Source organism: Kitasatospora sp. NPDC085879 (assembly GCF_040686255.1).
Taxonomy (GTDB): domain Bacteria; phylum Actinomycetota; class Actinomycetes; order Streptomycetales; family Streptomycetaceae; genus Kitasatospora.
The window spans coordinates 1-56,507 of sequence record NZ_JBFBJZ010000040.1 but is presented as its reverse complement, the minus strand read 5'-3'; the positions used below and the strand labels follow the sequence as shown (position 1 = coordinate 56,507).

The 56,507-nt window shown below is 73.3% G+C and carries 51 protein-coding genes and 3 tRNA genes (1 of these 54 running past the window's edge); 23 read left to right on the top strand and 31 right to left on the bottom strand.

The features are described 5' to 3' along the window. Positions 1–323, bottom strand: the beginning of a protein-coding gene (locus AB0P35_RS27060) for a low temperature requirement protein A (protein WP_363515472.1). 904 nt of this gene lie to the left of the window's left edge; the window shows 323 of its 1,227 coding nt (coding positions 1–323); the start codon lies at positions 321–323; its stop codon lies off the left edge, out of view. A gap of 435 nt (positions 324–758) precedes the next feature. On the opposite strand from AB0P35_RS27060, the gene AB0P35_RS27055 reads away from it, so the two are divergent. Together AB0P35_RS27055 and AB0P35_RS27050 are read left to right on the top strand one after the other, a co-directional pair. Continuing rightward, positions 759–832 (top strand) — tRNA-Lys (locus AB0P35_RS27055). 133 nt (positions 833–965) lie between these two features. Further along, positions 966–1,039: transfer RNA gene (locus AB0P35_RS27050), tRNA-Lys, on the top strand. An 84-nt stretch (positions 1,040–1,123) separates the two neighbouring features. On the opposite strand, the gene AB0P35_RS27045 is transcribed toward AB0P35_RS27050, so the two are convergent. Further along, positions 1,124–1,948 carry a hypothetical protein gene (locus tag AB0P35_RS27045; RefSeq protein ID WP_363515469.1) on the bottom strand — a complete coding sequence of 275 codons (825 nt, stop codon included), beginning with the start codon at positions 1,946–1,948 and terminating at the stop codon, positions 1,124–1,126. A gap of 230 nt (positions 1,949–2,178) precedes the next feature. Here AB0P35_RS27045 and AB0P35_RS27040 point away from each other — a divergent pair, with 230 nt between their 5' ends. Further along, a complete protein-coding gene (locus tag AB0P35_RS27040) occupies positions 2,179–4,578 on the top strand; it encodes a transglycosylase domain-containing protein (RefSeq protein ID WP_363515466.1) in 2,400 nt (799 codons plus the stop codon). 121 nt (positions 4,579–4,699) lie between these two features. Continuing rightward, entirely contained in the window at positions 4,700–5,737 is a 1,038-nt protein-coding gene (locus AB0P35_RS27035; RefSeq protein ID WP_363515463.1) for an EamA family transporter, read from the top strand. Between the two features lie 48 nt (positions 5,738–5,785). On the opposite strand, the gene lepB is transcribed toward AB0P35_RS27035, so the two are convergent. Then, on the bottom strand, positions 5,786–6,550 hold the full coding sequence (gene lepB / locus AB0P35_RS27030) for a signal peptidase I (protein WP_363515460.1): 765 nt from the start codon (positions 6,548–6,550) through the stop codon (positions 5,786–5,788). A 259-nt stretch (positions 6,551–6,809) separates the two neighbouring features. After that, positions 6,810–7,109, bottom strand: coding sequence for a chorismate mutase (locus tag AB0P35_RS27025; RefSeq protein ID WP_095875642.1), 300 nt, complete (start codon positions 7,107–7,109; stop codon positions 6,810–6,812). Between the two features lie 332 nt (positions 7,110–7,441). Here AB0P35_RS27025 and AB0P35_RS27020 point away from each other — a divergent pair, with 332 nt between their 5' ends. Continuing rightward, entirely contained in the window at positions 7,442–7,867 is a 426-nt protein-coding gene (locus AB0P35_RS27020; RefSeq protein ID WP_095875641.1) for an OsmC family protein, read from the top strand. Between the two features lie 760 nt (positions 7,868–8,627). Further along, positions 8,628–10,706 carry an EAL domain-containing protein gene (locus AB0P35_RS27015; RefSeq protein ID WP_363515457.1) on the top strand — a complete coding sequence of 693 codons (2,079 nt, stop codon included), beginning with the start codon at positions 8,628–8,630 and terminating at the stop codon, positions 10,704–10,706. Positions 10,707–10,791: 85 nt separating this feature from the next. On the opposite strand, the gene AB0P35_RS27010 is transcribed toward AB0P35_RS27015, so the two are convergent. Beyond that, positions 10,792–11,907 (bottom strand): LLM class flavin-dependent oxidoreductase, encoded by a 1,116-nt coding sequence (locus AB0P35_RS27010; protein ID WP_363515454.1) that lies wholly within the window; start codon positions 11,905–11,907, stop codon positions 10,792–10,794. Positions 11,908–12,422: 515 nt separating this feature from the next. Here AB0P35_RS27010 and AB0P35_RS27005 point away from each other — a divergent pair. Next, positions 12,423–13,025: a VTT domain-containing protein gene (locus tag AB0P35_RS27005; protein WP_095874743.1), complete on the top strand. Its 603-nt coding sequence runs from the start codon at positions 12,423–12,425 to the stop codon at positions 13,023–13,025. A 376-nt stretch (positions 13,026–13,401) separates the two neighbouring features. After that, a complete protein-coding gene (locus tag AB0P35_RS27000; RefSeq protein ID WP_363515451.1) occupies positions 13,402–14,667 on the top strand; it encodes a hypothetical protein in 1,266 nt (421 codons plus the stop codon). A gap of 96 nt (positions 14,668–14,763) precedes the next feature. On the opposite strand, the gene AB0P35_RS26995 is transcribed toward AB0P35_RS27000, so the two are convergent. The 6 genes from AB0P35_RS26995 to AB0P35_RS26970 form a co-directional block, all read right to left on the bottom strand. Beyond that, on the bottom strand, positions 14,764–15,663 hold the full coding sequence (locus AB0P35_RS26995) for an alpha/beta hydrolase (RefSeq protein WP_363515520.1): 900 nt from the start codon (positions 15,661–15,663) through the stop codon (positions 14,764–14,766). Between the two features lie 2 nt (positions 15,664–15,665). Then, the gene (locus AB0P35_RS26990) at positions 15,666–16,796 is read right to left on the bottom strand and encodes a branched-chain amino acid ABC transporter permease (protein ID WP_363515517.1); all 1,131 of its coding nucleotides are present in this window, start codon (positions 16,794–16,796) and stop codon (positions 15,666–15,668) included. A 107-nt stretch (positions 16,797–16,903) separates the two neighbouring features. Further along, positions 16,904–17,770 carry a branched-chain amino acid ABC transporter permease gene (locus AB0P35_RS26985; protein WP_363515448.1) on the bottom strand — a complete coding sequence of 289 codons (867 nt, stop codon included), beginning with the start codon at positions 17,768–17,770 and terminating at the stop codon, positions 16,904–16,906. Further along, positions 17,767–18,564 (bottom strand): ABC transporter ATP-binding protein, encoded by a 798-nt coding sequence (locus AB0P35_RS26980; RefSeq protein ID WP_363515445.1) that lies wholly within the window; start codon positions 18,562–18,564, stop codon positions 17,767–17,769. Before AB0P35_RS26980 ends, AB0P35_RS26985 begins: the two co-directional genes overlap by 4 nt. Before the next feature lie 35 nt (positions 18,565–18,599). Beyond that, positions 18,600–19,301, bottom strand: a complete 702-nt coding sequence (locus AB0P35_RS26975) for an ABC transporter ATP-binding protein (RefSeq protein ID WP_363515442.1) — start codon at positions 19,299–19,301, stop codon at positions 18,600–18,602. 161 nt (positions 19,302–19,462) lie between these two features. After that, a complete protein-coding gene (locus tag AB0P35_RS26970) occupies positions 19,463–20,659 on the bottom strand; it encodes a substrate-binding domain-containing protein (RefSeq protein WP_363515514.1) in 1,197 nt (398 codons plus the stop codon). A 448-nt stretch (positions 20,660–21,107) separates the two neighbouring features. Between AB0P35_RS26970 and AB0P35_RS26965 the strand changes: the two genes are divergently transcribed. Beyond that, positions 21,108–21,869, top strand: coding sequence for a CoA transferase subunit A (locus tag AB0P35_RS26965; protein ID WP_363515439.1), 762 nt, complete (start codon positions 21,108–21,110; stop codon positions 21,867–21,869). A 1-nt stretch (position 21,870) separates the two neighbouring features. Further along, positions 21,871–22,629 (top strand): CoA transferase subunit B, encoded by a 759-nt coding sequence (locus tag AB0P35_RS26960; RefSeq protein ID WP_363515436.1) that lies wholly within the window; start codon positions 21,871–21,873, stop codon positions 22,627–22,629. A 92-nt stretch (positions 22,630–22,721) separates the two neighbouring features. Here the strand turns inward: AB0P35_RS26960 and AB0P35_RS26955 are convergent, their stop codons facing one another. The 3 genes from AB0P35_RS26955 to AB0P35_RS26945 all read right to left on the bottom strand — a co-directional run bounded on the left by AB0P35_RS26955 (position 22,722) and on the right by AB0P35_RS26945 (position 25,692). Further along, a complete protein-coding gene (locus AB0P35_RS26955; protein WP_095874737.1) occupies positions 22,722–23,432 on the bottom strand; it encodes a uracil-DNA glycosylase in 711 nt (236 codons plus the stop codon). A 185-nt stretch (positions 23,433–23,617) separates the two neighbouring features. Next, positions 23,618–24,721 carry a low temperature requirement protein A gene (locus tag AB0P35_RS26950; protein WP_363515433.1) on the bottom strand — a complete coding sequence of 368 codons (1,104 nt, stop codon included), beginning with the start codon at positions 24,719–24,721 and terminating at the stop codon, positions 23,618–23,620. Between the two features lie 191 nt (positions 24,722–24,912). Next, the gene (locus tag AB0P35_RS26945; RefSeq protein WP_030275764.1) at positions 24,913–25,692 is read right to left on the bottom strand and encodes an HAD-IIA family hydrolase; all 780 of its coding nucleotides are present in this window, start codon (positions 25,690–25,692) and stop codon (positions 24,913–24,915) included. A 337-nt stretch (positions 25,693–26,029) separates the two neighbouring features. Between AB0P35_RS26945 and AB0P35_RS26940 the strand changes: the two genes are divergently transcribed. Continuing rightward, positions 26,030–27,064, top strand: a complete 1,035-nt coding sequence (locus tag AB0P35_RS26940; RefSeq protein ID WP_363515430.1) for a lytic polysaccharide monooxygenase — start codon at positions 26,030–26,032, stop codon at positions 27,062–27,064. Positions 27,065–27,101: 37 nt separating this feature from the next. Next, on the top strand, positions 27,102–28,172 hold the full coding sequence (locus AB0P35_RS26935; RefSeq protein ID WP_363515427.1) for a Gfo/Idh/MocA family oxidoreductase: 1,071 nt from the start codon (positions 27,102–27,104) through the stop codon (positions 28,170–28,172). Positions 28,173–28,247: 75 nt separating this feature from the next. Here the strand turns inward: AB0P35_RS26935 and mycP are convergent, their stop codons facing one another. The 8 genes from mycP to AB0P35_RS26895 form a co-directional block, all read right to left on the bottom strand. Then, positions 28,248–29,711, bottom strand: a complete 1,464-nt coding sequence (mycP, locus tag AB0P35_RS26930; RefSeq protein ID WP_363515424.1) for a type VII secretion-associated serine protease mycosin — start codon at positions 29,709–29,711, stop codon at positions 28,248–28,250. 111 nt (positions 29,712–29,822) lie between these two features. After that, complete coding sequence (locus AB0P35_RS26925) at positions 29,823–31,382, bottom strand: hypothetical protein (RefSeq protein WP_363515421.1); 1,560 nt, start codon at positions 31,380–31,382, stop codon at positions 29,823–29,825. 34 nt (positions 31,383–31,416) lie between these two features. Next, positions 31,417–32,010 (bottom strand): hypothetical protein, encoded by a 594-nt coding sequence (locus AB0P35_RS26920; RefSeq protein WP_363515418.1) that lies wholly within the window; start codon positions 32,008–32,010, stop codon positions 31,417–31,419. Between the two features lie 321 nt (positions 32,011–32,331). Next, a complete protein-coding gene (locus tag AB0P35_RS26915; RefSeq protein WP_363515415.1) occupies positions 32,332–33,369 on the bottom strand; it encodes an adenosine deaminase in 1,038 nt (345 codons plus the stop codon). A gap of 38 nt (positions 33,370–33,407) precedes the next feature. Then, positions 33,408–34,715, bottom strand: a complete 1,308-nt coding sequence (locus tag AB0P35_RS26910) for a DUF445 domain-containing protein (RefSeq protein ID WP_363515412.1) — start codon at positions 34,713–34,715, stop codon at positions 33,408–33,410. An 87-nt stretch (positions 34,716–34,802) separates the two neighbouring features. Further along, on the bottom strand, positions 34,803–35,762 hold the full coding sequence (locus tag AB0P35_RS26905) for an ATP-binding cassette domain-containing protein (protein ID WP_363515409.1): 960 nt from the start codon (positions 35,760–35,762) through the stop codon (positions 34,803–34,805). Positions 35,763–35,812: 50 nt separating this feature from the next. Beyond that, complete coding sequence (locus AB0P35_RS26900) at positions 35,813–36,586, bottom strand: ABC transporter permease (protein WP_363515511.1); 774 nt, start codon at positions 36,584–36,586, stop codon at positions 35,813–35,815. Between the two features lie 76 nt (positions 36,587–36,662). Then, positions 36,663–37,505: an ABC-2 family transporter protein gene (locus tag AB0P35_RS26895; protein ID WP_363515406.1), complete on the bottom strand. Its 843-nt coding sequence runs from the start codon at positions 37,503–37,505 to the stop codon at positions 36,663–36,665. Between the two features lie 280 nt (positions 37,506–37,785). On the opposite strand from AB0P35_RS26895, the gene AB0P35_RS26890 reads away from it, so the two are divergent. Continuing rightward, complete coding sequence (locus AB0P35_RS26890) at positions 37,786–40,239, top strand: transglycosylase domain-containing protein (RefSeq protein ID WP_363515403.1); 2,454 nt, start codon at positions 37,786–37,788, stop codon at positions 40,237–40,239. Between the two features lie 60 nt (positions 40,240–40,299). Here AB0P35_RS26890 and AB0P35_RS26885 read toward each other — a convergent pair whose 3' ends face one another. Both AB0P35_RS26885 and AB0P35_RS26880 read right to left on the bottom strand, forming a co-directional pair. Next, the gene (locus AB0P35_RS26885) at positions 40,300–40,602 is read right to left on the bottom strand and encodes a co-chaperone GroES (RefSeq protein WP_257019333.1); all 303 of its coding nucleotides are present in this window, start codon (positions 40,600–40,602) and stop codon (positions 40,300–40,302) included. 296 nt (positions 40,603–40,898) lie between these two features. Continuing rightward, positions 40,899–41,237, bottom strand: a complete 339-nt coding sequence (locus AB0P35_RS26880; RefSeq protein WP_095874724.1) for a DUF3618 domain-containing protein — start codon at positions 41,235–41,237, stop codon at positions 40,899–40,901. 142 nt (positions 41,238–41,379) lie between these two features. Between AB0P35_RS26880 and bcp the strand changes: the two genes are divergently transcribed. Then, positions 41,380–41,853 carry a thioredoxin-dependent thiol peroxidase gene (bcp, locus tag AB0P35_RS26875; protein WP_363515400.1) on the top strand — a complete coding sequence of 158 codons (474 nt, stop codon included), beginning with the start codon at positions 41,380–41,382 and terminating at the stop codon, positions 41,851–41,853. A gap of 209 nt (positions 41,854–42,062) precedes the next feature. After that, a complete protein-coding gene (locus AB0P35_RS26870) occupies positions 42,063–42,740 on the top strand; it encodes a hypothetical protein (protein ID WP_363515397.1) in 678 nt (225 codons plus the stop codon). A gap of 73 nt (positions 42,741–42,813) precedes the next feature. On the opposite strand, the gene AB0P35_RS26865 is transcribed toward AB0P35_RS26870, so the two are convergent. Further along, the gene (locus AB0P35_RS26865; RefSeq protein WP_363515506.1) at positions 42,814–45,183 is read right to left on the bottom strand and encodes a chitinase C-terminal domain-containing protein; all 2,370 of its coding nucleotides are present in this window, start codon (positions 45,181–45,183) and stop codon (positions 42,814–42,816) included. Between the two features lie 363 nt (positions 45,184–45,546). Between AB0P35_RS26865 and AB0P35_RS26860 the strand changes: the two genes are divergently transcribed. After that, positions 45,547–46,203: an HNH endonuclease gene (locus tag AB0P35_RS26860; protein ID WP_363515394.1), complete on the top strand. Its 657-nt coding sequence runs from the start codon at positions 45,547–45,549 to the stop codon at positions 46,201–46,203. 53 nt (positions 46,204–46,256) lie between these two features. Continuing rightward, positions 46,257–46,338: transfer RNA gene (locus tag AB0P35_RS26855), tRNA-Leu, on the top strand. Positions 46,339–46,404: 66 nt separating this feature from the next. Here AB0P35_RS26855 and rdgB read toward each other — a convergent pair. From rdgB to AB0P35_RS26835, 4 genes are all read right to left on the bottom strand, one after another. After that, positions 46,405–47,013, bottom strand: a complete 609-nt coding sequence (gene rdgB / locus AB0P35_RS26850; protein WP_095874720.1) for an RdgB/HAM1 family non-canonical purine NTP pyrophosphatase — start codon at positions 47,011–47,013, stop codon at positions 46,405–46,407. Between the two features lie 35 nt (positions 47,014–47,048). Beyond that, complete coding sequence (locus tag AB0P35_RS26845; protein WP_363515391.1) at positions 47,049–47,438, bottom strand: hypothetical protein; 390 nt, start codon at positions 47,436–47,438, stop codon at positions 47,049–47,051. 149 nt (positions 47,439–47,587) lie between these two features. Continuing rightward, positions 47,588–48,322, bottom strand: a complete 735-nt coding sequence (gene rph / locus AB0P35_RS26840) for a ribonuclease PH (protein ID WP_095874718.1) — start codon at positions 48,320–48,322, stop codon at positions 47,588–47,590. Between the two features lie 83 nt (positions 48,323–48,405). After that, complete coding sequence (locus tag AB0P35_RS26835; protein ID WP_363515387.1) at positions 48,406–48,642, bottom strand: PTS glucose/sucrose transporter subunit IIB; 237 nt, start codon at positions 48,640–48,642, stop codon at positions 48,406–48,408. Between the two features lie 343 nt (positions 48,643–48,985). Here AB0P35_RS26835 and AB0P35_RS26830 point away from each other — a divergent pair, with 343 nt between their 5' ends. The 5 genes from AB0P35_RS26830 to AB0P35_RS26810 all read left to right on the top strand — a co-directional run bounded on the left by AB0P35_RS26830 (position 48,986) and on the right by AB0P35_RS26810 (position 53,427). Further along, complete coding sequence (locus tag AB0P35_RS26830) at positions 48,986–50,278, top strand: PTS transporter subunit EIIC (protein WP_363515384.1); 1,293 nt, start codon at positions 48,986–48,988, stop codon at positions 50,276–50,278. Between the two features lie 234 nt (positions 50,279–50,512). Continuing rightward, positions 50,513–51,787: a PTS transporter subunit EIIC gene (locus AB0P35_RS26825; protein ID WP_095874715.1), complete on the top strand. Its 1,275-nt coding sequence runs from the start codon at positions 50,513–50,515 to the stop codon at positions 51,785–51,787. Positions 51,788–51,975: 188 nt separating this feature from the next. Further along, positions 51,976–52,446: a DUF3995 domain-containing protein gene (locus AB0P35_RS26820; protein ID WP_363515380.1), complete on the top strand. Its 471-nt coding sequence runs from the start codon at positions 51,976–51,978 to the stop codon at positions 52,444–52,446. Beyond that, positions 52,439–52,963 carry an RNA polymerase sigma factor gene (locus tag AB0P35_RS26815; RefSeq protein ID WP_363515377.1) on the top strand — a complete coding sequence of 175 codons (525 nt, stop codon included), beginning with the start codon at positions 52,439–52,441 and terminating at the stop codon, positions 52,961–52,963. The genes AB0P35_RS26820 and AB0P35_RS26815 overlap by 8 nt, the downstream gene beginning before the upstream one ends. Next, positions 52,960–53,427, top strand: coding sequence for a hypothetical protein (locus AB0P35_RS26810; RefSeq protein ID WP_095874713.1), 468 nt, complete (start codon positions 52,960–52,962; stop codon positions 53,425–53,427). The genes AB0P35_RS26815 and AB0P35_RS26810 overlap by 4 nt, the downstream gene beginning before the upstream one ends. On the opposite strand, the gene AB0P35_RS26805 is transcribed toward AB0P35_RS26810, so the two are convergent. Then, the gene (locus AB0P35_RS26805; protein WP_363515373.1) at positions 53,424–54,380 is read right to left on the bottom strand and encodes a helix-turn-helix transcriptional regulator; all 957 of its coding nucleotides are present in this window, start codon (positions 54,378–54,380) and stop codon (positions 53,424–53,426) included. The two genes, AB0P35_RS26810 and AB0P35_RS26805, sit on opposite strands and share 4 nt — an antisense overlap. Before the next feature lie 139 nt (positions 54,381–54,519). Here AB0P35_RS26805 and AB0P35_RS26800 point away from each other — a divergent pair, with 139 nt between their 5' ends. Then, the gene (locus tag AB0P35_RS26800) at positions 54,520–55,425 is read left to right on the top strand and encodes a branched-chain amino acid transaminase (protein ID WP_363515370.1); all 906 of its coding nucleotides are present in this window, start codon (positions 54,520–54,522) and stop codon (positions 55,423–55,425) included. A gap of 6 nt (positions 55,426–55,431) precedes the next feature. On the opposite strand, the gene AB0P35_RS26795 is transcribed toward AB0P35_RS26800, so the two are convergent. Continuing rightward, a complete protein-coding gene (locus AB0P35_RS26795; protein ID WP_363515367.1) occupies positions 55,432–56,181 on the bottom strand; it encodes an MBL fold metallo-hydrolase in 750 nt (249 codons plus the stop codon). Between the last annotated feature and the right edge of the window lie 326 nt (positions 56,182–56,507).

The following is a 56,507-nucleotide window of genomic DNA, read 5'->3' as shown; positions in this document are numbered from 1 at the left end:
AGCCGGTACGGGACGTCGTCCACGTCGTAGGCGGAGGCGAACCAGGTGAAGTTCATCCAGGCCCACCAGATGGCGAAGAAGACGAACAGGTAGCGCGTGACGCCGGTGCCGGCGTGGCCCTCGGCGAGGGCGTGCGCGAGCTGGACCCCGGCCTGGGCGACGGCAACCACGAAGCAGAGGTCGAAGAAGAGCTCCAGCGGGGTGGCGGTGCGGTGCGGCTCGCTGCGGGCGCGCGGGGACATCCGCCGGACCGGCCGGGCGTGCTGGAGGTGCGCGGGAGTGCCGGCCGCCCCGGTCGGCGGCCGGTCGGCATCGCTGGTCATGGTGCCCGCCTTCGGAGGAGTTCGGACCGGGTCTGCCCCGTGATCCTGGCATTCCCGCAGGCCGCGCGCACGTATGCGGGCGGGGCGCCGCCGCGGGGCCGAGCCGTCAACCCCCGGCTGACGGCGGAGTGCGCGAACCGGGTGACAGGAGGGTGCCGCGCGGCGTGTGTCCGCCGAGGTGTCCCGTCTCCGCCGGTCGGCCCGCTAGATTCCCTGGCGACTGGAACGGCGACATGGGCGGTCTGCGGGCAACGCGGAAGGTCAAGGCGGAGGTCGGAACACGGGGGCGGTCTCTCCGCACGGCCCCGTGTGCCGCGCCTGCCTCGTGATCACCGCGCTGCCTGCCGGCGCGCGGTCGGCCACGACCCGAGGTGACCGGGTCGTCACGATTTCCGTTCCGCGCACCGCTGCGTGTAATGTTCCGCAGGTCAGCAGGCGCCGCTAGCTCAGTTGGTTAGAGCAGCTGACTCTTAATCAGCGGGTCCGGGGTTCGAGTCCCTGGCGGCGCACAGACGGTCGAAGGCCCCTCGCGGAAGCGGGGGGCCTTCGGCGTTCCCTGGCACGGGCCGCCCCCGGCCGGGGCGGGCACGCGGGTGGTGCGGGTCACCCTTCGGGACCGTGTATTGTTTTCCACGTCAGCAGGCGCCGCTAGCTCAGTTGGTTAGAGCAGCTGACTCTTAATCAGCGGGTCCGGGGTTCGAGTCCCTGGCGGCGCACAGACGGTCGAAGGCCCCTCGCGGAAGCGGGGGGCCTTCGGCGTTCCCTGGCACGGGCCGCCCCCGGCCGGGGCGGGCACGCGGCTACCGGGCCAGCAGGCGGTGGACGGAGTCCTTGAGGGCGGCGGTGAAGGACTCCCGCCGGTCGTCCTCCAGCAGGTCGAGCGACAGGTACGGGTTGAGGTCCTCCAGTTCGACCAGCAGCAGTTCGCCGTCGGCGGTGCGGCAGGCGTCGACGCGCTGGATGCCGTGGTCGATGGTGTTCCAGTCGACGAAGTGCTGGGCGAAGGCGAGGTCGTCGGCGCCGGGCCGGTAGGGGGCGAGCTGCCAGCGGGCGTCCTTGTCGGGGGTGTGCAGCGCGTACTGGAACTCCCGGTCGACGAAGTAGAAGGACACCTCGTATCGGAAGTCGATCCTCGGCTGGACGAGCATGCCGCCGGCTGCGGCCACCCCGGCGATCCGGTCCGGGCCGACGATCTCCAGGCCGATCGAGTCGGCTCCGAGCTTCGGCTTGACGACGTACTCGGCGGTGTCGGGCAGGCGGTCGAGGTCGGCCGGGGAGCCCGCGGTCGGTATGACCGGGTGGCCGCCGGCCGAGAGGTCGAGCAGGTACTGCTTCCCGGCCATGTCCGCACGGCCGGTCAGCTCGTTGAACACGCGGGTGCCGCGCCGCAGCGCCTCGGCTCGGAAGGCGTCGTACCGCTCCTGGTAGTGCAGCACCGGGCCGCTGTTGCGCACCACGACACCGTCGAAGGAGTCCATCAGGCCGGCCGCATCCAGCGGGTGGCACAGGGCGACGGTGAAGTCGGTGCGCAGCGCGGCGGAGAGGTGGACGTCCTCGTCGCCGTAGCGCCGGCCGCGGGCCGGGTAGGTGAGGTCGGTCACGTACAGGATGCTCGGGCGGGCCATGGTGCTCCTCGTGCGAACGGGTCCGGGCACCCTACCTGCCCGTCGTGGTGGCGCCGCGAGCGAGGTGGACGCCGGGGCGGTCGGCGCGGCGGCCGCCGCGAGGTGAGGGAACGGTAGGAAATATGGGACATAAGTCCCTAACGGCGGACAAGTCGATCAGGCAGGGTGGGACGGTCCATGCCGTCCGACGGGTGAGCGACCTTTGCGGGGCTCGCAGGAAGGGACCTCCGGTGCCCCGTACTTCGCAGCAGAACGGTCCCGGCGCGCCCCGCGGACGGTGGCTCGGCCGCCGGACGACCGGGCGGCGCACCGGCTGGCGGCGGCTGGTGCCGGGCTGGCGGGCACTGCTGGCCGGGTCGGTGACGGCGGTGCTGCTCGCGGTCGGGCTGTTCGCGCTGGGGCTGACCCTCGTGCGGGTGCCGGACGCGCACGCCGCCGCGACGGCGCAGAGCAACACCTGGCTGTACTCGGACGGCACGCTGATCGCCCGGACCGGCCAGACGAACCGGCAGAACGTGCCGCTCGACCGGATCTCGCCCGCCGCCAGGCACGCCGCGCTGGCCGCCGAGGACCGGAACTTCTACCACGAGGGCGCCGTCAACCTGCAGGGCCTGACCCGGGCCGCGTTCAACACCGCGACCGGCAAAGCCACCCAGGGCGGGTCGACGATCACCCAGCAGTACGTCAAGAACACCTACCTCAGCCAGAAGCAGAGCGTCACCCGCAAGGTGAAGGAGCTCTTCATCGCGATCAAGGTGGACGCGACGGAGAGCAAGGACGACGTCCTCGCCGGCTACCTCAACACCGCGTACTACGGGCGCGGCGCCTACGGCATCCAGGCGGCCGCGCAGGCCTACTTCGGCCTCGACGCCGACCGGCTGGACGCCGCCCAGGGCGCCTACCTGGCCGCACTGCTGAACGCGCCCAGCGCGTACGACGTGGCCACCGCCACGCCGCAGGGCAAGCAGAACGCGACGAACCGCTGGAACTACGTGCTGGACGGCATGGTCCAGGAGCACTGGCTCTCCGCCGAGGAGCGGGCCGCGACCGCCTTCCCCGGGGTGAAGGAGCCGAAGAGCGCGCCCGGCCTCTCCGGGCAGGCCGGCTACCTGGTCTCGGCCGCCACCGACTACCTGACCTCGCGGCACATCCTCAGCGACGCCCAGCTCGCCCAGGGCGGCTACACCATCACGCTCACCGTGGACGGCGAGCGGGAGCGGCAGCTGCAGGCCGCCGTCCGCAAGCAGCTCACCGACAACCTGGACCCGGCGAAGCGCAAGAAGGACGCCGACGTCCAGGCGGGCGCCGTCTCGCTGGACCCGAAGACCGGGGCGGTGGTCGCGCTGTACGGCGGCAGCGACGCCACCAGGCACTGGGTCGACAACGCCACCCGGCAGGACTACCAGGCCGGCTCCACCTTCAAGGCGATCGCACTGGCCGCCGCGCTGGACAGCGAGGCCCGCACCCAGGCCGGGCGCCGGATCACCGCCGACACCGTCTACGACGGCACCAGCGGCCGGTCCGTCCGCGGCGGCACCGGCACGCCGTACGCCCCGCCGAACGAGGGCGGCAAGGACTACGGGCAGATCACCCTGCAGCAGGCCACCGACTGGTCGGTCAACTCGGTGTACGCGCAGCTCGCGCAGGACACCGGCCTGGAGACCGTCCGGAAGACCGCCGTCGCGCTCGGCCTGCCCGCCGACACCCCGGGGCTCTCCGCGGTGCCGTCGATCCCGCTCGGCGCGGCCACCCCGAGCGTGCTGCAGATGGCCGGGGTGTACGCGGCCCTGGACAACAACGGCAAGCAGATCACCCCGTGGCTGGTGAAGTCCGTCCGGGTGGAGGGCGAACAGGTGCCGCTGCCCGCGCACAGCACCACCCAGGCGGTCAGCACCGAGGCGGCCCGGGCCACCACCGCCACGCTGGCGGGCGTCGTCAACGACCCGGGCGCCACCGGCTGGCGGGCGGCCGCCCTGGACCGGCCCGCTGCCGGCAAGACCGGCACCACGGACAACTCCCGGTCGGTCTGGTTCGTCGGCTACACCCCGGAGCTGGTGACGGCCGTCGCCCTGTTCGGCCAGGACCCGGCGACCGGCGCCCAGGTCACCCTGGACGGCGTCGGCGGCACCGGCGAGGCCGCGGGCGGCCGCTACCCGGCGCTGATCTGGACCGCCTACATGAAGGCCGCACTGGCCGGCGAGCCGGTCACCGACTTCACGCCGCCGAAGCAGGTCCGCTCGCGGCCGGCCGAACCGTCGCCGACCGGCAGTGCCTCGGCCGGGCCGTCCGCCGCCCCGTCCTCGCCGGCCGCCGGCGCTCCCGCCGGGGACGGCGACGCCTCGCGCGAGCCCGAGCGGTCCTGGGCGTCGAAGGGCGCCACCCCGGGTGCGGGCCGCCCGGGCGCCGCCACCGGCGGCTCCGGCAGCACCTCGGGCGGATCCGGCTCGACCGGCTCCGGCGGGACGGACGGCGGGGGCGGGCTGCTCGGCTACGGCACGGGCACCGGCTCCTCCGGATCGGGCGGGACGGGCAGCGGCTCGTCCTCCGGGACCTCGTCCGGCTCCGGGTCCGGCTCCGGCTCCGGCTCCGGCTCCGGCGGGACGGGGAGCACGACCGGCGGCCGGGGGTAGCGCCGCCCGCGGCGGTGTCTCCCCGCAGCGATCGCGAGGAACGACCGCCGGGGGGGGGCACAGGACCATAACGTGAGATGGCGCCTTACCAGGTGCATCCACGGACTGGCACAATGCGTCGGTGCACAGCTCCTCACCCTCCCCGACCCGCAGCCTCCGCTCGCTCGGTCTCTCGCTCGCGCTGCTCTCCGCCTTCGCGTTCGGCGGCTCCGGCACCGCCGCGAAACCGCTGATCGAGGCCGGTCTCTCCCCGCTGCACGTGGTGTGGCTGCGGGTCACCGGCGCCGCTCTGGTCCTGCTGCCGCTCGCCTACCGGCACCGGGCGGCCGTCCGCCAGCGGCCCGGGCTGCTGCTCGGCTTCGGCCTGCTGGCCGTGGCCGGCGTGCAGGCCTGCTACTTCGCGGCGATCTCCCGCATCCCGGTCGGTGTCGCGCTGCTCATCGAGTACCTCGGCCCGCCGCTGCTGCTCGGGTACGTGAAGTTCGTGCAGCGCCGTCCCGTCTCGCGCGGGGCCGTGATCGGCGCCGGTGTCGCCGTCACCGGTCTGGCCTGCGTCGTCGAGGTCTGGAACGGCCTGGGCTTCGACGCCGTCGGCGTGCTCTTCGGCCTCGGCGCGGCCTGCTGCCAGGTCGGCTACTTCGTGCTCGCCGACGCCGGCAGCCGCGGAGAGAAGCCGATCGACCCGATCGCGGTCAGCGCCTACGGCCTGCTCATCGGCGCCGTCCTCCTCACCGCCCTGACCCGGCCGTGGGAGGCCGACTGGGGCCTGCTGGGCGGCTCGGTCGTCATGAACGGCCACAGCCTGCCCGCGGCGCTGCCCGCCGCCTGGATGGTGCTGGTCGCGACGGTGCTGGCCTACCTGACCGGCGTGGTCTCCGTCCAGCACCTCTCGCCGCCGGTCGCCGGCGTGGTCGCCAACCTGGAGGCCGTGGTCGCCACCGTCCTCGCCTGGGTGCTGCTCGGCGAACACCTCGGCACGCCGCAACTGCTCGGCGGCCTGCTGGTGCTGGCGGGCGCCTTCGCGGCGCAGACCAGCAAGCCCGTGTCCGCGCCGGAGCGCACCGTCGCGTCGGGCGGGGGCACCGGAGACGGGAGCACGGGGAACAGGGGCACGGAGGCGGAGGGTGTCCGCGGGGACGCCGTGCGGGAGTCGGCCTGACCGGCTGAGGCGGCCGGCCGTGGGACCGGCCGCGAGGCCGGCCCGGGTTCAGCGGCCGGACCAGCCGAACCAGTCGACATGGCCGAGCGGCCAGACCACGGCCGCCGCCGGACCGACCACGTTCGCCACCGGCACGGCGCCGTCGCCCGGCCCGTCCCGGTGGTAGCGGGAGTCCGCGGAGTTGCTCCGGTGGTCGCCCTCCACCCAGACGTACCCCTGCGGCACGGTGACCGGGCCGAAGTCCAGCCCGGAGCAGGAGTCGTCGCCGGCGTGCAGGTACGGCTCCGCCACCGGGTGGCCGTCCACGCGGAGCACCGTCCCGGCGCACTGGACGGTCTGGCCGCCCGTCGCGATGACCCGCTTGACCAGGTAGTTGTCGTCCTTCGGCGGCAGCAGGCCGACGAAGCTCAGAACGGCGTCGAAGGCGCCGGGCAGCGTGCCCGAGGTGTCCGCCTGCGGCGGCAGCCAGTTCCCGGGGTCGCGGAAGACCACCGGCTCGCCCGGCTTCGGCTCCCAGCCGGTGAGGACGGCCAGCTTGTTGACGGCCACCCGGTCGTGGATCCGCAGGGTGTTCTCCATGGAGCCGGACGGGATGGTGAACACCTGGAACAGGCAGGTCTTGATCACCAGGGCCACGACCAGGCCGACGGCGGCCATCACCGGCAGCTCGACCCACCAGGGCCAGCGGCGCCGTCCGCGCTCACGAGGAGCTCGGCCGGTCGGGGCCCCGGACCCGCCCTCGGCGTCCGGACGCGGGGAGGGCTCGGGACCGGTCGACGGCTCCGCGTCCGGCGTACCCACGTAGCTGGTCATCTGCAGTGCCACCCTCCGCGCCACCGCCGGGCGCCGGGCCGCACCGGGCCCCGGCGGGCCGGCGCGGTGACTGCCCCGCCGGTGCGTCGCGATCGCCGGTCGAGAAGAGAACAGCACGCTAGCGCCGTGTGCCGCCCACGGGAAATCCCGCCTTTAGCCTCAGCCGACATCCGGACAGGACGGCAGCCGCGGTGGCCCGGCGCCCAATGCGATGGGCCCCGGCACGGCGGCGCGGGCGCCCGGCGCGATGGACTCCCGGTCAGGAGCGGGCGATCGCCTCGTGGTGCCGGATGACCTCGGCGATGATGAAGTTCAGGAACTTCTCGGCGAAGACCGGGTCGAGGTGGGCGCCGGCGGCCAGGTCGCGCAGCCGCGCGATCTGCTCGCGCTCCCGGGTCGGGTCGGCCGGGGGCAGCTTGTGGTCGGCCTTGAGGCGGCCGACGCGCTGGGTCGCCTTGAACCGCTCGGCCAGCATGTGCACGACGGCCGCGTCGATGTTGTCGATGCTCTCGCGCAGGCTGGTCAGCTCGGCGCGCACCGCTTCGTCGATCTGCGCCATCGCGCCTTCGGCGTCCGCGGCAGCGGCATCGGCGGCCACGGCGTCGGCGGCGGAATCGGTGGGCTGATCGGTCATCGGATGATCGCTCCGGAGCTTGCGGGGCTGGACGTGCCCGACGGCCGGAGACCGGCGCGGGCCTCGGCAAATCTAACAGGGGAGACCCTCGGAACTCCCACCGTTCGGACCAGGCGTCCACCATCCGGACATCGGAACGGTCCCGCGTGGCGGGTGCGGCGGAGCACCGGTCGGGCGGGCCCTCGCCGCGTAGGCTGGGCGCGGCGCCACAGGACGTGACGACCCAGCAGTTCTTCCAGCACAGGAGGTACCTGATCGTGGCAACCACCCGTACCGCACGCACCGCGTGGGAAGGCAACCTGCTCGAGGGCAAGGGCGTGGTGACGTTCGCCTCTTCCGGCATCGGGGAGTACCCGGTGTCCTGGCCGGCCCGCGCCGAGACCCCGAACGGGAAGACCAGCCCCGAGGAGCTCATCGCCGCCGCCCACTCCTCCTGCTTCTCCATGGCCCTCTCGAACGGCCTGGCCCGCGCCGGCACGCCGCCCACCAAGCTGGACACCCAGGCGGACGTCACCTTCCAGCCGGGCACCGGCATCACCGGCATCCACCTCACCGTCACCGGCGAGGTGCCCGGCCTCGACGAGGCGGGCTTCATCAAGGCCGCCGAGGACGCCAAGGCCAACTGCCCGGTGAGCCAGGCCCTCACCGGCACCACCATCACCCTCACCGCCAAGCTGGCCTGACCGCCGGACGGACTCGGTCGCCGGGCCCGATCGGCCCGGCGACCGGACCGGCTGCCGGCCTCGCCGGCGACCGGTACGCCGTTCGATAGGCCGTCCGGGGGCCCGCGACACGCCGTCGGCGCCACCGGCGCAAATTCGCCGGACGGCTCCGGGCGGCCGGGCGCCGGGGCGGCCGCCGCCCTCCCACCGGGAGCCCGTTCGCCGGTCCGCACACCGGACGAGCAGGCCGTATGCGCACTCGCCCCCGGCCGCCGCCCCACGGCGCCGACCGGGGGCGTCGCGCTGCACGCTCACGTCCCGTCAGAAACCCGGCGAATCACCCTCGCGGCGGTCGCCGCCGGTTCTTCTCGACGCCTATGATCGGCGGCGGTGGCCCGACCCGAGGGGTTCGATCGAGGGGTTGGATCGGACTGGGGCGTGGACCGCCGTGAACGCGGACAACTGCACTACGGCAGCCGTCCGGATCAGCGGGAGCAGCGGACGGGAGCATGCCGTGCCGGGGCGAAACGAGGGGGTCGACGCACATCACACGGGTGTGCGGCAGGAGGAGTCGAGCCGCGCGCGCCCCGGCCGCCCCGAACCCCCGCACGCACCGCCCGGGCGCTCCGAGCAGCACAGCCCCGCACCGTCGTCCGGCCGCCCGCACGGAAGCGCGCCCGACGACTCGGCGGAGGCCGAACAGCCGGGGATTCAGACGGGGTTGCGGCCGGCGTCGCAGCCGGCGTCGCGGCCCGTGTCGGAGTCGGCGGACGAGCCACCGGTGCCGGTCGAGCCGCTGCTCTCCTGCCCCACCTGCGCCGGGCCGGTCGGTGGCAGCACCGGACGTCTGCTGGCCGCGCTGCGGGCCAGTGAGTCCCGGTTCCGCGCGGCGTTCGCGGACGCCGGCATCGGGATGGCGCTGATCGACGCGGACGACCGGATCATCGAGGCCAACCCCGCCTTCGCGGCGATGCTGGGCCGTGAGCCCTCCGATCTGACCCGCACCCACATCCACGAGATCATCGAGCCCGAGGACACCCCGCGCCGCCTCTACCGCGACCTGGTGCAGGGCAAGCGGGACAGACTGCGGGTCGAGAAGCGGCTGAAGCACCGGGACGGCCGCTCGGTGTGGAGCAAGGTGGCCCTCTCCCTGATCCGGGACGGTGCCGGGCATCCGCTCTACACCCTGGCCATGGTCGAGGACGTCACCGAGCAGCGGCTCCTCGGCGACCGGCTGGCCTACCAGGCCCTGCACGACCCGCTGACCCGGCTGCCGAACCGCACGCTGTTCTTCGAGCGCTTGGAGGCCGCCTTCCTCGCCGTCGGTATCCGGACGGACGGCGGCAGGGCGGACAGCAGTCGGACGGACGACGGTCGGCGGGACGGCGGTCGGGCCGGGACCCGGCAGGGACCGGGTGCGGCGGGGGCCGTGCTCACCTCGGCCGCGGCGGCGCTCAACGGCGCGTCGGGGCCACCGCGGAACGGCGCCGCGAACGGCTCCCTCAAGGGTGTCGTCCAGGGCACCGTGAACGGTGCTACGAGGACGGGAGCCCGGCCCGACCGGGCCGACGGCGACCGACGGCCGCGGATCGGCCTCTGCTATCTCGACCTCGACGGCTTCGCGGTGATCAACGAGACGCTCGGCCACCACGTCGGGGACCAGTTGCTGGTCGCGGTGGCGGCCCGTCTGGAGAACGGCTTCGCCCGTGGCGACCGGCAGCTCGTCGCGCGGCTCGGCGGGGACGAGTTCGCCGTCCTGATCACCGAGAGCGAAGGGTCCGAGCAGCTCACCTCGCTCGCCGGCCGGCTGATCAAGGCCCTGGAGAAGCCGTTCGAGATCGGCGGCCACCGGCTGGCCGTCACCGCCTCGGTCGGTGTGGTGGAGCGCCCGGTCGAGGGCACCTCACCGACCGACCTGCTCAAGGACGCCGACTCCACCCTCTACTGGTCCAAGGCCGACGGCCGCGCCCGCTGGACGCTGTACGACCCGGCCCGCGGCGCCCACCAGCTGACCCGGCAGCTGCTGTCCACCGCCCTGCGGCCGGCGCTGGAACGCGGTGAGTTCACCGTCGAGTACCAGCCGCTGGTGGGGCTCTCGGACGGGCTGGTGCACGGCGCCGAGGCGCTGGTCCGCTGGCGGCACCCCCGGTACGGCACCCTCTCCCCCGACCGGTTCATCCCGCTGGCCGAGGAGTCCGGGGCGATCGTGCCGCTCGGCAAGTGGGTGCTGGAGGAGTCCTGCAGACAGGCGAGACGCTGGCTGGCGGAGTTCCCGGACGCCGACACCTTCGTCAGCGTCAACCTGGCCGCCCGTCAGATCTGGGACTCCGACGTCGTCGCGGACGTCGCGGAGGTCCTCGAACGGACCGGACTCCCGGCCGGACTCCTCCAGCTGGAAATCACCGAGAGCGCCCTGCTCGGCCCCGGCGGGCGCCCCATCCAGGCGCTGCAGGCCCTCGCAGACATGGGCATCAGGATCGCGATCGACGACTTCGGCACCGGCTACTCGAACCTCGCCTACCTCTCCCGGCTCCCGGTGCACGTCCTCAAGCTCGACGGCACCTTCGTCGAGGCCTTCCGCGACGCCGGGTCGCCCGGTCTTCCCGGCGGCCGGTCCTCCTCCCCCGACCCCGACGGCGCCCGGGCGCGCCGCACCGAGGCGGACGAGCAGATCGTCGGCGCCATGGTGCAGCTCGCCCACGCCCTCGGGCTGACCGTCACCGCCGAGGGCATCGAGAACGCCGCCCAGGCCGAGCGGCTCCGCCTCACCGGCTGCGACACCGCCCAGGGCTGGTACTTCGCCAAGCCCGGCGACGCCGAGATCGTGGCGGACATGCTCCGCGAGACCTACCCCGACTGAGCGTCGGCCCCCTCGATGAGGCGGGCCGACGCGGGGCGTCCGCCCGGCGATGGGTCAGCCGCGCGGGACGTCCGCCCGGCGGTGGTCAGCCGCGCGGGGACGGGGCGACGGTCAGCCCGTACGCCTCGGCGATCAGCCCGTAGGAACGACGGCGGGCCTCGTGGCCGTGGATGTGCGACGTGACCATGAGCTCGTCGGCGCCGACCCGCTTGCGGAGGGCCTCCAGGCCGTCGGCCACCTGCCCGGGGGTGCCGAGGACGACATTGCCCAGCCAGCTCTCCAGGAAATCCGCCTCCATCTCCGTGTAGGGGTGGGACTCGGCCTCGTCGGGGGTGGGGATCAGCCCGGGGCGGCCCTGCCGGAGCCGGAGCATGGCGAGGCCGGCGGACCGGGCGAGGCGGAGCGCGTCGGACTCCCGGTCGGCGGCGACCGCGCTGACACCGATCAGCGCGTAGGGCTCGTCCAGGACGTCGGACGGCTCGAAGGAACTGCGGTAGAGGTCGAGGGCCGGCACCGTGTTGGCGGCGCTGAAGTGGTGCGCGAAGGCGAACGGCAGGCCGAGCCGGCCGGCCAGCCGGGCGCTGAAGCCGGACGAGCCGAGCAGCCAGATCGGCGGCCGGGCGGTGCTCTGCGGAACGGCCCGCAGTCGCGCGTACGGGTGGCCGTCCGGGAAGTCGCCGTCGAGGAAGTGGGTGAGCTCGGCGAGCTGCTGCGGGAAGTCCTCGGCGCCGTCGGAGAGTCCGCGGCGCAGGGCCCGGGCGGTGGCCTGGTCGGTACCGGGCGCCCGGCCGAGTCCGAGATCGATCCGCCCGGGGTGCAGGGCCTCCAGCAGGCCGAACTGCTCGGCGACGGTCAGCGGGGCGTGGTTGGGGAGCATCACGCCGCCGGAACCGAGGCGCAGGGTGCGGGTGTGCGCTCCGAGGTGGGCGAGCAGCACCGCCGGGTTCGAGCTGGCGACGCCGGGCATGCCGTGGTGCTCGGCGACCCAGAAGCGGTGGTAGCCCCAGCCCTCGGCCGCACGGGCCAGTTCGGTGGTGGCGGCGAGGGCGTCGGCGGGCGAGTAGCCGGCGCCGACGGTGGCCAGGTCGAGGATGGAGAGCGGGGCGGGTGCGGACCCGCGGGCCCGTGCGCGCACGGGGTCCGCGCCGGGCGGTGCCGTCTCCGTGTGGTCCTGCGTTCCGCCGGTGTGCTCGCCGCTCATGCCGCCCGTCCTCCTGGTCGCCGCGGGTTCCTGGTCGCCGATCGGACGACCGACGACGGGGGACAACCCGGATCCGGGCGGACCTGTTCCCTCGTTCCCGAACCCGATTTCGCGCGCCCCCGGAGCGATGCGCCGGTCGGCCCGCCGAACGAAGCCGATCCTGGCGACTTCGTGCCAGCGCGGGAACTCGCCAGCTTCTGATGTCGCGTCAGAAGCGGCGATCCGGCAGAGTTGCTCACCAGTGCGGTGCATGCATCACCGCGCTCCTGACGAAGACCACCGGGCTGGACCAGCACCGGCGGTCCCCGCGAGCCCCCGGAGCGGCACCCCGCCCCGGGGGCTCGTGGCATGCGCACCGGGCCTGCCGGACACCGGGCCCGGACGGTCGGGCAGGCCGGCGATCAGGGCCGTGAGCCGTGCCACACGGGGGGTGCTTCATGGCATGAAAGTTCGACTCGCTAGCGTTACTCCTTGCAGCACTGCTCTCCCCCGGGCGGTCTGGAGGGAGTTCGACCTTGAACGCCGCAGCCGTACTCGGCCCGTCGTGGATCTGCGCACTGGCGCTCTGCGCCGTGCTCGGTGACGCCTTCCTTCCTTTCCTTCCCAGCGGGACGCTGGTGATCCTCGCCGTGCTCCGGACCTCCGAGGTCGACGGCGCGCCGCTGCTGCTGGGCTTCGGCGTGGCCGTGGCCTCCTTCCTGGGCGACCTCCTGCTGCTGCACCTGGCCCGCCGCGGCGCCCCGGCCGTACGGCGCCGGCTGGCCCGCCGCCCGGAGCTGGCGGCGAGCGTGGAACGGATGCAGGCCGGCCTGGCGCAGCGGACCAGTCGCGCCGCGGCCGTCATCGTGATCGTCGCCCGGTTCGTCCCGGCCGGGCGCACCGTCATCGACCTGGCGGTCGGCCACTCGCCGGCGTCGTCCCGGATCTTCCTCCGCTGGTCCGCGCTGGCGGCCGTCGTCTGGGCCGCGTACATCGTCAGCCTGGGCTGGCTCAACAGCCACTGGTTCGACACCGCCTGGCTGAGCCTGGCCGTCTCGTGCGCGGCCGCGACCCTGATCAGCGGCAGCATCGCCCGCGTGATCCGTCGGCGCCGCCGCGCGGCGCTCGCCGCCTGCTGAACCCGCTCGCCGACACCTCCTGCGGCTCTGCCATTTCTGCCCTGCCACGCCTGCCCTGCCACGCCCGCCCCGCCACTCCTCTCACGGCCCTGCCGGCACGGCACTCCCGGCACGGCACGTCCCCCGAACCGCTCTGACCGCGCGTCGGTCCGGCGATCTGTCTCAGGACCGCAACAGTCGGCGCTCCCGTGGAGCCGTCGCGGGTATGACCTGCGTGGTGACCTGAGGGTGGACAGGCGCGCTGTACCGACCTGAGCGCTCATGACATCCTTGGGCAGCAATACAGATCAATTGTCCGATTATGTCGGCGCGTCCGGATGCCTCTTCGGTGTCCGGACGTCTGCTGAGTGCGGGCACCACGCGGGCAGGGGAGACCATGAGCAGCATCTCGCGCAGGACTGTGCTGAGCGCCGGGGCGGCCACCGCGGCGCTGGGGGCCGTCGCCGCGTGTTCCGGTGGCGGCGGCTCCAAGGGCAAGGCCAACGGGCCGGGCGGCGGGTCCGGGGACGGCGCCGGCAGCACCGCCACCGGCAAGCCGGTCAAGGGAACCCCGCTGGGGGACGGCTCGACGGCCGACACCGGGGCCCAGCCGAACCAGCCCAAGCCCGAGAAGCTCAAGCCCGGTGAGCAGCCGCCGCAGTTCGTGGTGTTCTCCTGGGACGGCGCCGGCGCCACGGACGACGGGCAGTTCAGCCGGTTCCTGAAGCTCGCCGACGAGCTCAAGGCGTCGATGACCTTCTTCCTCTCCGGCATCTACACCGTGCCGAAGGAGAAGTCGAGCCTCTACCACCCGCCGCGCCACCCCGTCGGCGCCTCGGACATCCCGTTCCTCTCCCAGAACGCGGTGCGCAACACCGTCAAGCTGATCAGCCAGGCCTGGCTGGCCGGCCACGAGATCGGCACCCACTTCAACGGCCACTTCTGCGCCCGGCAGCCCGACGACGGCAACGCCGTGAACAAGTGGTCCCCCGAGGACTGGGAGAACGAGATCCAGCAGGCCGTGTCCTTCGTCACCCAGTGGCGGACGAACACCGGCTTCACCGACGTCGATCCGCTGCCCTTCGACTACAAGAAGGAGCTCATCGGCGGTCGCACGCCCTGCCTGCAGGGCCAGAAGGGGCTGCTGCCGACCGCCGCCAAGCTGGGCTGGAAGTACGACGCGAGCTCGCCCGGCGGGCTGCAGATCTGGCCGCAGAAGGTCCAGGACGGGAAGATCTGGGACTTCCCGCTGCAGGGCATCCCGTTCCCCGGGCACAGCTTCCAGGTGCTGTCGATGGACTACAACATCCTGGCCAACCAGTCGCACGGCTCGACCAAGGGCGATCCGTCGAAGTACGCGGAGTGGCGCGGCCAGGCCCACGACGCCTACATGGCGGGCTTCGAGCGGGCCTACACCACCAACCGGGCGCCGCTGTTCATCGGCAACCACTTCGAGCAGTGGAACGGCGGCATCTACATGGACGCCGTCGAGGACACCATGAAGGCGATCGCGGGCAAGCCGGACGTCCGGCTGGTCTCGTTCCGGCAGCTGGTCGAGTGGCTGGAGGTCCAGGACCAGTCGACGCTGCGCAAGCTCCGCACCCTGGGCGTGGGCAAGGCCCCGACGGGCGGTTGGGGCGGCTTCCTGGGGACGGCCGGCTGAGGCAGGTCCGGCGGCACCCCCAGGTGTGGCAGGTGTGGATGGCGCGGCCCCCGTCGTTCGTCGCGGACGGGGGCCGCCTTCGCGTGTCGGCGGTCGTCAGGCCGTCGCCGACCCTCGGAGCAGCCGGTCGACCACGGTGTCGGCGCCGGCCGCGCCACCGATGATCGAGTAGTGGTTGGTGCCGGGCACAGGGGTGGACGGGACCCGGGTCCCGTCCAGGCCGGCCGACCCGAGGCGGGCCTCGTCGTAGAGGCCCTGCGGTTCGTTGAGCAGTCCGCGCTCGGCCCAGAGCAGTTCGGCGGGGCAGGACAGGTGGTGAACGGCGGCTGCGGCCTCCTTGTCGAGCAGCACCTCGTGGCCGTCCTGCCGGATGGCCTCGGGGACGCAGGAGGAGCGCAGTTCCGGCTCCGTCCCGATCAGGTCGCGCTGGGTGTAGGCGTCCATGCGGGCGGTCCACTCGTCGACGAAGGCGGGGTGGTCCTGCCAGAACTCCCGGTACGCCTGCCGGTCCGGGAAGGTCATGGAGAGCCGCGCGAGCGCGGGGCCGAGCACCGCCGCCAGCGCGTCGTCCTCGTGGACGCCGGGCGGGAGCGGGAAGCTGACGGCTCCGTCGACCAGCAGGACGCGGCGCACCGCGCCGGGGTGGCGCACCGCGGCGAGGGCGCAGACCCACGCCCCCATCGAGTGGCCGACCAGATGGGCCGGCCCGAGGTCCAGGGTGCGGATGACGGCGGCCACGTCGTCCGCGTGCCGGGCGAGGCCGAACGGTCCGTCGACCGTGCGGCTGTCGGCCCGGCCCCGGAGGTCCGGGGCGACCAGGGTGGCCCGGCCGGCCAGGCGGTCGGCGACCTCGCCCCAGGCCAGGGCGTTGGCGGTGATGCCGTGGACGGCGACCACCGTGGGGGCGTCGGGCTCCCGCGCCGGCCAGCGCAGGACGGCGAGGTCGCCGCCGGGCACCGGCACGGTCAGTTCGTCGTGCACGGGGCCTCCGAAGATGCTCACGCTGCCTCACTTCCACGGGTACGGGCGGGCACGGTCGAGCCGGCGCGGGCGGACACGGCCGAGGCGGCGCGGGCGGCGCGCAGGCGGGCCGGCAGTCTAGCCAGGCCGCCGGGTAGCAGGTAGACCACGACGACGAACAGGCCGCCGAGCAGGAAGAGCGGCTGGGAGAGCGGCACGCGCAGCACCGCGGGGAGGTCGGCGACGGCGGAGGAGTTGGCGAGGTCGCCGAGGCGGTGGCCGGCCCAGGTGTACAGGACGCCGCCGAGCAGCGGCCCCCAGCGGCTGCCGGACCCGCCGAGCACCACCATGACCAGCAGGGCGAGGGTGGCGTCGGAGGTCGCGGCCTGCGGGGTGGCGCCGCCGGTCAGCAGCAGGTGGACGACTCCGCCGGCGCCCGCCAGGGTCCCGGCCACCACGAAGGCGATCAGCTTGTAGCCGTACGGGCGCAGGCCGAGCACCTCGACGCGCCGTTCGTTCTCCCGGATGCCGGCCCAGACCCGGCCGATCGGGGAGCCGACGGTCCAGTGGACGACCGCCAGGGTGAGGACGAGGTACCCGAGGGCGATCCAGTAGAGGTTGGCGGTGTTGCCGATGCCGACCAGTGAGGCCGGCAGCAGGTCGGCGGGGGCGGCGCGCCCCTCCTCGCCGCCGGTGAGGCCCCCCGGGTTGCGCTGGACGAGGATCGCCCCGGCCTGGGCGAAGGCGAGGGTGACCATGGAGAAGCCGATGCCGGTCACCCGGAGGCTGACGGCGCCGAGCAGCAGGGACAGCAGGGTGGCGCAGGCGATGCCGGCGGCGGCGGCCGGCAGCAGGGGGAGGCGGAGTTCGAGCATGGCCAGGTCGGTGCAGTAGAGACCTGCCGCGAAGTAGAGGGCGTGGCCGAAGGAGAGCAGGCCCGTCCGGCCGAGGAGCAGGTCGTAGCCGGTGGCGAGGGCCCCGTAGAGCAGGCACAGGGCGATCAGTTGGAGGCTGCCGGGGCTGCCGAGCGGGCCGTCGAGGAGCCCCGGGACGGGAGACGCACTGTAGGGGATGACAAGGAACAGGATCAGCAGAGCGATCGGCCACCAGCGTAGTGCTCGACGGAGCGTGGTCGAGCCATCACTGAATGATTCACCTGTTCGAGGGATGGTGCGCCCACGGTCGGTTGTTCCAGAATCTCCGTCAGAAGCACTGCCGGGCACTGGCACTGAGATGCCCGTCGGGCTCTCGGTGCCCGTGATCGAGGAGTTGGCGGTCACGCGAGCCTCCCGGTGAGTCCGCGGGGCCGTACGAGGAGCAGTACGGCGAGGAGTACGACGACGGAGAGATCGCCCAGCCCGGCGGCGGTGTAGTAGTTGGCGAACTGCTGGACGAGCCCGACTGCCGCGGAGGCGACGGCGGCGCCCGTGACAGAGCCCATGCCGCCCATGACGACCACGACGAAGGCGAAGATCAGAAGACCGGTGCCCTGACCGGGGTTCACCGAACCGAAGTAGAGGCCGGCCAACGCGCCGCCGAGCGCGGCGGCGGCACCGCCGATGGCGAAGACAAGGGTGAACGCGCGACGCACATCGATACCGAGGGCCGTGACCATGGCGCGGTCCTCGACCCCGGCCCGGACGATCAGGCCGTACCGGGTACGGCTCAGGAAGAGGCGCAGCAGCACCAGGACGACGAGGGCGGCACCCATCAGGACGAAGCGGTTGACAGGGACGACCGCACCCAGCACGGAGACCGTGCCCGCCAGCTCGGCAGGCGGCTGGAAGGGACGGGCGTCGGCGCCCCAGATGCCCATGATCAGGGCGGGCAGCGCCAGGCCGACGCCGACGGTGGCCAGGATCTGGTCACGAGGACGACTGTAGAGCGGCCTGATCACGGCCAGTTCGAGCAGGACGGAGGCCGCGGTACCCACCGCCGTGCCGAACAGCACGGCCGGCCAGAAGCCGGCCCCCGCCTCGGCGGAGGCCCACCAGGCGGCGTACGCGCCCACCGACAGCAGGGCGCCGTGGGCGAAGTTGAGCACGTCCATCAAGCCGAAGATCAGTGACAGCCCGGAGGCCACCAGGAAGTAGAGAGCGCCCAGACCCAGACCCGTACAGACGAGGAGGACGACGGTGTTCATGTGGAGGTCACCTCCGTAGCGGATTCGACGGACCGGACACGGCCGGGGTCGGCGGTGGCGCGCCTGCTGCCGACACCGAGCAGCCGGCGCGAGGCCGACTCGTCGGCCAGCAGTTCGGCGGTGTCGCCCTGGTGGACGGTCCGGCCGTCGGCCAGGACGGTGCAGCGGCCGGCCAGCCGCCGCACCAGCGCGAGGTTCTGTTCGACGAGCAGGATCGGCACCCGGTCCGCGGCCCGGGCCAGGACCTCGGCCACCTCCGAGACGATCTTCGGCGCCAGGCCCTTGGTGGGCTCGTCGGCGATGATCAGGCGGTTGCGGTTGAGCAGGGTGCGGCCGATCGCGACCATCTGCTGCTGGCCTCCGGAGAGCGTCCCGGCGGCCTGCCGGGCACGCTTCCGCAGCTCGGGGAAGAGCTCGTGGACCAGGTCGTAGTCGGGTTGGGCGTCGCGCTCGGCCAGCCGGAGGTTCTCGGCGACGGTGAGGCCGGCGAAGATACCGCGGTCCTCCGGGGCGTAGCCGATGCCCTGGCGGACCACCAAGTGGGTCGGCAGGCCGACCAGTTCGGTCCCGTCGAAGAGCAGGCTGCCCGTCCTGGGCACCAGGCCCATGACCGCCTTGGCCGTCGTGGTCTTGCCCGCCCCGTTGCGCCCGAGCAGTGCGGTCACACCGGTGGGGGCGACGTCGAGATTTACGCCGTGGAGGATGTGCAGGCCGTCGACGACCACCCGCAGGTCCCGCACGGCGAGCAGCGGCGCCGGCCCGGCAGCGTCGGCGCTCTTCTGCCCGCCGGCCACGGGTTCCCGATGCTTCGTCAGAGAGGAGTCGTCCGTCACAGAGCCTCACCCAGGTAGGCCTGCTGCACGGTGGGGTCCGCCATCACGGCGGCAGGCGTGTCCAATGCCAGAAGGGTGCCGTGGTGCATCACGGCGAGTCGGTCGGCCAGGCCGAGCAGGACGTCCATGTGGTGTTCCACCATCAGTACGGTCCGGCCCGAGTCCCGGTGCACCGAGCGGATCAGCTCGGTGAGGGCGGGCACCTCCTCCGCGCTGACGCCGGCCATCGGCTCGTCGAGCAGGATGAGCCGGGGTTCGCCGACCAGCAGCACGGCCAGTTCGAGCTTGCGCTTCTCGCCGTGCGAGAGGGCGCTCGCCAGGGTGTCGGCGCGGTGGCCGAGTTCGGTCCGCTCCAGGGTCTCGGCGACCTGCGCCTCGTACCGGCCGGCCCGGCGCCACAACCGGTAGGAGGCGGCGGGCCCGGCGGCGGCCTGCGCGGCGAGCCGTACGTGCTCGGCGACCGTCATCCCGCCCCACAGCGAGGAGGTCTGGAACGTCCGTCCGATGCCGCGCCGGGCACGTGCGTGCACGGGCTGGTCCGTGATGTCCGCGCCGTCCAGTTCCAGCGTGCCGTGGCTCGCCGGGCAGATGCCGGAGATCAGGTTGAAGAGGGAGGTCTTCCCGGCTCCGTTCGGGCCGATGAAGGCGACGAACTCGCCCTCGCCCACGGTGAAGGAGACGTCCTCCACGATCGGCACGCCGCGGACCGACCAGCCGAGCCCGGCCAGCCGCAGGACCGGTGGCGCGGCGACCGCGGCAGTCGCGGTGGTCGCGGTAGGGCCAGGCCCTGTACCGGGCGCGGGCGAAGGCGCGGGACCGGGCCCGAGAGCGGGCCCGGACGCGGACGGCTGGCTCACGGTCAACCCACCATGGCGAGGACGGGGGGTGCCACCTGGTCGGCGGGAAGGACCTTCTCCACGGTCGGCTTGGCGGCGGCGCCGGTCCCGGTCAGTCGCACCTGGAACATCGGCTGCAGCAGGGCGTGGTCCTCGGCCCGGACGGTCAGGTGGCCCTTGACGCCGTCGAAGCTCCACCCCTCCAGCGCCTTCACCAGGGCGGCGGTGTCGTCCGCGGAGCCCTTGTTGGCCTCGATCGCGTGGACCACCATCTGGGCGGCCGTGAAGCCGTCCGGGGTGAAGATGTCGGGCTTGCCGCCGCTCTTGGCGACGGCCTCGGTCATCGCCTTCTCGACGTCCGTCCCGGCGGCGCCGGCGAGGTAGTGGTTCAGGAAGGAGATCTTCTCGCCGGCCGCGCCGAACAGCGGGTACGAGGCGGCGAGGTCGAGCCCGGTGACCACACGGGTGGAGGAGAACACGTCCTGCTGGTTGAGCGAGGTCCACAGGGCGGAGGCGGTCTCGCCGGCCCAGGCCACGAACAGCAGGTCGGGCTTGGCGGCCTTGGCCTGGGTGGCGAACGGGGTCAGGTCGGTGGCGCTGGGCGGAGCGAGCACGGCGTCGACGGTGGCGCCGGCCTTGCCGAGGACGGCCTTGACGGCGGCCACGTTGGCCTGGCCGAAGGCGCTGTCCTGCGCCAGCACCGTCACCTTCTTGCCCTTGGCGTCCCCCACGAACGAGGCCGCGGTCAGGGTGTCCTGGTAGGACTGGCGGCCGGAGCGGAAGGTGTACTTGTTCAGGGCGGTGACCTTGTCCGCGGCGGCCGGGCCGCTGATGAACAGCACCTTGTTCTGCGCGGCGAACGGCGCCACCTGCAGCGCCACACCGGAGGCGGTGGAGCCGGCGAGGATCTTGTAGCCCTTGCCGATCAGCTCCTTGGCGCCGGAGACCGCCTTGGCGGGGTCGCCGGCGTCGTCCTGCTCGACGAACTCGATGGGGTGCCCGTCGACCTTGCCGGTGCCCTTGGTCGCGTAGTCGAGGCCCGCCTTGAAGCCCTCCAGGTACTGCTTGCCGTACGCGGCGAGCGGGCCCGTCCTGGAGTAGAGCAGGCCGACCTTGACCGGGCTGGACGCGTCGCCGCCCCCGCCCGCGGCGTCCGTCCCCGCCGTGCCGGCCTTGGCGCAGCCGACCGCCAGCACGCCGCAGGCCGCCAGGGCGGCCATCCGGCGCCCGATGCGCAGCGGACGGGACGCGATACCGGTGCCGCGGGCGACGCCCGGGGTGCCGGCGGCCGGGGCGGCCGCCGGAGCTCCGACGGATCTGACACGGGGAAGATCTGTGTTGCGCATGGCGGCCGGCTCCTGGGGATTGCTGCGGGGGTGGATGCCGGAACCGTAGGAGTGCGGCCGATGCGACGACATATGGCCGGTCGACGCACCGGCCGGCTCGGCTGTGTGGCCCTCAGCCATGTCGGAGCACCGGGGAACGGCCCGTGTGGCAGGACGCCATGACCGGCCGCCGGCGAATGTCGGACACCGCCATGGATCCGGTCACGTCCCACGGCGAGGGTGGAGGTGCCCCGGACCACCGTGCCGCCGTGCCCGGACCGTTGTACCTGCCGCCGCCCCGGCCGGCTCCCGCCACCACCCCCGCCCTCAGTGAGGTGACCCCTTGGACAAGGTCCTTGACTCCCCCGACCGTGCCGTCGAGGACATCCCGGACGGAGCCACCCTCGCCGTCGGCGGGTTCGGGCTCTGCGGCATCCCGAGCACGCTGCTGGGCGCCCTCGCGGCGGCCGGCACCTCCGGTCTGCGCGTCGTCTCCAACAACTGCGGGGTCGACGACTGGGGTCTGGGCCTGCTGCTGCGCGCGGGGCGGATCGCCCGGATGACGTCCTCGTACGTCGGCGAGAACAAGGAGTTCGCCCGGCAGTACCTGAGCGGCGAGCTGGAGGTCGAGCTGACGCCGCAGGGCACGCTGGCCGAGCGGCTGCGGGCCGGCGGCGCGGGCATCCCGGCCTTCTTCACCCCGGCGGGGGTGGGGACGCAGGTCGAGGAGGGCGGTCTGCCGTGGCGGTACGCGGCCGACGGTTCGGTCGCGGTGGCCTCGCCGGCGAAGGAGGTCCGCGAGTTCGGCGGCCGGCCGTACCTGCTGGAGGAGGCCATCACGGCCGACTTCGCGCTGGTCAGGGCCGAGGTGGCCGACCGGCACGGCAACTGCGTCTTCCACGCCGCGGCCCGCAACTTCAATCCGCTGTGCGCCACCGCCGGACGGGTCACCGTGGTCGAGGCCGACCTGATCGTCGAGCCGGGCGAGCTCCCGCCGGACGCGGTGCACCTGCCCGGTGTGTACGTCGACCGGGTCGTGGCCGCCGACCCCGCGGACCGCCGGATCGAGCGCCGCACCGTCCGTCCGCTCCCCCAGGAGGCCTGACATGACCGCCCAGCAGAACCCCGCCCCGAGCGCCGGGCCGAGCACCGGACCGGACACCCCGCGCAGCGCCGCCCTCGACCCCCGGGACGTGCTCGCCGCCCGGGCCGCCCGGGAGCTGCGGGACGGCCAGTACGTGAACCTCGGCATCGGCCTGCCGACGCTGATCCCCAATCACCTGCCGCCCGGGGTGCACGTCGTGCTGCACTCGGAGAACGGGATCCTCGGCGTGGGCCCGTACCCGCTGGAGGGCACCGAACACGCGGATCTGATCAACGCGGGCAAGGAGACGGTGACGGTCGAGGCCGGCGCCTCCTACTTCGACTCCGCCTTCTCGTTCGGCATGATCCGGGCCGGCCGGATCGACGTGTCCGTCCTCGGCGCGATGCAGGTCTCGGCCTCCGGCGACCTGGCGAACTGGATGATCCCCGGCAAGATGGTCAAGGGCATGGGCGGGGCCATGGACCTCGTGCACGGCGCCCGGCGGCTGATCGTGGTGATGGAGCACACGGCGAGGGACGGCTCGCCGAAGATCGTCGACGAGCTGACGCTCCCGGCCACCGGCCGCGGCGTGGTGCACCGGATCGTCACCGACCTGGCCGTGCTGGACGTCACCCCGGAGGGCCTGCTGCTGGTCGAGGTGGCCCCCGGCCGGACGGTCGAGGAGGTCCGGGCCGCCACCGAGCCGCCGCTGCGGCTCTCCCCCGCCCTGGCCGACCGGACCGGCAGCACCGCCGACGCACCCGTCACAGCCCCCGCCTGACCCGCGGGAACCGGTACCGCCCGCAAAGAGCAAGGCCGGCCGTGCGCTGCCCTCACAGCGCGCGGCTGGCCTTCACCGTGCCGGTGGGCAGGTCAGTCGTTCAGGTTCGGGATCTGCCAGTCGATCGCCTCGGCGCCGAAGCCCTCCAGGGCCTGGTCGATCTGCGAGAACGGCTTGCTGCCGAAGAACAGCTTCGCGGAGAGCGGCGACGGGTGGGCGCCCTGCACGACGACGTGGCGGGTGGTGTCGATCAGCGGCAGCTTCTTCTTCGCGTAGTTGCCCCACAGCACGAAGACGCAGGGCTCCTCGCGCTCGCTGACGGCCTTGATCACCGCGTCGGTGAACTTCTCCCAGCCCTTCGCCTTGTGCGAGTTGGCCTCGTGCGCGCGCACCGTCAGCACCGCGTTGAGCAGCAGCACACCCTGCTCGGCCCAGTGCATCAGGTAGCCGTTGTCCGGGGCGGCGACGCCGAGGTCGGCGTGCAGCTCCTTGAAGATGTTGCGCAGCGACGGCGGGATCTTGGTGCCCGGCAGGACGGAGAAGCTCATGCCGTGGGCCTGGCCGTCGTCGTGGTACGGGTCCTGACCGAGGACCAGCACCCGGACCTTGTCGTACGGGGTCGCCGCGAGGGCGGAGAACTCCTGCCCGGCCGGCGGGAAGACCTGGTGCTCGGCGCGCTCGCCGGCCACGAAGGCGGCCAGCTGGGCGAAGTACGGCTTGCCGACCTCGTCCGCGAGCACGTCCTGCCAGGACTCGGGCAGCTCGAAACCGGCGTCCACGGCCGCCTCAGCCAGATCCGTCACGACATTTCCTCCCACCACCGACCGCGCCGCACTGCGCAGCGGCCGCTCCGACGTACGACTTCCTACGACCCTGAACGCTACACACCCGCACCGACAGTCCGCGCCACCCGTCCCGATCCGCCCCGGTCCGCCCGGATTTCGCGACGAATCCGCGCCGAATCCGCACCGGCCGGCCCGAGGCGGTGCTAGGCGGCAACCGCCCGGGCGCGGTTGCGGCGCACCCGCACGTGCTCGACCGCGTTGAGTCCGACGAGGACGGCGGCGAGCGAGGCCAGGGCGGCGAGGGCGGGCAGCCGCGGCATCAGCGGCAGCAGGACGAGGACGACGCCCGTGGCCGCGAGCCGGGTCGGCGAGACCTTCCCGAACATCATCCACCGGGTGTAGCTGAAGGAGAGCAGGTAGAGCACGCAGCCGCCGTACAGCAGGGCGACGGTGCCGAGGCCGAGGGCGTGCCCGGGTTCGGCGACGGTCTCGCCGAACCCGACCGCGACGGCGATGACTCCGGCGATCAGCAGCAGATGGCCGTAGGAGAACACCCAGCGGATCATGTCGCGGCGGGAGGCGGCCGTCTCCACGGCGAACCGCATGGCGTCGGAGGCGAAGCCGAAGTAGAGCCACCAGAGCGCACAGGAGATGGCGAAGGCGACGGCCACCGACACCAGTTGGCCGGTGTGCAGCCCGGAGTCGGCGACGGGGCCGCCGATGCCCACGATGGACTCGCCGAGCGCGACCAGCAGGAAGAGTCCGAACCGCTCGGGCAGATGGCCGGGGTGGTAGGTCACGGCGGCCAGCCGGCGGCGGAAGACCAGCGGCGCGGCCAGGTCGCAGCAGGCGCCGGCGGCCCACAGCGCGGTCCGGGCGGGGCCGTCCACCGTCCCGCCGAGGAGCATCAGCGGGCCGCTGACGGCAACTCCGACGCCGTACGGGCCGACCCAGGCCCGGCGGATGCCGCGGACCAGCAGGAGCAGGACCACCCGGGCGGCCCAGTAGCCGGCGCCGAAGAGCAGTCCGCGCGCCCCGTAGGCGGCGGGCAGGGCGAGGGCCATGAAGAGTCCGCAGAGGCCGACCGCGAAGATCCCGATCCGGTCGCGCGGAGTGTCGACGTCCCGCACGTTGGCCTGCACGGTGGTGCCGACCCAGCACCAGTACACCGGGGCGAAGGCGACCAGCGCCTGGCCCGCCCCGACCCAGTCGTGGTGGTGGTGCAGCAGCTGGGACACCTGGGTCACCGCGAAGACGAAGACCAGGTCGAAGTAGAGCTCCGCCCAGGTCACCCGCTTCTCGTCCACGGCACCCGGCGCCTCCACGCCCCCCGGCCCGTCCGGGACGACCGGCGCCTCCGCCCCCGGCGTTCCCATTGCCTCCGGCCGCGGCCGGCCCACTCCCGTCACCCGTTCCACTGCTCCCCCTAGGCTCGAACGGCGGCACCGCCACAGCCCGTCCCCGCGGGGTCGGCGCTGCGGCGGTGCGCGAGTACCGGCTAGATCTCGTCGATCAGGTCGGCGATGGACTTCACGACGCGGGTCGGCCGGTACGGGAACCGCTCCACGTCGGCGGGTGAGGTGAGACCGGTCAGCACGAGGATGGTCTCCATGCCGGCCTCCATGCCGGACACCACGTCGGTGTCCATGCGGTCGCCGATCATCGCGGCGGTCTCCGAGTGCGCGCCGGCGGTGTTGAGCGCCTCACGCATCATCAGCGGGTTGGGCTTGCCGACGAAGTACGGCTCGACGCCGGTCGCCTTGGTGATGAGGGCGGCGACGGAGCCGGTGGCCGGCAGCACGCCCTCGGTGGACGGGCCGGTCTCGTCCGGGTTGGTGCAGATGAACCGGGCGCCGCCGTTGATCAGGCGGATCGCCTTGGTGAGCGCCTCGAAGCTGTAGGTGCGGGTCTCGCCCAGCACCACGTAGTCCGGGTCCTTGTCGGTCAGCACGTAGCCGGCCTGGTAGAGGGCGGTGGTGAGGCCGGCCTCGCCGATCACGTACGCGGTACCGCCGGGCCGCTGGCTCTTGAGGAACTTGGCGGTGGCCAGGGCGGAGGTCCAGATGCACTCCTCCGGCACCTCCAGGCCCATGCCGGCGAGACGGGCACTGAGGTCGCGGGGGGTGTAGATCGAGTTGTTGGTGAGGACCAGGAAGGGCTTGCCCGACTCCCGCAGGCGGCGGAGGAACTCCTCCGCGCCGGGGATCGGCGTGCCCTCATGGATGAGGACGCCGTCCATGTCGGTCAGCCAGGACTCGATGGGCTTGCGGTCTGCCACGTGCGTGTCTCCCGAGGTCGTGCGGGTGGTCGTTCGGAACTGCACCCCTCCGCCCGGCGCCCGCAGCGGGCCTTCCGCGACGTGTGGGGGTCCTGCTGGCTGCCCCAACACGACCAGCCTAATCCGCTCACCTGTCCGGCGGGGAGCACGTCCCGACCAGCGGACGGTGCCCCGCCGGGCCCCGGGCCGCCGGACCCGCTCCCCGGTGGAACCGGCCCCGCCGCCTCAAGAAGGCCTTAAAGGCCCCATAACAGCACTGATCGACCGTCAATTCGGCTCCGCGCAGTGGTTAGCGTGCTGGCACCGCGTCCCCGACCCTCGATCCAGGAGCGCCACCATGCCCGCTCGTCCCTCCGCCCGCCGCCGGGTGACCGTCGTCGCCGGCGCCCTCGCCGGCCTGGCCCTGTCCGGCACGCTCGGCACCGGCACCGCCGCCGCGCACGGTTCGATGCAGAACCCGCTGAGCCGTGTCGAGGGCTGCTACCTGGAGGGCCCGGAGCACCCGAAGTCGGCGGCCTGTGCGGCGGCGATCGCCCGGGGCGGCACCCAGGCGATGTACGACTGGAACGGCGTGCGGATCGGCGACGCCAACGGCCGCCACCAGCAGCTCATCCCGGACGGCCGGCTGTGCAGCGCCAACAGCCCCGAGTTCGTCGGCCTGGACCTGCCGCGCGCCGACTGGCCGGCCACCAACCTGACGGCCGGCTCCCCCTTCACCTTCCGGTACCGGGCGACCGCGCCGCACCGCGGCACCTTCCGGCTGTACGTCACCAACGGCACCTACGACCCGGCGAAGCCGCTCGCCTGGTCGAACCTGCAGTCCACGCCCTTCCTTACCGTCACCGACCCGCAGCTGGTCGACGGCCAGTACGTGCTCCCGGGCCGGATCCCGGCCGGGCTGAAGGGGCGCCAGCTGATCTATGCGATCTGGCAGCGCTCGGACAGCCCGGAGGCCTTCTACTCCTGCTCCGACGTGGTCTTCGACGGCAGCGGGAAGACGGCCGGCACGGCCCCCGTCCCGCCGGCGGGCAGCGGCACCCCGCACGTCCACGAGTCCACCACCGGCGCGGCCCCGACCGGCACGACCAAGGGCACCCCCGCCGGCACCGGCACTCCGGCGGCCGTCCCCGCCGCGGCGACCTCCGCCGCGACAAACACCGCCCCCGCGAACACCGCTCCCGCGGGCGGTGCCGCCGGCGGCCCGGCGGACTCCGGGGCGCCCGCCGTCCCGGCAGGGCAGCAGCTGGCCCAGACCGGCACCGGCCGTTCCACCGGCCTGATCGCCGCCGTCGGCACGGCCTTCCTGCTGTCCGGTGCCACGATGGCCGTCCTGCGCCGCCGGGGCCGCGCCGGCGGCTCGCACGCGCGCTGACCCGGCCGGCCGGCGCGGCCGTGGTTGAGTGGGGAGCATGACCAGCGCGTCCCGCCCCCCGTTCCGTGTCGGCCTGATCGGCTACGGCCTGGCCGGCTCCGCCTTCCACGCCCCGCTGATCGCCACCACCCCCGGACTGCAGCTGGTCGCGGTGGTCACCGCCAACCCGGACCGCCGCGACCGGCTGCACCGCGCCCACCCGGGTGCGCAGCCGCTCGACACCCCCGAGGACCTCTTCGCCCGGGCCGACGAGCTCGACCTGGTGGTCGTCGCCTCGCCGAACCGCACCCATGTCCCGCTCGCCGAGGCCGCGGTGGCCGCCGGTCTCCCCGTGGTGGTGGACAAGCCGCTCGCCGGCACCGCCTTCGACGCAGCCCGGCTGTGCGACGCGGCGGAGCGGGCCGGGGTGCTGCTCTCCGTCTTCCAGAACCGCCGTTGGGACGGCGATTTCCTCACCGCCCGCCGGCTGATCGGCGAGGGGGCGCTCGGCCGGGTGCACCGCTTCGAGTCGCGGTTCGAGCGGTTCCGTCCGAAGCCCAAACCCGGCTGGCGCGAGCTCGCCGACCCGGCCGAGGTCGGCGGCACCCTGTACGACCTGGGCAGCCATCTGGTCGACCAGGCGCTGACGCTGTTCGGCCCGGCCGAGACGGTCTACGCGGAGATCGACACCCGCCGCGACGGCGCCGTGGTCGACGACGACGCCTTCCTCGCCCTCACCCATGCCTCCGGGGTCCGCTCCCACCTGTGGACCAGTGCCCTCGCCGCGCTCGGCGGCCCCCGGCTGCGGGTCCTCGGCGACAGCGCGGGGTACGTCAAGTTCGGCATGGACCCGCAGGAGAACGACCTCAGGGCGGGCCGCACCCCCGGCGACGGCTACCCGTGGGGCGCCGACGACCCCGCCGTGTACGGCAGCCTCGGCACCGACGAGGCCGCCGACCGCGTCCCCACCGATCCGGGTGACTACCCCGCCTTCTACGCCGGTGTCGCCGCCTCGCTGGCCGACGGCGCCCCGCCCCCGGTGGACCCCCGGGACGCCGTCGCCGCCCTCACGGTGCTGGAGGCGGCCCGCAGCTCTGCCGCCACCGGCAGCGTCGTCCGGCTCGGCTGAGCGCCGGCCCGTCCTGGTGGAACGCCTGGGGCCGGCCGCGGATCGCGGCCGGCCCCGGGGCGTGTCCTCAGCCCGTCAGCGGGTGTACGGGTTGCCGCCGGGCGGCGGGGTCTGTCCCTGCGGCGGCGGGAAGCCGCCCGGAGCCGGGGGCTGCTGACCGTAGGGGGCGGCCTGCGGCTGCTGCCCGTACGGGCCCGCGGGCGGCTGCTGCGCGGGGAAGCCCGGCGCCTGGTACGGCGGCTGGGCCCCGTACGGCGCGGTCGGCGGCACCGGGGCCGCACCTGCGGCGGCCGCCTTCTTCCGTCGGCCGAGCACCGAGAAGACGATCACCAGCAGCACCGCGGCGACCGCGAGCCCGCCGATGATGAACAGCAGCAGGTCGAGCGGGTCCGAGTCGGAGTCGGACGAGGTGGCGGCCGCGGGCTGCGAGGAACCGGGCTGGGCCGGCGCCGTGCCCGGCGCGGACGCGCCGCCGGTGCCCGCGCCCGGGGTGGGGTCGGCGGCCGCCGCGGCCTTCAGCGGGAACTCGCTGGCCGAGCCGGGGTCGCCCGGCTCGCTGAGCGCGATCCGCGGCCGCACCGCGCCGAAGCCGATGAAGTCGCTGCGCTCCTTCGGGCTGCTGGCCGTGTTGATGAGCACACGCAGCACCTGGTTGTTGGTCCAGTCCGGGTGCGCGGCCCACACGAGCGCGGCGGAGGCGGAGACCACGGCGGCAGCGTCGGAGGTGCCGTGCGTCTTGCAGTACCCGGACGATCCCGTGCACGCGTGGTACATGTCCGCACCGGGCGCGGCCAGGGCGACCTGCGCGCCGCGCTCGGACTCGGACGTCGCCTTGCCGTCCCGGTCCGTCGCGGCCACGCCCACCACACCGGGCAGCGCGCCCGGATAGTTCACCGGGTTGCCCTTGTCGCCCTCGTTGCCGACCGAGGCGACGACCAGGCTGCCCTTGGCGTTGGCGTGCTGGATCGCCGACTTGAGCGCCTCGAGCTCGGCCGGCCTGACCAGATCGGCGTGGACACCCTGGGACAGGTTGATGACCCTTGCCCCGTGGTCGGCCGCATAGGTGATGCCGTTCGCGAGCTGCGTGGCGTAGTCGGCTGCCGCAGCCGTGAGGTCCGAGCCGGCGTTCACCTTGATCGGGAGGATCTTCGCGCCGGGCGCGAGGCCGTAGGCGCCCTTGCCGCCGAGGCCCTTGCCGCTGCCGGCGATCAGGGTGGCCATGCCGGTGCCGTGGCCGACCATGTCGCTCAGCACACCGCCGGAGTTGTTGAGCCCGCTGAGGTCGGTGCCCTCCAGGAGCTGGCCCTGTAGGTCCGGGGCGTCGCCCTGGACACCGGTGTCGACCACCGCGACGGTGATGCCCTGGCCGGTGCTGGTCTTCCACATGTCCGGGGCGTGCATGGCGTCGAGGTGCCACTGCTGGGCGCGGATCGAGTCCACGCCGGAGGCCGGACCGGCCGCCGCCCCGACGGCCAGTGCCGCCACCGCCATCGCCGCGGCGAACCGCCGCCCCCGCACTGCCGTGCCCGTCCGCCGCATCCTGCTCTCCCTCGTCAGCCGTCGTCGTCGGCCCGGCACGCCTCCCGACGCACGGACCTGCCCGGCCCCGGGGCGGCTCGTGGCCCCGCGGCCGGGCAGTCGACCTGATCCCTACTCAATCACGCCCGGGTTGACCGGTCCCGAACCGGAGGTCCAGGTGTCCTCGTCCTCGATGAGATAGTCCGGACGGTTCCCGCGGTTCCGGTCCTTGCGGCCCGCGCCTGCGGCACCGTGCCCGCCGCCGAAGCCGCCCTGGCCGGACCGGCCGTCCGCGCCGCGCTCGGCCCGGCCGCGCAGACCGGTACCGCCCTGGGTGAACTCGCCGCCGGCCGAAGGCCCGCGGCGTCCGCCGACCGCTCCGCCGGCCCGGCCCACCAGGCCACCGCCCGCACGGCCGCCGCCGGCACCGCCCTTGGCACCCGCACCGCCGCCCGCGCCGCCGGCGTGCGGCATGCCGCCCATGCCGGGGGCGCCGCCGCGGCCCGCCTGGCCTGCGGCCGGAGTGCCCGTACCGGACGTGCCGCCGGGGCGGGCCCCGGCGCCGGTGGTGCCTGCGCCGCCGGTACCGCCCGCGCGACCCGCGCCGACCGTGCTGCCGCCGCCACCGCCACCGCGGCCGCCGCCCAGACCGCCCAGTCCGCCGCCGCCCGGGAGACCGCCCGGAAGGCCGCCGCCGGGCAGACCGCCGCCGCCGAGGTTGCCGCCGCCGGGCAGCGTGCCGCCACCGGGCGGGGTGCCGCCGGGCAGTGTGGGGTTGGGCGAGGTCGGCACCGTCGGCGCGTGGTCGATGCCCGTGCTCGGGATGTGCGGCGCCGGGTACGGCATGGTGTGCACCGGGCCGGGCCCGGTGGGCACCTGGTGGATCGGCGGCGTCGTGGGCACCGCCTGATGGCCCGACGGTGGCGTCCACGTGGGCATCTGCGCCGGCCGGCCCGAGCCACCGGTGCCACCGCCGGTGCCACCGGTACCGCCTCCGACGGGCACGTTCTCGGAACCACCGGAGTTGGAGCCGGGCGGGGGCGGAAACACCGGAGGCTCCACCGAATTCAGCCGCGTGACCGACTGGTCGTACGACTGCCCCAGCTTCGCCATCTGCTGGATGGCGTCCTGGTGGGCCTGGTCGACGCGCTTCTGCGCGGCCTGCGCCTGCTCCTGGGTGACCCAGTCGGAGTCGACCATGCCGGCGACCTTGTCGGCCGCCCAGCCACCGACGAGGTTGCCGACGCCGGGCATCGCCATGCCGCCGGCGATGAAGCCGCCGACGCTGACCGCCGTGTTCGGCTGAGCCTCGTACCGGCGGACGAGCTCCATGTCGGAGGTCGGCACGTTCGGCATGCTCGACTTGACCTCGCTGAGGGTCTCACCGGCGGTCGCCATGTAGGTGCCGGCGTTCCGGGAGTAGTCGGCGAGCTGCATCGTCGACTTGGAGACGTTGCCGCCCCAGGTCCTGAAGCTCTCGGCCGCCTGGCCCTCCCACTCGAGGCCGCTCATGTGGGCGTGCAGCTCGTTGCTGATGTCGTCCATCTTCTGGGCGGCCAGCATCAGTCGCTGGCCGACCTGCATGACGGCCACCGGGTCCGCGCTCTCGACCATGGCCACCAGCTGCTCGTGGCTGGCGCCGCCGAAGTCGTCGCCGTCGCGGTGCATCCGGACGAACCGCTTCTCGGTCATGCCTCACTCCCCCTGTCCGCTGCCGGAGCGTCCATCAGTACGCACCCTGCTGGGTGCCGGTGGTCGGCTGCGCGGCCGACTGCGTGTAGGAGGCGGGCTGGGCGTACGTGCCCCCGCCCGCAGCCCGGTAGCCACCCGCGGGCGGCAACTGGGACTGCGTGCCGGCCTCGTTGAGGATCGAGTGGAACTTCTGCCGCTGTTCCTCGTCTGCGTTGTCGTAGCCGCGGGCCGCCATGTCGATGCTGGCGCTCATCGCCTCGATCTGCAGGGAGAGCGTCCTCGACAGCTGCTCCAGGTTGGCGTGCACCGTGGCGTAGGCGCTCATCAGGCTGCCGGCCTGGCCGAAGTTCTGGCCGAGCTGCCAAGTCTGCAGCTGCTGCTGGGAGACCTCGCCGTGGCTCGCGGGCGAGCCGTCGAGGTCCTTGAGGATCGCGTCGACCTTGTTCTTGAAGGTCTGCAGGTTCTCGACCTCGACCTTGACGGCCTGGGTGCCGACCTGTCCGGCCAGCGCCGCGGACTGCGCGACCATGGCCGCGGTCTGGGCGGCCGTCACCGTCGAGACGACGTTGTAGAAGAAGCCGGACGTACCGCCGCCGCTGCCGCCGCCGGAGTCCGCCGCGTTCACCATCGTTCAAACCTCCCCCGTGTCCGACCGGCCCGCCGCGGCCCGCCGTACCACCACATCTCTCGCCCCCGGAATCAGGGTCTGTCACCGTTCGGTCGGTTGTGCGCACCGACGGGCGGCAGCAACCCCCACCCGTAACATAGCGGCCCGCACCGACGGCCCGTCAGGGGGGCGGGGCGTACGGCCGCCATCGGTACGCACTCGTCACCGGACGGTCACAACATCCCCTCCCCAGGCCGTTGTTCCCGCCCCGGAAGGCCCGCGGGAGCGCGCCCGGGCCCGGGGTTTGCGCGGCGCCGCGCAGCCCCGGGCCCGGGTGGGGTGTCAGCGCTGCCAGCCGGCCAGGTGGGCGTCGATCTCGGCGGCCAGGCCGGCCTTGCCGGCCGGGTCGAGGAAGGAGGCCTCGACGGCGTTCTTGGCCAGGGCGGCGACGCCGGCCTCGTCGAGGCCGAGCAGGCGGGCGGCGACGGTGTACTCGGTGTTGAGGTCGGTGCCGAACATCGGCGGGTCGTCGCTGTTGACGGTGACCAGCAGGCCGGCGTCGACCATCTGCTTGATCGGGTGGTCCTCCATCCGCTCGACGGCGCGGGTGGCGATGTTCGAGGTCGGGCAGACCTCCAGCGCGATGCGGTGCTCACCGAGGTGGTCGAGCAGCGCGGGGTCGTGGACGGCCTGGGTGCCGTGGCCGATCCGCTCGGCGCCGAGGTCGCGCAGGGCGTCCCAGACGGTCTGCGGTCCGGTGGTCTCGCCGGCGTGCGGGACGCTGCGCAGGCCGGCCGCCCGGGCCCGGTCGAAGTAGGGCTTGAACTGGGGGCGGGGCACGCCGATCTCGGGGCCGCCGAGGCCGAAGCTGACCAGGCCCTCGGGGGCGAGGTCGACGGCGAGCCGGGCGGTCTCCTCGGCGGCGGCGAGGCCGGCCTCACCGGGGATGTCGAAGCACCAGCGCAGGACGACGCCGAGCTCCTTCTCGGCGGACTTGCGGGCGTCCTCGATGGCCTCCATGAAGGCGACGTCGGGGATGCCGCGGCTGACCGAGGAGTAGGGGGTGATCGTGAGCTCGGCGTACCGGATGTGCTGGCGGGCCATGTCCTCGGCGACGCCGTAGGTGAGGGCGCGGACGTCCTCGGGGTCGCGGATCAGGTCGACGACGCTCAGGTACACCTCGATGAAGTGCGCGAAGTCGGTGAAGGTGAAGTACTCGGCCAGGGCCGCGGGGTCGGCCGGCACCTTGCTGCGGCCCTCGTGGCGGGCGGCGAGCTCGGCGACCACCCGCGGGGAGGCGGAGCCGACGTGGTGCACGTGGAGCTCCGCCTTGGGCATGCCGGCGATGAACGCCTCGATCCGGTTGCTGCCTTCGGTCACCACACACGCTCCTTCGCACGCCAAACGGACTCTGCATGCTATCCGCCGAGGGCCACCGCGACGGTGTGGATCAGCAGGCCGGCGAGCGCGCCGACGACCGTGCCGTTGATCCGGATGAACTGGAGGTCGCGGCCGACGTTGGCCTCGATCTTGCGGGAGGCGTCGTCGGCGTCCCAGCCGGCGACGGTGTCGGAGATCAGCGCGGTGATCTCCTCGCGGTAGGTGGCGACGACGTACTCGGCGGCGTCCTGCAGCCAGCCGTCGGCCTTGGCCTGCAGCTTGGGGTCGGTGGCCAGGCGGCGGCCGAGCGAGCGGAGGCCGTCGCGCAGGCGGCGGCGCAGCTCGCTCTGCTCGTCCTCGGCGGCGCCGAGGACGAGGGTGCGGACTGCTGCCCAGGAGGAGGCGATGAGGTCCTGGACCTCGGGGCGCTCCAGCAGGTCGGCCTTGGCGTGCTCGACCCGGGCGATGGTGTCGGGGTCGTGCTGGAGCTCGGTGGCGAAGTCGGCGAGGAAGTTGTCGACGGCGCCGCGGGCGGGGTGCTGCGGGTCGTCGCGGATGTCGGTGACGAACCGCATGAGCTCCTTGTAGACCCGTTCGCCGACCTGGTGGTCGATGAACTTGGGGGTCCAGCCGGGTGTCTTGCTGGTGACCCGCTGGACGATGTCCTCGTGGTGCTCGGTGAGCCAGTGGTGGACGCGGACGCTGACCAGGTCGACCACGCCGTGGTGGCCGCCGTCGGCGACGACCTTGCCGAGCAGCCGGCCGGCGGGTTCGGCGACGGGGGTGGCGGCGGCCCGGCGGGTGACGGCCTCGGCGACGACCGCCTGCACGTCCTCGTCGCGCAGGACGGCGATGACACCGCGCAGTGCGGCGGCGGCCTCGCGGGTGACGCGCTCGGCGCTGCCGGGGGCGGCGAGCCACTCGCCGAGCCGGCGGGAGATGCCGATGGCGTCCAGTCTGGCGCGGACGACCGGCGGGGAGAGGAAGTTGTCGCCGACGAAGTCGCCGAGGGACTTGCCGAAGGCGTCCTTCTTGGTGGGGATGATCGCGGTGTGCGGGATGGGCAGGCCGAGCGGGTGGCGGAAGAGCGCGGTCACCGCGAACCAGTCGGCGAGGGCGCCGACCATGCCGGCCTCGGCGGCGGCCGCGACGTAGCCGGCCCAGGCCCCGGCGCCGGCGGCCGAGGCCCAGGTGGCGAGGGCGAAGACGGCGGTGGCGAAGGCCAGCAGGCCGGTGGCGATGGTCTTCATCCGCCGTACGCCGAGGCGCTTGCGCTCGTCGGCCTCGGTGAAGCTGACCCCGGCGGGAGGTCGGGAGGCCGTTCCGGTTCTCTGTTCGACGCTCACCCGGACAGTCTGCCCCGCGCCCGCCGTCCTGATCGCGCCGCCGGGCCGGGCGGCGTGATCGGGGCGGCAGGGCGGGGGCCGTGCGGCTCAGCCGATGGCCACGCCCGCGTACATCCGGGCGATGACGTCCTCGATGGCGGGTTCGCGGACGGAGAGGTCGGCCAGCGGGTAGCGGGCGGCGACCGCGGCGACGATCGGCGCGGCGCTCTCCCGGGCGGGGAAGGCCAGCCACTGGCGGGGTCCGTCGACCTTGACGGTGCGGGCGCCTGGCACCCGGATCGGCGGGTGCGCCTCGGCGAGGTCGACCACCAGGGTGCGTTCGCTCTCGCCGGCGGCGTGCAGGCCGTCGAGGTCGCCGTCGTGGACGAGCCGGCCGTGGTCGATCACCATGACCCGGTCGCAGAGCTGCTCGATGTCGACGAGGTCGTGGGTGGTGAGCAGCACGGTGGTGCCCCGGGTGCGGTTGGCCTCGCGGAGGAAGGCCCGGACCTTGGCCTTGCTGACCACGTCGAGGCCGATGGTGGGTTCGTCCAGGTAGAGCACGCCGGGGTCGTGGAGGAGGGCGGCGGCGAGGTCGCCGCGCATCCGCTGGCCGAGCGAGAGCTGCCGGACGGGGGTGTCGAGGAGGGCGCCGAGGTCGAGGAGTTCGACGCAGCGGTCGAGGTTGGCGCGGTAGCGGGCGTCGGGGATGCGGTGGATGCGGCGGGCGAGTTCGTAGGAGTCGCGCAGCGGGAGGTCCCACCAGAGGGTGGTGCGCTGGCCGAACACGACGCCGATCCGGCGGGCGAGGGCGGTGCGGTCGCGGGCGGGGTCGACGCCGGCGACGCGGAGCCGGCCGGAGGTGGGGACGAGGATGCCGGTGAGCATCTTGACGGTGGTGGACTTGCCGGCGCCGTTGGGGCCGATGTAGCCGACGCACTCGCCGGCGCCGACGGTGAAGCTGAGGCCGTCGACGGCGTGCACCTCGCGCCGTTCGCGGCGCAGGCGCCCGGTGCGGGTGCGGACGGTGAAGGTGCGGCGGACGTCGTCGAGTTCGATGAGGGCCATGGGGGGTTGCTCCTGTTCGTCGGCGGGCGGTGCGGGGTTCGGACGGGCTGTCAGCTGCCGGCGCCCTGGTAGGCGCGCAGGCCGGCCCGCCAGAGGAGGCCGGCGGCGAGCACGCAGAGCACGGCGGCGACCGGCGAGGCGTACTGGAAGGCGGTCGGCAGGCCGAGCGGGTCGGGACGGCCGAGGATGTGCAGTGCGGGCAGCCAGTTGACGAAGGCGAGCGGGACGCCGAAGACGGTGCCGGCGACGAGTTCCTTGGCGAAGACGGTCGGCGGGTACTGGAGGACGGTGGCGCCGCCGTAGGTGAGGGAGTGCTGGAGTTCCCCGGCCTCGCCCCACCAGAACTGCAGGGTGGCGCCGCCGACGAAGAGGCTCGCGAAGATGAGGCTGCCGCAGGCCAGCAGCACGGGGACGAGCAGGATCCGGTCGGCCGTCCAGTGCACGTGCACGGCGGTGAGGGACCAGCCGAGGACGGCGGCGGCCTGGACGGGGCGGCCGAGGCGGCGCAGCGAGAAGCGTTCGGCGCAGACCTGGGCGAGGGCGGGGGCGGGCCGGACCAGCATGGTGTCGAGGGTGCCGGTGCGGATGCGGGTGCCGAGGGCGTCGACGGAGCCGACGAAGAGGTTGGCGGTGCCGAGTGCGAAGGCGGAGGTGCCGTAGAGGAAGCCGAGTTCGGGGAGGGTCCAGCCGCCGAGGGTGTCGGTGTGGCGGAACATCAGGACGACGACGGCGAAGTCGAGCGAGGTGGTGGCGAGGTTGGCGGCGAGCATGAGGGTGAAGGAGGTCCGGTAGGACATCGAGGACCTGGTCCACATGCCGGCCATCAGCCACCAGGCGTGGACGGCCCCGCGGAGCCGGGTCCACGGCGAGGGGCGCTCCGCGGGGAGTAGGAGGGTCTGCTCAGCCACCCTGCACCACCACCTTGCGCACGGCGAGCGCGAGGGCGAGCCGTCCGGCTGCGAAGAGTGCGGCGGCCCAGGCGAGTTGGAAGGCGAGTCCGGTGGCGAGCGCGGTGCCGGTGCGGTGCCGGACCAGGATGTCGGCGGGGATCTGGATGAGCGCGGCCCAGGGCAGGGCGGCGGCGAGGCCGCCGAGCCAGCCGGGGAAGAGCGTGATGGGCAGCAGCATCCCGGAGAAGAACATGGCGACGACCACGGCGACGGCGCGGACGCCCTCGGAGTCGTGCAGCCAGAAGCCGGTGAGGACGACCAGGAAGCGCAGGCCGAAGCTGACGGTGACGGCCAGCAGGGCGGAGAGCAGGAAGGCCGCCCAGACCAGCGGTGAGCGGGGCAGGCTCAGGTCGAAGGCGAGGGCGCCGGCGAGGGTAGCCAGGGTGCCGCGGGCGAGTAGGTGGAAGGCGGCGCGGCCGAGGTCGGTGGCGAGCCACCAGCCCTGGAAGTCGACGGGTCGGTGCAGGTCGACGGCGATGTCGCCGGTGCGCATGCGTTCCTGGACGTCGTCCTGGAAGCCGCCGCCCCAGACGGCGACGGTGACCAGTAGGGCCTGGCTGATCCAGATGTAGGTGACGGCCTGGGCGGTGTCGTAGCCGCCGAGTCCGGGTCGGGCGTGCCAGAGGGCGAGGAAGGTGTAGGCGAGGATGAAGCCGAAGACGGTGTTGGTGACGGTGCCGGCGGCGGTGGCGGCGCGGTAGGTGGCGTAGCGCCGGAAGGCGCCGGCGGCGACCGCGCGGTAGACCGCCGGGCCGCCTCCCTCCCGCCGTTCGGGGACCACGGCGTTGACCATATTGTCTCCTTGTCGACTTTTCGGTCCGCAGTCGTGTGCGGGCCCGGACGGGCGCACGCCGAGCAGCCCGCGCGCGGACGCACGGGCAGCCCCGATCGGCTCCGACCGGGCGCACCCCGGGGGTCCGGAGCGGCGGGCGGAGCTGACCGATGTCTCAGCGCTGTGCGGTTGTCACCTTTCACCGTAGCGCCGGGGGCCGGGCCGCGCAGGCGAATTCCGGCACGCCCGAGCGGACCGGCCAAAACACCTGATTACGGGTCAAATCGCCCATAATCTCCCCATGACCAGAGCGCAGCGAGCCAACAACCCGGCGGGCGAGAGCCACCACCGCCCCGGGAAGGACACCGCCACGCGCACCGATCCGCCCGCCCAGCGCGGCTCCGCGGCCGCCCCCGCGGCCCCCGGCACGCCCGCCCGGCCGGCCCCCGCGCCCGCCGCCCCACCGGGCCGGGCCCCCGGACCGCGCCGCCCCGACCGCGAGCAGGAGCGGCCGTACGAGACCGGCCCCACGCCCGGCACCCGCCGCGACCGCCGCCGACAGCGCCGCAGGGCACGCCGCGACCGCCGCCGCGCCCTCCCCCGCTGGCGCCGGGCCATCCCCACCTGGCGCACGTCCCTGACCCTCGGCGGCGGCGGCCTGCTGCTCGCCGCGGGCACCTTCGCCGCGCTCTACCTCGCGGTGCCCGTCCCCGACCCCAACGCGCACGCCCTCGCCCAGAGCAACGTCTACTACTACGCCGACGGCACCACCGAGATCGCCCGCACCGGGGCCGTCAACCGCGAGGACGTGACGCTGGACCAGGTCCCCGTGCACGTCCGGGACGCCGTCGTCTCCGCCGAGGACCGCAGCTTCTACCGCAACCGCGGCATCGACCTCAAGGGCATGCTCCGCGCCGCCTGGCAGAACGTCAGCCACCTGGGCCAGGGCGGCCGGGCCTTCCAGGGCGGCTCCACCATCACCCAGCAGTACGTCAAGAACTACTACCTGACGCAGGAGCAGACCCTCACCCGCAAGGCCCGCGAGCTGTTCATCTCGCTCAAGGTCGACCGGCAGGACAGCAAGGACGAGATCCTCGCCGGCTACCTCAACACCAGCTACTTCGGCCGCGGCGCCTACGGCGTGCAGACCGCCGCCCGCGCCTACTTCGGCACCGACGCCGCCCACCTCGACCTCGCCCAGGGCGCCTACCTCGCCGCCCTGCTGCAGGCCCCCAGCGCCTACGACGTCAGGACCGCCTCCCCCGCCAACCGCGAGAAGGCCGTCGCGCGCTGGAACTACGTCCTCGACGGCATGGTCACCCTCGGCTTCCTCGACCCGGCCACCCGCACCGCGACCACCTTCCCCGAAGTCCTCGACCCGCAGCCCGCCGGCGGCCTCGAGGGCCAGGCGGGCTACCTCGTCGACATCGCCGACGACTGGCTCACCCAGACCGGCGTCCTCGACACCGCCACCCTCAAGGCCGGCGGCTGGCGGATCACCACCACCTTCGACAAGGACCGCCAGGACGCCTTCGTCAACGCCGTCAAGCAGGAGCTCACCGCCGAACTCGACCCAAGCGCCCGCCCCCGCACCGACACCGACGTCCGGGTCGCCGGCGCCTCCGTCGAACCCGGCACCGGCCGCATCGTCGCCGCCTACGGCGGGCCCGACTACGCCGTGCAGCCCTACAACGACGCCCTCCGCCAGGACAACCAGGTCGGCTCCACCTTCAAGCCCATCGACCTCGCCGCAGCCCTGGAGGGCGACCGCACCAGCCAGGACAACAAGCCCATCACCACCCAGTCCCTGTACGACGGCACCAGCGGCCGCGTCGTCGTCGGCGGCCCCACCCCCTACGCCCCGCCCAACGAGGACAACGAGAACCACGGCCAGATCACCCTGCGCGAGGCCATGATGCGCTCGGTGAACTCCGTCTACGCCCAGCTCGGCATCGACGCCGGACTCGACAACGTCCGCCGCACCGCGATCCGCCTGGGCCTGCCCGACAGCCTCCAGGGCATGGACCCGGACCACAGCTCGATGACCCTCGGCACCGCCACCCCCAGCGCCCTCGACCTCGCCGCCGTCTACGCCGCCCTCGCCAACCACGGCCAGGCGGTCCGGCCGTGGGCGGTCAGCGCGCTGGACCGGCCCGGCACCGGCGACCGGCCCGTGCTGCCCGCCCACGAGGCGACCACCGCCGTGAGCCGCACCAGCGCCGACGCCGTCACCGACGTGCTGCGCGACACCGTCGGCCCCCGCGGCACCGGCGCCACCGCGCAGGCCCTCGGCCGCCCCGCCGCCGGAAAGACCGGCACCACCGACGACAACCGGTCCGCCTGGTTCGCCGGCTACACCCCCGAACTCGCCACCGTGGTCGGCCTGTTCCGCGAGGACAAGAAGACCCACGCCAAGGAGTCGCTGGCCGGCACCGCCGGCTACGAGCGGATCAACGGCGGCACCTTCCCCGCCCGGATCTGGACCTCGTACATGGGCGCCGCCCTGAACGGCGCCCCGGTCGCCCAGTTCGACCTGCAGCCCGGCCCCGGCAACACCGAGCCGCCCTCGCCCAGCGCCCAGGCCCCCGCCGCCCCCAAGGCCAAACCGAAGCCCAAGCCGAAGCCCAAGCCCAAGGCGCCCGCACCCGCCGTCAAGCGCCCGGCCGGCCGGCCCGCCGCCGCCCCCGCCCCGGCCCCCGGCCTGCCGCCCGTCCCCCGCCCCACCGGACCGGCCCTGAAGCGCAATGCCCCCTGATCCGACGGTGCCCCGGACCGTGTGCACGGTCCGGGGCACCGTCGGATCAGGGCCGGGCCCTCACAGGTACAGGCCGGTCGACCCCTCCGCGCCGGACAGCCGCTCGGCCGCCACCGCGTGCAGGTCGCGCTCGCGCAGCAGCACGTACGTCGCGCCGCGGACCTCGACCTCCAGCTTGTCCTCCGGGTCGTACAGCACCCGGTCGCCCGGCTCCACGGTGCGCACGCTCTGGCCGACCGCGACCGCCTCCGCCCAGGCGCAGCGCCGGGACAGCTCGGCCGTCGCCGGAATGAGGATGCCGCCGGTGGAACGGCGCTCGCCCTCCCCCGCGTCGACCTTCACCAGCACCCGGTCGTGCAACATCCTGATCGGCAGCTTCTCGCCCAGCCTGTCGTGCCGGTGCTCCTCGTGCCGCGCGCTCTGCTCGTCGTTCTTGCTCACGCACCCGACCGTACCCGCCCGGCGGCCCCCGGGTGCACGGCGGGCCCGCAGGTGCCCGCCATCCGGAACACACCCGGAACGGCCCCGGCACCCGGCCGGGACGCATCGGCGCCGCGGACACGGGAGGCGGGCACGGGAGCGCGCATGAGGGCGGACAAAAAAGCGGACATGAAAGAGGGGCCGGGCCGCATCAGCGCCCCGGCCCCTTCCGTCCGGCCTCAGCCGCGGCGCCGCTTGCGGGCGGAGGCCAGCAGCAGCACCACGCCGACACCCACCAGGGCGGCCGGCACCACGCGCTCCGGCCGCGGCCGGCCCTTCTCGTCGGTGAAACCGGCCTTGACCTGCTCCAGCGCCCCGCTGGCCGCCACGTACGCCCGGCCGACCTTCTGCTCGACGGCGCCCATCATCCGCGCCTTGGTCTGCGCGGCGACCGTCGCGGGGTGCACCCGCATCGCCAGCTCGTCCAACGTCGTCGCGAGCCGCTCACGGGCCTGCGCGATGTCCCCCTCGATCTGGGCCGTCGTTCGCGCCGACTTGTCCTTGCTCGCCTGGGCCACGAGAGCCACCCCAATCACTGATGCTGTCCTGTGCGACTCGCACAGTCTGTCAGCTCGCCCCTCGCCGCGCGCAGCACCACCCACCGACAGGGGTAGGTTTGCCGGGGTACGACCACCCGTCCAGCACGAGGAGAGATCCACCGTGAGCGAGCGCCTCAAGGCCGGCGACCCCGCCCCCGCCTTCACCCTGCCCGATGCCGACGGCAACCAGGTGTCCCTCGCCGACCACCTCGGCCGCAAGGTGATCGTGTACTTCTACCCGGCCGCCCTCACCCCCGGCTGCACCACCCAGGCCTGCGACTTCACGGACAACCTGGAGGTCTTCGCCGGCGCCGGCTACGACGTCATCGGCATCTCCCCGGACAAGCCGGAGAAGCTCGGCAGGTTCCGCGAGAAGGAGAACCTCAAGGTCACCCTGGTCGCCGACGAGGACAAGTCGGTGCTGGAGGCCTACGGCGCCTACGGCGAGAAGAAGCTGTACGGCAAGACCGTGGTCGGCGTCATCCGCTCCACCGTCGTGGTCGACGAGGAGGGCAAGGTCGAGCACGCCCTCTACAACGTCAAGGCCACCGGCCACGTCGCCAAGCTGCTGCGCGACCTGCGGGTCGGCGCCTGACACCGCGTCGGCGAGACGGCGGGCACCGGGGCTCCCCCGGTGCCCGCCGCGGCGTTCCGGGGCCGGGCGCCGGACGTCACCGTGTCACCGTCGTGTTCCGAAGTGGTCGTGGGAAGGACAAGACGCCACGGCCGCGCACCGCGCGGCCCTAGCGTCGGCGAGCGTCGGGTCGAGCAGCCCGAGCCGCCCACCACCCATCGGGAGACACCGTGCCGAGCATCGGAACCCGCACCGCCCGCAGCATCCTCGCCGCGGGCACCCTGGCCGCCGCACTGACCCTCACCGCCTGCGACCCGGAGGCCGCCCCCGGCGCCGACGCCGCACCGGCCGGCACCCCCACGGCCGCCGCCGCGACCACCCCCGCCGCGCCGAGCGGCCCCGCGGCCGCCACCCCGCCCGCCACGGCGAAGCAGACCGGCAAGGCGGGCGGCGGCAAGCACACCGTGATCTCCGTGCAGCACGCCGCCGGACTCACCAAGTCCAGCGGCGACGGCACCATCACCGACGTCCCGGTCGACCCGGGCGAGATGCGCGACGGCATGCACCTGGTGCTGGAGAACTACGACCGGGCCGGGCAGACCTCCGGCCGCCGGATCCTCTTCGTCGGCGTCGACAACGTCCCCGAGGACACCAGCAAGCGCCGCGAGCACCTGTGGCGCGGCCTGATCGACTACGCCGCGGGCAACGGCTCCACCGGCACCCCGGGTACCGGCACCGCCTACGCGCCCGGCCCGCTCGGCGGCAGCCTGGAGTGCCTGCCGTACGGCGCCGACGCGCTCTGCGGCTGGGCCGACTCCTCGACGGCCGCCGTCGCGCTCTTCCCGCAGTCCTCGCCGGCCGCGGCGGCCAAGCTGTTCGCCTCGATGCGGGCCGACCTGGAGCAGTAGGCCCCGGACGAAGCGGTGGCGGCCGACCCCCCGACCGGGTCGACCGCCACCGCCGTTCCTCACCTCAGGTCAGTCAGCACGGACCGAGGTCGTTCCACACCCCCCACTGACCGGTGGTGGAGGGGTCCTCGCCCTGGGTCCACCACTTGTTGCTGTACGCGCGGCCCTTCCAGGACACCGTGGTGCCGGCCGTGGCGTACACCGTCGCCGCGTTCCAGCTCGGCGCGGTGCAGGTGCCGCCGGTCGGGCTGGCCGAGGTGGTCGGCGAGCTGCTCGGGGAGCTGCTGGGCGAACTGCTCGGCGAGGCGCTCGCCGAGGCCGACGGGCTGGCCGAGGAGGACGCGGAGGCCGAGGCGCTCGGCGAGGCGGTCGAACCGGTGCCGCCGCGGGTCAGGTCGCCGGTCAGGCCGTACAGCGTGCCGCCGACGTTGACCGTCCAGTTGGCCGGGGTCGAGACCGGCAGGTAGTAGACGAAGTCCATGTCGACCGAGGCGCCCGGGGCCAGCGACTGCCAGCTCGGCAGCTTCACCGACACGCGGTTGTACACGCCCTTCAGACCGCCCACGTTGTTCGCCGCCGTGTGGTCCTGCCGGATCACCGTCAGGCCGAAGCCGGACTGGTCCTTGGCGTTGCCCGGCGCCGAGTCGGCGTAGTCGAACTGGAACTCGGTGCCGCCCGGCAGGGTCAGCGTCGAGTTGTTGACGATGTGGATCTTCGGGTTGATCGGGTAGTTCGAGTCGCCCAGCGCGAAGTTGGTGAACGACACGTCGATCGGCAGGGTCTGCTGCGGCAGCGCGATCGTCGACCGGGTCGCGCCGTACGCCGAGGCCGCCTTGAACCTGTCGTACATCAGCGAGGTCAGCGTCGAGCCCTGCACGTACTCGCCCTTGCCGCCGTTGGCGGCGGCGTCCCAGCGGTAGTCGCCCGCGAGCTCCCAGATCATCGCGCCGCCGGCGCCCTGGTTGACCACGTAGTCGGCCTTCGCGGCCACCGACTCCTCGTCCTCGGTGGACAGGAACACCTTCTTGCTGTCGTTCCACAGCCACGGCGCCACCAGCGAGGAGCTGTAGTTGCGGGTGTAGCTGCCCTGCAGCGCGGTGTCCGTCAGGCCGTACTTGGAGAGGTAGTCCGGGACGATGCCCTTCTCCAGGTTCTTGGCGTGCCACATCGGGTTGGAGCCCGCCGGGGCCTCCTTGCCGTTGTCGTCCAGGTCGTGCCAGAGGTTGTCGATGCCGACCGCGCCGTCACCGCACGCCGTCAGACCGGAGCCCGCCGGACAGGTCGACGTCGAGGCGGTGCCCCACAGGCCGTTGGTGCCGCCGGTGACGTTCTTGAAGCCGCGGGTGTAGTACGGCAGACCGACGTTGATCCGGCCCGCCGGCATCGCGCCGCGGAAGTAGTGGTACGCCCAGTCGGTGTTCAGGTAGCCGATGCCGCCGTACTGCGAGGTGCCGTAGACGTTCGCGGCGGCCAGCTCGCCGTCCTTGCCGTCGTCGTACAGCGAGGCGTTCGGGCCGACGTACTTGTTCCAGGCACCGTGCAGGTCGTACGACATGATGTTGACGTAGTCCAGGTACTGCGTCACCTGGAAGGTCTCCATGCCGCGCAGCAGGTAGCCGGAGGACGGCGCCGCCACCGACAGCATGTAGTACTTGCCGTCCGTCGCGCCCGCGCGGTCGAGCTTCTCGCGCAGCGTCCTCATCAGCGCCGCGTAACCCTTGACCAGCGAACCGCGCTTGGCGTTGGAGATGGTGGCGTCCAGCGGGTTGCCGGCGTCCTTCATCGAGGTCGGGTACTCGTAGTCGACGTCGACGCCGTTGAAGCCGTACTTCTTGATGAAGTCGACCGCCGAGTCCGCGAAGGTGTTGATGCCGGCCTGGTTGACCGAACCGTCCGCGTTGACCGTCATCGAGTAGAAGCCGCCCGAGGACACGCGCTTGCCGTCGTCCCCGAAGTAGCCGCCCGTCTCGGCCCAACCACCCACCGAGATCAGGGTCTTCACATTCGGGTACTGCTTCTTGAACTTCGTCAGCAGGTTGAAATGGCCCTTGTACGGCAGGCTCGGGTCCATCTCGGCGCCGGCCACACCGGGGAAGGTCATGCCGGTCGCCGCGTTGGTCGCCGAGTCGGTGCCCACCGACAGCTTGTTGTCGCTGCCGACGTGACCGAAGGCGTAGTTGAGGTGGGTGACCTTGTCCCACGGGATGTTGTTGACCAGGTAGGCGGGGGTGCCGTCCTGCCCGGTGCGCCAGCCCGTGAAGTAGCCGATGATCCGGCGCTGGTGGTCGGCGCCCATCTTCTCGCGGCCCGCGGTGTCGTAGACGTCGCAGTAGGGGACGTCCACGCCCGGCGTGGTGTACATGCCGTCGGGGCGGCAGGACTGGTTGTCGGCGGCCGCCTGCGAGGGCGACGCACCCAGCGTCGCCAGCAGCAGGCCGGCCAGGCCCGCCGCCGCGGTGGCGGCCGCCGCCGCCCGCCGGCCGGAGACCCGGCGGCTGCCGACGGCGGTGGGACGCTGCACCGTCTGGGTTCGGTTCAACACTCGGTCCTCCAGGAGAGAGTGTCGGCGCACCCGAGTGGGGAAGCGGGCGCGCAAGTGGGGGAGGGTCGGACACGCCGCAGCCGACGTACCGTCAACCACCCGGCCGCCGAACCACAGAGTGCGCCGAAGCTATGTGGTCTGGACCATCCCGTCAATAGGTCTGTACCAATAAAGCGCTCTCCCGACCCCGTGGCCTCCCGCCCGATCCGATCGTTTCCGAACCGGGGGACGGGTACCGAACACAGGAACCCGCAGGGGGCGCACATGCGGATCAGATACACCCGCGAACTCCTCGCCACGACGGCGGCGGAGTCGGTCGGCGTCAACGACATGCTTCGACGGCTCGGCGTACCGCTGTCGGGCGGCACCCAGAGCTACCTGGGCAGGCGGCTCAGGGAGTACGGGATCGACACCGCACACTTCGCCGAACCGCCCCGCCGCCGGCCCCGCGCCCTGCCGCCCGAGCGGCTCACCGAGGCCGCCGCTGCGAGCACCAGCATCGCGGGGGTGCTGCGCGCCCTCGGCCTGCCCGATACCGGCAGCTGCCGAAGCCGGGTGAAGGCGGCACTGCTGGAACACCGCATCGACACCTCGCACTTCACCGGCGCGGCCCACAACAAGGGGCGCAGCACCGGGCCGCTGCGCAGGCCGGAGGAGCTACTCGTCCGCCGGCCGCCGGGCAGCCACCGCACCCGGGGGCGCCAACTGCGTGCGATGCTCGTCCATATCGGGCGGCCGGACGTCTGCGCCGACTGCGGCACCGGGCCGGTGTGGCGTGGGCCGCCCCTGACCCTGGAGGTCGACCACGCCAACGGCGACTGGCTCGACAACCGGGCCGAGAACCTGCGCCTACTGTGCCCGAACTGCCATGCCACAACCGACACCTACTGCGGGCGGAACCGGGGGCGCGAAGCACGCTGAGCCGGCCGACCGATCCGAGAGCGTTCCGCTGTAGCATGTTGGCTGCGGTACAAGCGGCCGTGGCGCAAAGGCGACGCAAACGGTTTAGGTCCGTTGGCCCGTGAGGGCTTGAGGGTTCGAATCCCTTCGGCCGCACAGGATGTTACCTAAGAAACGAAGGCCCGCCGGAATCACTCCGGCGGGCCTTCGGCGTTCCGTGTGTCAGCCGAGCAGTTCGCGGACGACCGGGGCGAGGGCGCGGAAGGCCTGGCCGCGGTGGCTGATGGCGTTCTTCTCGGCGGGGGTGAGTTCGGCGCAGGTCCGGGTCTCGCCGAGGGGCTGCAGGATCGGGTCGTAGCCGAAGCCGCCGTCGCCGGCGGGTTCGGTGCGCAGCGTGCCGAGGAGGCGGCCTTCGACGACGCGTTCGGTGCCGTCGGGGAGGGCGAGGGCGGCGGCGCAGGCGAAGTGGGCGCCGCGGTGGGCTTCGGCGATGTCGGCGAGCTGGGCGAGCAGCAGGTCCAGGTTGGCGCGGTCGTCGCCGTGCTTGCCGGACCAGCGGGCGGAGAGGATGCCGGGGGCGCCGCCGAGGACGTCGACGCAGAGGCCGGAGTCGTCGGCGACGGCGGGCAGTCCGGTGGCGCGGGCGAGGGCGTGGGCCTTGAGGAGGGCGTTCTCGGCGAAGGTGATGCCGGTCTCGGGGACGTCGGGGATCTCGGGGTAGGCGTCGGCGCCGACGAGTTCGACGTCGAGTCCGGCGTCGCCGAGGATGTCGCGGAGTTCGGCGACCTTGTGGCGGTTTCGGGTGGCGAGGACGAGGCGTCGTGCAGTCATGGGCCCACCGTAGGGCACACCGGGTTGGCGGGGTGTCAGCCGGTGCAGGTCTTGCTGAGGTTGCCTGCGGCGTCGCCGAGCGGCTTGAGGTCGGGGACCTGCTTGTTGTCGATGGCCTGCTGGGCCTTGTCGACCTGGGTGCGCAGGTCGGTGACGGCCTGGGAGACGTCGGTGTCGCTGGAGTTGCGGCTGATCTGGTCGAGGTCGTTCTTGAGGGTCTGCAGGGCCTGCCCGGCGGACGCGGGGTCGCTGGCGGCGTTGTTGAAGGCGTCGCCGGCCTGCGCGATGTCGTTGGTGATGCGGACGGCGGTGTTGCCGCAGTCGAGGGCCTTCTGGGCGGCGGAGCAGCTGACGGCGCTGAGCGGCAGGAGGAGGACGAGTCCGGCCACGGCGAGGGTGGTGGAGCGGGTGAGGCTGTCCGGCATCGGGTGTCCTCCGTGTGGTGGTGGGCGCGCGAGGGGTCCGTGGGTGGGGACGGTCGGCGGTGCCGGGTCGGTTCCCTCGGTTCCGGTCCGAACGGTACGGGCTGCGGGCGCGCCGTGTACAGGATGCGCGCCCGCGGCCCGGTGGGGTGTCAGCCTTCGAGGTCGCGGAGGGCCTTGTGCTGGATCTCGTCGAGTTCGGCGCAGCCGAGGGTGCCGAGGTCGAGGAGCTGGTCGAGGAGGGCGCGGTCGAAGGGGGCGCCTTCGGCGGTGCCCTGGACCTCGACGAAGCGGCCGTCGGAGGTGCAGACGATGTTCATGTCGGTCTCGGCGCGGACGTCTTCTTCGTAGCGGAGGTCGAGCATGGGGGTGCCGTCGATGATGCCGACGCTGACGGCGCTGACGCCGCCGGTGATGGGCTGGCCCTTGGCGCGGAGGATCTTCTTGTCGCGAGCCCAGGCGACGGCGTCGACGAGGGCGACGTAGGCGCCGGTGATGGCGGCGGTGCGGGTGCCGCCGTCGGCCTGGAGGACGTCGCAGTCGAGGACGATGGTGTTCTCGGCGAGGGCGCGGTGGTCGATGACGGCGCGCAGCGAGCGGCCGATGAGGCGGCTGATCTCGTGGGTGCGGCCGCCGATCTTGCCGCGGACGGATTCGCGGTCTCCGCGGGTGTTGGTGGCGCGGGGGAGCATGGAGTACTCGGCGGTGACCCAGCCTTCGCCGCTGCCCTTGCGCCAGCGGGGGACGCCTTCGGTGACGCTGGCGGTGCAGAGGACTTTGGTGTCGCCGAAGGAGACGAGGACGGAGCCTTCGGCGTGCTTGCTCCAGCCTCGTTCGATGGTGATGGGGCGGAGCTGGTCGGGGGTGCGGCCGTCGATGCGTGACATAGGCACCGAGCGTAGCCGTTGCGGGGTGTGGTGCGGCCCGCCGTCCCGGTGGGGGCGGCGGGCCGTGGTCGGCGCGGGGCCGGTCACTCCATCATGTCTTCGATCTCGCCGGCGATGGGGTCGGCGTCGGTGCCGATGACGACCTGGATGGCGGTGCCCATCTTGACGACGCCGTGGGCGCCGGCGGCCTTGAGTGCGGCTTCGTCGACGAGCTCGGGGTTGACGACCTCGGTGCGCAGGCGGGTGATGCAGCCTTCGACCTCTTCGATGTTGTCGATTCCGCCGAGGCCGGCGACGATCTTCTCTGCCTTGCTGGCCATGTGTGTCTCCCTGTGTGTCGGCGGTTCGGCCGGTGGTGTCGGGTGCCGTGCCGCGTCGTTGCCGTGGTGCGGTGGTGTGCCGGGTGTGGTGACGCGGGTTCAGGTTCCGTGTCGGCCGGCGGCGCGACAAGCATTTCCCGTTTCGGGGTGGTTTGCCACGTCAGTCCACTTTTGGCCCATTTTGGCGCGCAGCGGAGTGCGGCCGGGCCTCAGGATGGCGATCATCGGGCTGCCGTCCGGCGGCCGCTCGCCTCCCAAGTGGTCTACACCAATAGTAGGTGTATCGCCGGGGCGGCGGAACGGACCCCCGGACGCGGCCGTGGACCGCGCGGGGAGGACTCCCATGAGTACAGCAGGCACGGCGCCCGCACCGACACCGTGGTGGCAGTCCTTCTACGGCGGGCTGCAGAAGATGGGCCGCAGCCTGCAGCTGCCGGTGGCGGTGCTGCCAGCGGCCGGGATCCTGAACCGGCTGGGCCAGGACGACGTGTTCGGCAAGGACGGCCTGGGCTGGGACAACGTGGCGAAGGTGTTCGCGGCGGCCGGCGGTGCGCTGCTGGACTCCAATCTGGGCCTGCCGCTGCTGTTCTGCATCGGTGTGGCGATCGGCATGGCGAAGAAGTCGGACGGTTCGACGGCGCTGGCGGCGGTGACCGGCTTCCTCGTCTACTACAACGTGCTGCGGGCCTTCCCGGACCGGGAGCAGTGCACGGGCACGATCACGGGCAATCAGTGCATCGACTTCTCGGCGCACACGTCGAGCACGGCGGTGTTCCAGAACCCCGGGGTGCTGGGCGGCATCCTGATCGGGCTGATGTCGGCCTGGCTGTGGGTGCGCTACCACCGGACGAAGCTGGTGGACTGGCTGGGCTTCTTCAACGGGCGCCGGCTGGTGCCGATGATCACCGCGGTGGGCGGGCTGGCGCTGGCCTGCCTGGCGCTGTGGGTGTGGCCGCCGATCGGCCGGGCGATGACCGACTTCTCGCAGTGGCTCGCCGACCTCGGCTCGGGCGGCGCGGGCATCTTCGGTGTGGCGAACCGGGCGCTGCTGCTGATCGGCATGCACCAGTTGATCAACACCTTCGTCTGGTTCCAGTTCGGCGAGTACCACAAGCCGGGCACGGACGAGGTGGTGCACGGGGACATCCCGCGGTTCCTGGCGGGCGACCCGACGGCCGGCCAGTTCACCTCGGGCTTCTTCCCGATCATGATGTTCGCGCTGCCGGCGGCGGCGATGGCCATCGCGCACTCGGCGAAGCCGCACCGGCGCAAGGAGATCTACGGCCTGATGACCTCGGTCGCGCTGACCAGCTTCGTCACGGGGGTGACCGAGCCGGTCGAGTACTCCTTCGCCTACATCGCGCCGGTCCTGTTCGTGCTGCACGCCCTGCTGACCGGTGCCTCGATGGCGGTGACCTGGGCGTTCGGCGTGCACGACGGCTTCAGCTTCTCGGCCGGGTTGATCGACTACGTCATCAACTGGGGGTTGGCGACGAAACCGTGGCTGATCATTCCGATCGGTCTGGCTTTCGCGGTGGTCTATTACGCGCTGTTCCGGTTCGTCATCGTGCACTTCGACCTGAAGACGCCCGGCAGGGAGGACGAGGACCAGGTCGAGGACGTGACGAAGGCCTGAGCGCCATTTGTTGCGCAACTCGCCAAAATGGCCGGTGACCGAGCGCAGTCAAGATCGTCGATCCGCAACAAGGTTTCGATTTCATAGCGCTTCCGACCTGCGGCGCTTTCAAGGGTTCCTTCCTCCGTCGGGCACGTGTTAGAAACTGGTCTACACCACTCGTGGTGTAGACCAGTTCGCGAGTCGGCCCCCGATGCACCCCCACCGACCCGCCCTGCCGTTAGGAACCACCCCATGAGTACGACTGCGCAGGCACCGGCGCCCGCCGCGGCACCGGCACCCTCCCCGATCAAGAAGATCGGCCAGAGCACGCTCCAGGGCCTGCAGAAGATCGGCCGCAGCCTCCAGCTGCCGATCGCCGTGCTGCCGGCCGCGGGCCTGCTGCTCCGTCTCGGCCAGGACGACGTCTTCGGCAAGGACGGCCTCGGCTGGGACAAGGTCGCCGCGGTGTTCAGCACGGCGGGCGACGCCGTGTTCAGCAACCTCCCGCTGCTCTTCGCGGTGGGCATCGCCATCGGCTTCGCCAAGAAGGCCGACGGCTCGACCGCCCTCGCCGCACTGGTCGGCTTCCTGGTGTACAAGAACGTGCTCACCGCGTTCCCGATCACCGACGGCCACATCGCCGACGGCAAGTGGGTCCAGCCCACCTACCAGAACCCGGGCGTGCTCGGCGGCATCGTGATCGGCCTGCTCAGCGCCGTGCTGTGGCAGAAGTACCACCGCACCAAGCTGGTCGACTGGCTGGGCTTCTTCAACGGCCGCCGCCTGGTACCGATCATCATGGCCTTCGTCGGCACCGCCGTGGGCGTGCTCTTCGCCCTGGTCTGGGGCCCGGTCGGCGACGCGATCGGCAGCCTGAACGACTCCCTGATCGGCGCAGGCGCCTTCGGTGCGGGCGCGTTCGGCCTGATCAACCGCGGTCTGCTGCCGGTCGGCATGCACCAGTTCGTCAACTCCTACGCCTGGTTCCAGACCGGTGACTTCACCAAGGCCGACGGCACCGTCGTGCACGGCGACCTGACCCGCTACTTCGCCGGCGACCCGACGGCCGGCCAGTTCATGTCGGGCTTCTTCCCGATCATGATGTTCGCGCTGCCGGCCGCCGCCCTGGCGATCGCGCACGCCGCCCGCCCGGAGCGCCGCGCCGCGGTGATGGGCATGATGATGTCGCTGGCGCTGACCTCCTTCGTCACCGGCGTCACCGAGCCGATCGAGTTCGCCTTCCTCTTCATCGCCCCGGTCCTGTTCGCCATCCACGCGGTGCTGACCGCCGTCTCGATGGCCGTCACCTGGGCGCTCGGCGTGCACGCCGGCTTCACCTTCTCGGCCGGTCTGATCGACTACGGCCTGGGCTTCAGCAAGGCCACCCACCCGCTGCTGATCATCCCGATCGGCCTGGTCTTCGCCGCCCTGTACTACGTGCTCTTCCGCTTCGCGATCACCAAGTTCAACCTCAAGACCCCCGGTCGCGAGGACGACACCGAGGTCGAGGACGTCACCAAGGCCTGACGCCCCTCCCCCACCCCCGTACGGACCCCGCCCCGCTGCTCAGGGCGGGGTCCGTCGCCACGTCCCGGCCGGTGTGAGGCAGGACACAGGGAACGTCCGGCCCGGTCCGCTCCTCCTTGTGCGGTGACGGCCCGTCGACGGGACGGCGCCGACCGGCCGACCCGGCCGACCGAAGCGAGGGGGAATCCGTGGACCGCACCGCGCAGCGCACCGGAACGGCGGTGGCCGGACTGCTGGCCGCCGACGCCGCACTCCACGTGTACTGGGCCACCGGCCGCACCTGGCCCGCCGCCGACGGCCGGGCGCTCTCGCAGGCCGTCCTCAACGCCGACGTCCCGTTCACGCCGCCCGTGGTGCTGCCGCTCGCCGCGCTGCTGCTCGCCGCCGCGGCCGCGGTGCTGGCCCGCGCGCACGGCCGCGGCGGTCCCCGCACCGCCCGGCTCTGCCGGCTGGCCACCGCCGCCGTGGCGGCCGGGCTGCTGCTCCGCGGAGCGGCCGGACTGGTGTGGGCCTGTGGCCTCGGCACGGACCCCGGCAGCACCTTCCACCTGCTCAACCTGGTGCTCTACACGCCGCTCTGCCTCGGCTTCGGCGCGGCGGCGGCCCGGACCGCCGGGATCGGAGCGCTCCGACCGGTGCGAGACTTCCGCCGTGGCTGATCCCGACGAGCGCTCGCGCGGCGTGGCGCTGGCCCGCGCCGCCCGGCGCGGGGACACCCTCGCGATGAGCGACCTGCTCGACCACCTCACGCCCCACGTCGGGCGGATCTGCGGACGGATCTGCGGGCCCGCCGCCGCGGCCGGCCGCCAGGACGCGGTGCAGGAGACGCTCACCGCCGTCTTCCGGGGCCTGCGCTCGCTGCGGGACGTGGACGCGCTCTACGGCTGGGTCCGGGTGCTGGCCGTCCGCGAGGCGGTGCGGGTGGTCCGCCGGGACGGCCGCGACACCCCCGCCGAACTCACCGCACTGCCCTCCCCCGGGGACGCCCAGCTCGCCGCGGACATCCGGGACGTGCTGGGCCGGCTCACCCCCGAGCACCGGGCCGTCCTGCTGCTGCGCGACGTCGAGGGCCTGGACGAGCGGGCCGCCGCCGGTCTGCTCGGCATCCCCGAGGGCACCGTGAAGTCCAGGCTGCACCGTGCCCGGACCGTATTCCGAAGGATGTGGACGGCATGACGACGGACGACCCGACCGCCCCGCTGGACCCGGTGCGGCGGCTGCACGTGATGGCCGCGGGGATCCGCGGCGCCCGCGTCACCGAGGGCGTGGTCGACGCGCCGTTCGACCGGGTGTGGGCGGTCATGGGCGACCTAGAGGGCGAGTTCGGCCGCTTCCAGCCGGACATGAGGAGCCTGCGCGTGCTCCGCCGGGACGGCGACCGGGTGGCGGCCCTGGCGCGCAGCCGGTACGGGATGCGGGCCCGGTTCGACGGGGTGATCCGACCGGGCTGGTGCTGGCTGCAGAGCCGGTTCCTGATCGTCGGGATGGCGGCCGTCGCCGACGGGGCCGGTGCCACCCGGGTCGCGCTGACCGGCGGCGTCCGGGTGCCGGGCAAGGCGGCACTCGTCCCGCTGGGCACCCGCCGCGAGCCGCGGCTGGCGCTGGCCCGCCTGCAGCAGCGGGTGGACGGGAGCCGCTAGATCCAGCCCAGGCGGGCGGCGTGCACCCCGGCCTGGAAGCGGCTCTGGGCGCCGAGGTCGGTGGTGAGGTCGGAGACCAGGCGGCGCACGGTGCGCTCGGAGATCTCCAGCTTCCTGGCGATCGCCTGGTCGGTCAGGCCGGCGGCGAGCAGCCGGAGCACCTCGCGGTGGCGGTCGTCGGGCACCGGGCGGCCCAGCAGGTCCGGCGGCACCCAGGCCGCCGTCCAGAAGTACTCGAAGAGCTCGCGGACCACCGCCAGCACGGCTTCGTCCCGGACGACGAGCGCGGTGTCGGGCGCCCCGCCGGGCGCGGGCAGCACCGCCATCGTGCGGTCCACCGTGATCAGCCACAGCGGGAGGGTGTGCGCGACCCGGATGCCGGCCCCTGCGGCGGTGAGCCGCTGCACGTGGTCGAGCACCTCCGGGTGGTGCAGGGCCGCCGCCGGGTAGACGGTGCGCAGCCGGACGCCGTGGGCGAGCGCGATGCGTTCGCGGGCGAGTTTGCCGTCGAGGGCGGTGCGGGAGTGCTCCTGGCCGGGGCGCAGCGACAGGACCTCGGTGCGGGCGCTGTGGGCGGCGTCCTCGAGGAGCGCGGCGATGCGGTCGGCGCCGTGGACGAGGTGTGGGGTGCCGCTGTCGGCGGTGTCGCTCTGCGCGGGCAGGTAGCGGCTGTGGAGTTCTTCGACGGTGTCGCGGGTGCGGCGGACGGCGGTGAAGAGTTCGGCGAGGTGTCCGTCGGCGTCGGCGAGGAGGTGGCGGACGGCGGTGGCGACGGAGACCGCGGTCAGTCCGCTGCCGGGGTCGGCGGTGGGACGGAGCAGTCCGAGCTGTCTGAGTTCGCCGACCGCCGCGTCGAACTCGGTTTCGTCCCAGCCGAGTTCGCCGCGCAGGTCGGGCAGCGGGCGGCTCGGGTCGGTGCGCAGGCGGCGGTAGAGGGCGGTGCTGTGCTCCACGGCGGGGACGATAGCCACCCGGTCGGTGGGCGAACCGTGAATTCCACCATCCGGGACGGCGGCTCCGGTCCCGGCCATGGCCGGTTCAGGCGCCCGCGGGGGCGGTGGCGCGGGGGTGTCGGGGCGCCAGGATGGCGGCATGGTGACGACGGAGGCTTCGACGATCTGGTTCGACGGCGCGCTGGTGCCCTGGCACGAGGCGCGGGTGCACGTGCTGACGCACGGCCTGCACTACGGGACGGGGGTGCTGGAGGGCACCCGGGTGTTCGGGACGGCGGAGGGGCCTGCGGTGTTCCGGCTGGAGGACCACCTGCGCCGGCTGGTGCGCAGCGCGCACATGCTGCGGATGCCGTTGCCGTACGGCGTCGAGGAGTTGGCGAAGGGCACGGTGGAGTTGCTCCGGGCGAACGGTCAGGGAGCCTGCTACGTACGGCACTTCGCGTTCCTGGGGGACGGCGCGATGGGCCTGGACATGCGGGGTGCCGGGACGCGGACGGTGATCGCGTCCTGGGAGTGGCCGGAGCAGGCGCCGGGGCGTCCGCTGCGGCTGAAGACCAGCAGTTGGCGGCGGACGGATCCGAACAGTGTGCCGCCGGCGGCCAAGGCGACCGGCCCGTACCTGAATTCGGTGCTGGCGCGGCGGGAGGCGACGGACGCCGGGTACGACGAGGCGCTGCTGCTGGCCTCGGACGGTTCGGTGAGCGAGTGCAGTGCGGAGAACGTGTTCGCGGTGCGGGACGGGGTGCTGCGGACGCCGCCGGTGGCGGCGGGGGCGCTGGAGGGGGTCACCCAGGACACCGTGCTCGCGCTGGCCCGGGACCTGGGGGTCGAGGTGCGGGTGGAGCGGCTGCTGCGCTCGGACCTGTACGCGGCGGACGAGGTGTTCGTGTGCGGGACGGCGGCGGGGATCGTGCCGGTGGGTTCGCTGGACGACCGGGAGCTGCCGGCGGCACCCGGCGCGGTGACGGCGCGGGTGGCGGAGCTGTACCGGGCGGCGGTGTCGGGCGCGGAGCCGCGGTACGGGCGGTGGCTGACCCGGGTGTGAGCCGGGTCAGAGCTCCCAGACGGCGCCGGGGGCGGCGAGTTCGACGGGGCCGGTGAAGGCCTCGGCGGCGTCGCGGCGGTTCTGCTCGGCGTCGGTCCACGGCGGGATGTGGGTGAGCACGAGGCGGCCGGTGCCGGCGGCGGCGGCGTGCTCGCCGGCCTCGCGTCCGTTGAGGTGGATGGCCCGGAAGGTCTCCTTGCCGTCGGTGTAGGCGGCCTCGCAGAGGAACAGGTCGGTGTCGCGGGCGAGGTCGACCAGGTCGGCGCACTCGCCGGTGTCGCCGGAGTAGGCGAGGGAGGCGTCGCCGTGCTCGATCCGGAAACCGTAGGCCTCGGTGTCCAGGTGGTTGACCTGGGCGCTGGTGATGCGCAGCGGGCCGAGGTCGAAGCTGCGGTTGCCGAGCGGGCGGAAGTCGAAGACCTCCTTCATGCCGGGTTCCTCCGGCATGTCGTAGGCGCGGGCGAGGCGTTCGGCGGTGCCGTGCGGTCCGTAGACGGGGAGCGGCGCGGGGCAGCCCTCGACCCGGTAGTTGCGGGCGACCCAGTAGGCGCAGAGGTCGATGCAGTGGTCGGCGTGCAGGTGGCTGAGCAGGACGGCGTCGACGTCGTAGAGGCCGGTGTACTTCTGCAGCGCGCCGAGGGCGCCGTTGCCGAGGTCGACGACCAGGCGGTATCCGTCGGCCTCGACGAGGTAGCTGGAGCAGGGCGAGTCGGCGGACGGGAAGCTCCCCGAGCACCCCACCACGGTCAGTTTCATGCCGAGCCCCTCCGCCCCGATGGGTCATGGTCCACGCCGGCGCGGCACTACCTCTCGGTAGCGGTGCCCCTTCGCGTTGTCGAGAGTAAGGGCCGGGCGGCACTTTGCCCCCGTCTCCGTGCCGGGCTGTGGCTGGAATCACCAGAACGGGCCGGGTCGGGTGGCGGAGGGGGCGCGGCGGGGGCGCGGCGGGTCGGAGGGGGGTGCGGCCGCGGAGGGCCGGGCGCGGGTACGGCGAGCAACTCCTCCTTCAGCGCGCCGGGTTCGCCGTAGGGGCGGGTGACGACGACGCGGTGGACCTCGGCGTCCCCGTCACAGCGGACCGC

Excerpts from the sequence above, each read along its gene's own strand:
- AB0P35_RS26845 (WP_363515391.1), bottom strand. The coding sequence starts at position 47,438 with ATGCCGGACAGCCTCACCCGCTCCACCACCCTCGCCGTGGCCGGACTC.
- AB0P35_RS26860 (WP_363515394.1), top strand. The coding sequence starts at position 45,547 with ATGCGGATCAGATACACCCGCGAACTCCTCGCCACGACGGCGGCGGAG.
- AB0P35_RS26940 (WP_363515430.1), top strand. The coding sequence starts at position 26,030 with ATGCCCGCTCGTCCCTCCGCCCGCCGCCGGGTGACCGTCGTCGCCGGC.
- AB0P35_RS26905 (WP_363515409.1), bottom strand. The coding sequence starts at position 35,762 with ATGGCCCTCATCGAACTCGACGACGTCCGCCGCACCTTCACCGTCCGC.
- AB0P35_RS26900 (WP_363515511.1), bottom strand. The coding sequence starts at position 36,586 with ATGGCCGGCATGTGGACCAGGTCCTCGATGTCCTACCGGACCTCCTTC.
- AB0P35_RS26830 (WP_363515384.1), top strand. The coding sequence starts at position 48,986 with ATGAGTACAGCAGGCACGGCGCCCGCACCGACACCGTGGTGGCAGTCC.
- AB0P35_RS26925 (WP_363515421.1), bottom strand. The coding sequence starts at position 31,382 with ATGACCGAGAAGCGGTTCGTCCGGATGCACCGCGACGGCGACGACTTC.
- AB0P35_RS27000 (WP_363515451.1), top strand. The coding sequence starts at position 13,402 with ATGAGCAGCATCTCGCGCAGGACTGTGCTGAGCGCCGGGGCGGCCACC.
- AB0P35_RS26890 (WP_363515403.1), top strand. The coding sequence starts at position 37,786 with ATGACCAGAGCGCAGCGAGCCAACAACCCGGCGGGCGAGAGCCACCAC.
- AB0P35_RS26935 (WP_363515427.1), top strand. The coding sequence starts at position 27,102 with ATGACCAGCGCGTCCCGCCCCCCGTTCCGTGTCGGCCTGATCGGCTAC.
- AB0P35_RS26920 (WP_363515418.1), bottom strand. The coding sequence starts at position 32,010 with ATGGTGAACGCGGCGGACTCCGGCGGCGGCAGCGGCGGCGGTACGTCC.
- rdgB (WP_095874720.1), bottom strand. The coding sequence starts at position 47,013 with ATGACTGCACGACGCCTCGTCCTCGCCACCCGAAACCGCCACAAGGTC.
- AB0P35_RS26985 (WP_363515448.1), bottom strand. The coding sequence starts at position 17,770 with ATGAACACCGTCGTCCTCCTCGTCTGTACGGGTCTGGGTCTGGGCGCT.
- rph (WP_095874718.1), bottom strand. The coding sequence starts at position 48,322 with ATGTCACGCATCGACGGCCGCACCCCCGACCAGCTCCGCCCCATCACC.
- AB0P35_RS26810 (WP_095874713.1), top strand. The coding sequence starts at position 52,960 with ATGACGACGGACGACCCGACCGCCCCGCTGGACCCGGTGCGGCGGCTG.
- AB0P35_RS27045 (WP_363515469.1), bottom strand. The coding sequence starts at position 1,948 with ATGGCCCGCCCGAGCATCCTGTACGTGACCGACCTCACCTACCCGGCC.
- AB0P35_RS27010 (WP_363515454.1), bottom strand. The coding sequence starts at position 11,907 with ATGAGCGGCGAGCACACCGGCGGAACGCAGGACCACACGGAGACGGCA.
- AB0P35_RS26895 (WP_363515406.1), bottom strand. The coding sequence starts at position 37,505 with ATGGTCAACGCCGTGGTCCCCGAACGGCGGGAGGGAGGCGGCCCGGCG.
- AB0P35_RS26795 (WP_363515367.1), bottom strand. The coding sequence starts at position 56,181 with ATGAAACTGACCGTGGTGGGGTGCTCGGGGAGCTTCCCGTCCGCCGAC.
- AB0P35_RS27025 (WP_095875642.1), bottom strand. The coding sequence starts at position 7,109 with ATGGCGCAGATCGACGAAGCGGTGCGCGCCGAGCTGACCAGCCTGCGC.
- AB0P35_RS26885 (WP_257019333.1), bottom strand. The coding sequence starts at position 40,602 with ATGTTGCACGACCGGGTGCTGGTGAAGGTCGACGCGGGGGAGGGCGAG.
- AB0P35_RS26835 (WP_363515387.1), bottom strand. The coding sequence starts at position 48,642 with ATGGCCAGCAAGGCAGAGAAGATCGTCGCCGGCCTCGGCGGAATCGAC.
- AB0P35_RS26825 (WP_095874715.1), top strand. The coding sequence starts at position 50,513 with ATGAGTACGACTGCGCAGGCACCGGCGCCCGCCGCGGCACCGGCACCC.
- AB0P35_RS26970 (WP_363515514.1), bottom strand. The coding sequence starts at position 20,659 with ATGGCCGCCCTGGCGGCCTGCGGCGTGCTGGCGGTCGGCTGCGCCAAG.
- lepB (WP_363515460.1), bottom strand. The coding sequence starts at position 6,550 with ATGACCAGCTACGTGGGTACGCCGGACGCGGAGCCGTCGACCGGTCCC.
- AB0P35_RS26800 (WP_363515370.1), top strand. The coding sequence starts at position 54,520 with ATGGTGACGACGGAGGCTTCGACGATCTGGTTCGACGGCGCGCTGGTG.
- AB0P35_RS26960 (WP_363515436.1), top strand. The coding sequence starts at position 21,871 with ATGACCGCCCAGCAGAACCCCGCCCCGAGCGCCGGGCCGAGCACCGGA.
- mycP (WP_363515424.1), bottom strand. The coding sequence starts at position 29,711 with ATGCGGCGGACGGGCACGGCAGTGCGGGGGCGGCGGTTCGCCGCGGCG.